The sequence below is a fragment of the Pseudomonas guariconensis genome, from assembly GCF_015680235.1.
Taxonomy (GTDB): domain Bacteria; phylum Pseudomonadota; class Gammaproteobacteria; order Pseudomonadales; family Pseudomonadaceae; genus Aquipseudomonas; species Aquipseudomonas guariconensis_A.
In genome coordinates, this window is record NZ_JADLJL010000001.1 from 342,177 (window position 1) to 399,847 (window position 57,671).

The 57,671-nt window shown below is 64.2% G+C and carries 50 protein-coding genes (2 of these 50 cut by a window edge); 32 read left to right on the forward strand and 18 right to left on the reverse strand.

The window, feature by feature from the left end; genetic code table 11:
- Nucleotides 1–628, forward strand: the end of a protein-coding gene (locus IRZ56_RS01580) for a xanthine dehydrogenase family protein molybdopterin-binding subunit (RefSeq protein ID WP_196143292.1). Its footprint begins 1,622 nt before the window's first position; 628 of the gene's 2,250 nt are visible here — the last part of the coding sequence; its start codon lies beyond the left edge, outside the window; its stop codon occupies nt 626–628.
- A gap of 54 nt (nt 629–682) precedes the next feature.
- Here the strand turns inward: IRZ56_RS01580 and proP are convergent, their stop codons facing one another.
- Together proP and IRZ56_RS01590 are read right to left on the reverse strand one after the other, a co-directional pair.
- Entirely contained in the window at nt 683–2,185 is a 1,503-nt protein-coding gene (gene proP, locus IRZ56_RS01585; protein ID WP_196143293.1) for a glycine betaine/L-proline transporter ProP, read from the reverse strand.
- Between the two features lie 318 nt (nt 2,186–2,503).
- Nucleotides 2,504–3,394, reverse strand: coding sequence for a LysR family transcriptional regulator (locus IRZ56_RS01590; protein WP_196143294.1), 891 nt, complete (start codon nt 3,392–3,394; stop codon nt 2,504–2,506).
- 95 nt (nt 3,395–3,489) lie between these two features.
- On the opposite strand from IRZ56_RS01590, the gene IRZ56_RS01595 reads away from it, so the two are divergent.
- The 7 genes from IRZ56_RS01595 to IRZ56_RS01625 all read left to right on the forward strand — a co-directional run bounded on the left by IRZ56_RS01595 (nt 3,490) and on the right by IRZ56_RS01625 (nt 12,521).
- A complete protein-coding gene (locus IRZ56_RS01595) occupies nt 3,490–4,932 on the forward strand; it encodes an aldehyde dehydrogenase family protein (RefSeq protein WP_196143295.1) in 1,443 nt (480 codons plus the stop codon).
- Nucleotides 4,933–4,946: 14 nt separating this feature from the next.
- Nucleotides 4,947–5,933 (forward strand): dipeptidase, encoded by a 987-nt coding sequence (locus IRZ56_RS01600; protein ID WP_196143296.1) that lies wholly within the window; start codon nt 4,947–4,949, stop codon nt 5,931–5,933.
- 55 nt (nt 5,934–5,988) lie between these two features.
- Nucleotides 5,989–7,539 (forward strand): BCCT family transporter, encoded by a 1,551-nt coding sequence (locus IRZ56_RS01605; protein WP_196143297.1) that lies wholly within the window; start codon nt 5,989–5,991, stop codon nt 7,537–7,539.
- 26 nt (nt 7,540–7,565) lie between these two features.
- Nucleotides 7,566–9,260: a hypothetical protein gene (locus IRZ56_RS01610; protein ID WP_196143298.1), complete on the forward strand. Its 1,695-nt coding sequence runs from the start codon at nt 7,566–7,568 to the stop codon at nt 9,258–9,260.
- A 2-nt stretch (nt 9,261–9,262) separates the two neighbouring features.
- Nucleotides 9,263–9,955 (forward strand): DUF3726 domain-containing protein, encoded by a 693-nt coding sequence (locus IRZ56_RS01615; protein WP_196143299.1) that lies wholly within the window; start codon nt 9,263–9,265, stop codon nt 9,953–9,955.
- Nucleotides 9,956–9,983: 28 nt separating this feature from the next.
- Nucleotides 9,984–10,355 (forward strand): RidA family protein, encoded by a 372-nt coding sequence (locus IRZ56_RS01620; protein ID WP_196143300.1) that lies wholly within the window; start codon nt 9,984–9,986, stop codon nt 10,353–10,355.
- Nucleotides 10,356–10,604: 249 nt separating this feature from the next.
- Nucleotides 10,605–12,521 carry a tyrosine-protein phosphatase gene (locus IRZ56_RS01625; protein WP_196143301.1) on the forward strand — a complete coding sequence of 639 codons (1,917 nt, stop codon included), beginning with the start codon at nt 10,605–10,607 and terminating at the stop codon, nt 12,519–12,521.
- 59 nt (nt 12,522–12,580) lie between these two features.
- Here IRZ56_RS01625 and IRZ56_RS01630 read toward each other — a convergent pair whose 3' ends face one another.
- On the reverse strand, nt 12,581–13,552 hold the full coding sequence (locus IRZ56_RS01630) for a helix-turn-helix domain-containing protein (RefSeq protein WP_328310479.1): 972 nt from the start codon (nt 13,550–13,552) through the stop codon (nt 12,581–12,583).
- A gap of 436 nt (nt 13,553–13,988) precedes the next feature.
- Between IRZ56_RS01630 and nhaA the strand changes: the two genes are divergently transcribed.
- Both nhaA and IRZ56_RS01640 read left to right on the forward strand, forming a co-directional pair.
- On the forward strand, nt 13,989–15,191 hold the full coding sequence (nhaA, locus tag IRZ56_RS01635; protein ID WP_196143302.1) for a Na+/H+ antiporter NhaA: 1,203 nt from the start codon (nt 13,989–13,991) through the stop codon (nt 15,189–15,191).
- Nucleotides 15,192–15,657: 466 nt separating this feature from the next.
- Nucleotides 15,658–16,779: a mechanosensitive ion channel family protein gene (locus IRZ56_RS01640; RefSeq protein ID WP_196143303.1), complete on the forward strand. Its 1,122-nt coding sequence runs from the start codon at nt 15,658–15,660 to the stop codon at nt 16,777–16,779.
- Here IRZ56_RS01640 and IRZ56_RS01645 read toward each other — a convergent pair whose 3' ends face one another.
- Nucleotides 16,780–17,223 carry a nuclear transport factor 2 family protein gene (locus IRZ56_RS01645; protein WP_196143304.1) on the reverse strand — a complete coding sequence of 148 codons (444 nt, stop codon included), beginning with the start codon at nt 17,221–17,223 and terminating at the stop codon, nt 16,780–16,782.
- Between the two features lie 245 nt (nt 17,224–17,468).
- Between IRZ56_RS01645 and IRZ56_RS01650 the strand changes: the two genes are divergently transcribed.
- The 3 genes from IRZ56_RS01650 (at nt 17,469) to IRZ56_RS01660 (ending at nt 21,416) form a co-directional block, all read left to right on the forward strand.
- Nucleotides 17,469–19,589: a TonB-dependent receptor gene (locus IRZ56_RS01650; protein ID WP_196143305.1), complete on the forward strand. Its 2,121-nt coding sequence runs from the start codon at nt 17,469–17,471 to the stop codon at nt 19,587–19,589.
- A 217-nt stretch (nt 19,590–19,806) separates the two neighbouring features.
- The gene (locus IRZ56_RS01655; RefSeq protein WP_196143306.1) at nt 19,807–20,634 is read left to right on the forward strand and encodes a 5'-nucleotidase, lipoprotein e(P4) family; all 828 of its coding nucleotides are present in this window, start codon (nt 19,807–19,809) and stop codon (nt 20,632–20,634) included.
- A gap of 134 nt (nt 20,635–20,768) precedes the next feature.
- A complete protein-coding gene (locus IRZ56_RS01660) occupies nt 20,769–21,416 on the forward strand; it encodes a YceH family protein (protein WP_196143307.1) in 648 nt (215 codons plus the stop codon).
- A gap of 1 nt (nt 21,417) precedes the next feature.
- Here the strand turns inward: IRZ56_RS01660 and IRZ56_RS01665 are convergent, their stop codons facing one another.
- The 9 genes from IRZ56_RS01665 to IRZ56_RS01705 form a co-directional block, all read right to left on the reverse strand.
- The gene (locus IRZ56_RS01665; protein ID WP_196143308.1) at nt 21,418–21,609 is read right to left on the reverse strand and encodes a hypothetical protein; all 192 of its coding nucleotides are present in this window, start codon (nt 21,607–21,609) and stop codon (nt 21,418–21,420) included.
- Between the two features lie 129 nt (nt 21,610–21,738).
- Complete coding sequence (gene ahpF / locus IRZ56_RS01670) at nt 21,739–23,301, reverse strand: alkyl hydroperoxide reductase subunit F (protein ID WP_196143309.1); 1,563 nt, start codon at nt 23,299–23,301, stop codon at nt 21,739–21,741.
- A 124-nt stretch (nt 23,302–23,425) separates the two neighbouring features.
- Complete coding sequence (gene ahpC / locus IRZ56_RS01675; protein WP_070091596.1) at nt 23,426–23,989, reverse strand: alkyl hydroperoxide reductase subunit C; 564 nt, start codon at nt 23,987–23,989, stop codon at nt 23,426–23,428.
- Nucleotides 23,990–24,381: 392 nt separating this feature from the next.
- Nucleotides 24,382–25,737, reverse strand: coding sequence for a glutathione-disulfide reductase (gorA, locus tag IRZ56_RS01680; protein ID WP_196143310.1), 1,356 nt, complete (start codon nt 25,735–25,737; stop codon nt 24,382–24,384).
- A gap of 195 nt (nt 25,738–25,932) precedes the next feature.
- A complete protein-coding gene (gene galU, locus IRZ56_RS01685; protein ID WP_084859143.1) occupies nt 25,933–26,772 on the reverse strand; it encodes a UTP--glucose-1-phosphate uridylyltransferase GalU in 840 nt (279 codons plus the stop codon).
- Nucleotides 26,773–26,820: 48 nt separating this feature from the next.
- Complete coding sequence (locus IRZ56_RS01690) at nt 26,821–28,182, reverse strand: UDP-glucose dehydrogenase family protein (RefSeq protein WP_196143311.1); 1,362 nt, start codon at nt 28,180–28,182, stop codon at nt 26,821–26,823.
- 87 nt (nt 28,183–28,269) lie between these two features.
- Entirely contained in the window at nt 28,270–29,184 is a 915-nt protein-coding gene (locus tag IRZ56_RS01695) for a c-type cytochrome (protein ID WP_196143312.1), read from the reverse strand.
- Nucleotides 29,181–29,831: a c-type cytochrome gene (locus IRZ56_RS01700; RefSeq protein WP_196143313.1), complete on the reverse strand. Its 651-nt coding sequence runs from the start codon at nt 29,829–29,831 to the stop codon at nt 29,181–29,183. Before IRZ56_RS01700 ends, IRZ56_RS01695 begins: the two co-directional genes overlap by 4 nt.
- Nucleotides 29,832–29,976: 145 nt before the next feature.
- Entirely contained in the window at nt 29,977–30,342 is a 366-nt protein-coding gene (locus IRZ56_RS01705) for a hypothetical protein (protein ID WP_196143314.1), read from the reverse strand.
- Nucleotides 30,343–30,503: 161 nt separating this feature from the next.
- Between IRZ56_RS01705 and IRZ56_RS01710 the strand changes: the two genes are divergently transcribed.
- Genes IRZ56_RS01710 through IRZ56_RS01720 form a run of 3 tightly spaced genes read left to right on the forward strand, consistent with a single transcriptional unit; the run spans nt 30,504 to nt 32,107 of the window.
- Nucleotides 30,504–30,806 carry a DUF1883 domain-containing protein gene (locus IRZ56_RS01710; protein ID WP_084859148.1) on the forward strand — a complete coding sequence of 101 codons (303 nt, stop codon included), beginning with the start codon at nt 30,504–30,506 and terminating at the stop codon, nt 30,804–30,806.
- 9 nt (nt 30,807–30,815) lie between these two features.
- Nucleotides 30,816–30,986 (forward strand): hypothetical protein, encoded by a 171-nt coding sequence (locus IRZ56_RS01715; RefSeq protein WP_172403075.1) that lies wholly within the window; start codon nt 30,816–30,818, stop codon nt 30,984–30,986.
- A 35-nt stretch (nt 30,987–31,021) separates the two neighbouring features.
- The gene (locus IRZ56_RS01720) at nt 31,022–32,107 is read left to right on the forward strand and encodes an NAD(P)H-dependent flavin oxidoreductase (RefSeq protein WP_196143315.1); all 1,086 of its coding nucleotides are present in this window, start codon (nt 31,022–31,024) and stop codon (nt 32,105–32,107) included.
- Here IRZ56_RS01720 and IRZ56_RS01725 read toward each other — a convergent pair whose 3' ends face one another.
- Nucleotides 32,108–33,493 carry an amino acid permease gene (locus IRZ56_RS01725; RefSeq protein WP_196143316.1) on the reverse strand — a complete coding sequence of 462 codons (1,386 nt, stop codon included), beginning with the start codon at nt 33,491–33,493 and terminating at the stop codon, nt 32,108–32,110.
- 367 nt (nt 33,494–33,860) lie between these two features.
- Here IRZ56_RS01725 and gcvA point away from each other — a divergent pair, with 367 nt between their 5' ends.
- Nucleotides 33,861–34,757 carry a transcriptional regulator GcvA gene (gene gcvA, locus IRZ56_RS01730; RefSeq protein ID WP_196143317.1) on the forward strand — a complete coding sequence of 299 codons (897 nt, stop codon included), beginning with the start codon at nt 33,861–33,863 and terminating at the stop codon, nt 34,755–34,757.
- A gap of 112 nt (nt 34,758–34,869) precedes the next feature.
- Complete coding sequence (locus tag IRZ56_RS01735) at nt 34,870–36,120, forward strand: aspartate aminotransferase family protein (RefSeq protein ID WP_196143318.1); 1,251 nt, start codon at nt 34,870–34,872, stop codon at nt 36,118–36,120.
- Nucleotides 36,121–36,131: 11 nt separating this feature from the next.
- Here IRZ56_RS01735 and IRZ56_RS01740 read toward each other — a convergent pair whose 3' ends face one another.
- Entirely contained in the window at nt 36,132–36,431 is a 300-nt protein-coding gene (locus IRZ56_RS01740; RefSeq protein WP_084859152.1) for a hypothetical protein, read from the reverse strand.
- Nucleotides 36,432–36,791: 360 nt separating this feature from the next.
- Between IRZ56_RS01740 and IRZ56_RS01745 the strand changes: the two genes are divergently transcribed.
- Entirely contained in the window at nt 36,792–37,220 is a 429-nt protein-coding gene (locus IRZ56_RS01745; RefSeq protein ID WP_196143319.1) for a hypothetical protein, read from the forward strand.
- A 23-nt stretch (nt 37,221–37,243) separates the two neighbouring features.
- Here IRZ56_RS01745 and dsdA read toward each other — a convergent pair whose 3' ends face one another.
- A complete protein-coding gene (gene dsdA, locus IRZ56_RS01750) occupies nt 37,244–38,605 on the reverse strand; it encodes a D-serine ammonia-lyase (RefSeq protein WP_196143320.1) in 1,362 nt (453 codons plus the stop codon).
- A gap of 148 nt (nt 38,606–38,753) precedes the next feature.
- Between dsdA and fusA the strand changes: the two genes are divergently transcribed.
- Entirely contained in the window at nt 38,754–40,868 is a 2,115-nt protein-coding gene (fusA, locus tag IRZ56_RS01755; RefSeq protein WP_196143321.1) for an elongation factor G, read from the forward strand.
- Between the two features lie 147 nt (nt 40,869–41,015).
- Here the strand turns inward: fusA and IRZ56_RS01760 are convergent, their stop codons facing one another.
- Together IRZ56_RS01760 and IRZ56_RS01765 are read right to left on the reverse strand one after the other, a co-directional pair.
- On the reverse strand, nt 41,016–42,458 hold the full coding sequence (locus tag IRZ56_RS01760) for a SulP family inorganic anion transporter (protein ID WP_196143322.1): 1,443 nt from the start codon (nt 42,456–42,458) through the stop codon (nt 41,016–41,018).
- Nucleotides 42,459–42,557: 99 nt separating this feature from the next.
- Complete coding sequence (locus IRZ56_RS01765) at nt 42,558–44,279, reverse strand: S8/S53 family peptidase (protein ID WP_196143323.1); 1,722 nt, start codon at nt 44,277–44,279, stop codon at nt 42,558–42,560.
- A gap of 226 nt (nt 44,280–44,505) precedes the next feature.
- Here IRZ56_RS01765 and IRZ56_RS01770 point away from each other — a divergent pair, with 226 nt between their 5' ends.
- The 12 genes from IRZ56_RS01770 to nuoK all read left to right on the forward strand — a co-directional run.
- Entirely contained in the window at nt 44,506–45,240 is a 735-nt protein-coding gene (locus IRZ56_RS01770; protein ID WP_196143374.1) for a secretin N-terminal domain-containing protein, read from the forward strand.
- Nucleotides 45,241–45,727: 487 nt separating this feature from the next.
- Complete coding sequence (aceA, locus tag IRZ56_RS01775) at nt 45,728–47,053, forward strand: isocitrate lyase (RefSeq protein ID WP_196143324.1); 1,326 nt, start codon at nt 45,728–45,730, stop codon at nt 47,051–47,053.
- 842 nt (nt 47,054–47,895) lie between these two features.
- Nucleotides 47,896–48,309: an NADH-quinone oxidoreductase subunit A gene (locus tag IRZ56_RS01780; RefSeq protein WP_043209159.1), complete on the forward strand. Its 414-nt coding sequence runs from the start codon at nt 47,896–47,898 to the stop codon at nt 48,307–48,309.
- A gap of 9 nt (nt 48,310–48,318) precedes the next feature.
- Nucleotides 48,319–48,996, forward strand: coding sequence for a NuoB/complex I 20 kDa subunit family protein (locus tag IRZ56_RS01785; RefSeq protein ID WP_196143325.1), 678 nt, complete (start codon nt 48,319–48,321; stop codon nt 48,994–48,996).
- A 79-nt stretch (nt 48,997–49,075) separates the two neighbouring features.
- A complete protein-coding gene (nuoC, locus tag IRZ56_RS01790; RefSeq protein ID WP_196143326.1) occupies nt 49,076–50,857 on the forward strand; it encodes an NADH-quinone oxidoreductase subunit C/D in 1,782 nt (593 codons plus the stop codon).
- 2 nt (nt 50,858–50,859) lie between these two features.
- On the forward strand, nt 50,860–51,357 hold the full coding sequence (gene nuoE, locus IRZ56_RS01795; RefSeq protein ID WP_084859167.1) for an NADH-quinone oxidoreductase subunit NuoE: 498 nt from the start codon (nt 50,860–50,862) through the stop codon (nt 51,355–51,357).
- A complete protein-coding gene (gene nuoF / locus IRZ56_RS01800) occupies nt 51,354–52,733 on the forward strand; it encodes an NADH-quinone oxidoreductase subunit NuoF (RefSeq protein WP_196143327.1) in 1,380 nt (459 codons plus the stop codon). The genes nuoE and nuoF overlap by 4 nt, the downstream gene beginning before the upstream one ends.
- Before the next feature lie 123 nt (nt 52,734–52,856).
- The gene (gene nuoG / locus IRZ56_RS01805) at nt 52,857–55,571 is read left to right on the forward strand and encodes an NADH-quinone oxidoreductase subunit NuoG (protein ID WP_196143328.1); all 2,715 of its coding nucleotides are present in this window, start codon (nt 52,857–52,859) and stop codon (nt 55,569–55,571) included.
- On the forward strand, nt 55,568–56,575 hold the full coding sequence (gene nuoH / locus IRZ56_RS01810; RefSeq protein WP_084859172.1) for an NADH-quinone oxidoreductase subunit NuoH: 1,008 nt from the start codon (nt 55,568–55,570) through the stop codon (nt 56,573–56,575). The genes nuoG and nuoH overlap by 4 nt, the downstream gene beginning before the upstream one ends.
- Before the next feature lie 11 nt (nt 56,576–56,586).
- On the forward strand, nt 56,587–57,135 hold the full coding sequence (gene nuoI / locus IRZ56_RS01815) for an NADH-quinone oxidoreductase subunit NuoI (protein ID WP_016488223.1): 549 nt from the start codon (nt 56,587–56,589) through the stop codon (nt 57,133–57,135).
- 10 nt (nt 57,136–57,145) lie between these two features.
- Nucleotides 57,146–57,646, forward strand: coding sequence for an NADH-quinone oxidoreductase subunit J (gene nuoJ, locus IRZ56_RS01820; protein WP_196143329.1), 501 nt, complete (start codon nt 57,146–57,148; stop codon nt 57,644–57,646).
- A gap of 3 nt (nt 57,647–57,649) precedes the next feature.
- A protein-coding gene (gene nuoK, locus IRZ56_RS01825; protein WP_008096201.1) for an NADH-quinone oxidoreductase subunit NuoK crosses the window boundary here: on the forward strand, nt 57,650–57,671 show its start. The gene runs 287 nt beyond the window's last position; only the first 22 of its 309 coding nucleotides appear in the window; its start codon is at nt 57,650–57,652; its stop codon lies off the right edge, out of view.

The window sequence follows — 57,671 nt, forward strand, 5'->3', positions numbered from 1 at the left end:
GGTGGGCAACTCGCTCAACGACTTCTTCTACGAGGCGTTTCTGGACGAGCTGGCCGACAAAGGTGGCCAGGACCCCTTCGAGCTGCGCCTGCACCTGCTGCGCGACAACCCGCGCCTGACCACCTTGCTGCAGGCCGTTGGCGAGCTGTCCGGGGGCTGGAAGCGCGGCCCGTTCACCGCCGAGGACGGCAGCAAGCGCGCCCGCGGCGTGGCCATGGCCTCGCCGTTCGGCTCCGAGGCGGCGGTGATCGCCGAGGTGTCCATCGACAATGGCCAGGTCAAGGTGCATGACATCTGGCAGGCGATCGACCCGGGCAGCATCGTCAACCCGGCGATCATCGAGGCCCAGGTCAACGGTGCGGTAGCCCTGGGGCTGTCTCAGGTGCTGCTGGAGGAAGCGGTGTGGCAGGACGGCATGCCACGGGCACGTAACTTCGACATGTACCCGGTACTGCCCCCGTCGCGCATGGCCCGGGTGCATGTGCGCATCGTCGAGAGCGGGGCCAAGATGGGCGGCATCGGCGAGCCACCGTTGCCGGCGGTAGCGCCGGCGGTGGCCAATGCGGTGGCGCGGCTGACCGGCCAGCGGATTCGCAGCATGCCGCTGAGCCGCTACACGTTCAGCTGACACCACCGAAGCTCAGCGCCCTCGTGCAAAACAGCGGCCTGGCGCAGCCAGCCACTATTCGATGCGAGGGTGCTGCTGCACCAGCAGCTTGCGCTTGGCTTCGAGCTCGGCGATCTGCGCGTCGATGTCTTCGATCTTCTGCTCGATGGTGTCGTGATGCTCCTGCAGCAGTTCGCGCGCCTCCTCGATGTCCGAGGCCGCCGGCGCCGCACCGCGCAGAGGCTTGTTGGCCGTCTCTTTCATCGACAAGCCCGTGGCCAGGCCGACCACGGCGATCACCATCAGGTAATAGGCCGGCATGTATAGGTTGTTGGTACCTTCTACCAACCAGGCGGCGATGGTCGGGGTCAGGCCGGCGATCAATACCGAGATGTTGAAGGCGCTGGCCAGGGCGCTGTAGCGGATGTGGGTGGGGAACATCGCCGGCAGCGTGGAAGCCATCACCCCGATGAAGAAGTTGAGCAGCACCGCCAGCATCAACAGGCCGGCAAAGATCACACCCAGCACGCCGCTGTTGATCAGCATGAAAGCCGGGATGGCGAGGACGAACAACCCCACGCTGCCAGCGATGATGAACGGCCGACGCCCGAACTTGTCACTGAGCAGGCCGATCATGGGCTGGACGAACAGCATGCCGACCATGATCGCGATGATGATCAGCACACCGTGGTCTTCGCTGTAATGCAGGTTGTGGGACAGGTAGCTGGGCATGTAGGTCAGCAGCATGTAGTAGGTGACGTTGGTAGCGATCACCACGCCGATGCAGGTCAGCAGGCTGCGCCAGTGCTGCGTGGCGACCTCCTTGAACGATACCTTCGGGCCCGAGGCCAGGCCTTCGCGGTCGCCCTGCTCGAGCTTGTCCACATGCTGCTGGAAGGCTGGAGTCTCTTCCAACGCATGGCGCAGGTAGAGGCCGATGATGCCCAATGGCAGGGCCAGGAAGAACGGCAGGCGCCAGCCCCAGTCGAGGAACCGTTCTTCGCCCAGGAGGGTGGAGATGAACACCACCAGGCCCGCGCCGAGCACGAAGCCTGCGATCGAGCCGAAGTCCAGCCAACTGCCCAGGAAACCGCGCTTGCGGTCAGGCGCGTATTCGGCGACGAAGATCGACGCCCCGGTGTACTCCCCGCCCACCGAGAAGCCCTGGGCCATCTTGGCCAGCAGCAACAGGATCGGCGCCCAGATGCCGATCGAGGCATAGGATGGGATCAGGCCGATGGCGAAGGTGCTCAGGGACATGATCACGATGGTCGCGGCCAAGATCTTCTGCCGGCCGTAGCGGTCGCCCAGGGCGCCGAAGAACAACCCGCCCAGCGGGCGTATCAGGAACGGCACCGAGAAGGTCGCCAGGGCGGCGATCATCTGCACGCCGGGGCTGGCATTGGGAAAGAACACCTTGCCCAGGGCATAGGCGACGAACCCATAGACGCCGAAGTCGAACCACTCCATGGCGTTGCCCAGCGCGGCGGCGGTGATCGCCTTGCGCATCTTGGCATCGTCGACGATGGTGATGTCTTTCAAACCGATCGGCTTGACGGTTTTTTTCCGTGGTTTCATGGCCAGTCCCTGTAGCTGAGCGAGTTCTATGGCATCAGATACAACGGGACGCTAAATAATTCCTCGTGACGGCACACACCGTGCGCGGTGGGAGCCAACTGTCTTGAGTTGCTTGCCCCAGTCCTATCGCTGGCAAGCCAGCTCCCACAGGTACGGCGGTGTCTCTGAAGACAGCGCAGGCCTGGTGGTGGCGGGTTCTTGGCAAAGGCGGTTGTGGCGTTACCGACGCATTCGCGGGGCCAGCCCGCTCAGAAGACACGTGATTTCTGTAGAAGCGGCCTTGTGCCGCGAAAGGGGCGCCAAGCGCCCCTGAAATCCTCAATGCCCAGCGCTCGGCAACTGCGCCCGCAAGAACCCCATCAACGCTTGCGCCGCTGGCGACAGGCTGCGCCCCTTGCGTGTCAGCATGCCGATCTGGCGCTCCACCTTGGGCTCTGCCAGCGGCAGGAATGCGAGTTTTTCGTTCTCCAAGGGAAACGCCAGGTACGGCAAGGTACTGACCCCTACCCCCTCCTCCAGCATCGCGATCAACGAAATCATGTTGGAGACGAACAGCCGACTGTGCTCCAGCAAACACGCCGCATCGGTGCCTTCGAGCAGCCGCGAGGTGCCATTGCGGATCATCGGCACGTCCTGCAGTTGCGACCAATGCAGGGCACCGCCCACCGTCACCAGCGGGTGGTCAGCCCGGCACACCACCCCGACCTGGTCGTTGATGATCGACGTGAATTCGACCTGCTCATCCTCCATCCACAGGCTGCCGATACTGAAATCCACCTGCCCCTGGGCCAGCAACTGCTGAACGCTTTCGGCCGTGCCGTCCTGAATGCTCACCTGCACGTTCGGGTGCTCGGCCACGAAACGCGCCAGTGGCCCTGGCAACAAGCGACTGGCCACCGACGGTACGGTAGCGATGCTGACTTGGCCGATTTCGTGACGGGCCAGCAGCATGGCCTCACGGGCGATCCGGTCGTGGTGTTCGAGCAAGCCGCGAAACAGCGGCAGGCAATGCTCGCCGAAGGGCGTCAGTTCCACCCGGCCACCGCCCTTCTCTACCAAGGGCTGGCCCAGTTTCTGTTCGAGTTCGCGCACCGCCAGCGATATCGCGGGCTGGGTGCGGTAGGCCTGGCGTGCGGCGGCATGGAAACTCTTGAGCTCGGCCACCAGCACGAAATAGCGCAGCTGGGCGATCTTCAACTCGGGCAACATGGTTAACGATCCTTATCAAAGCATTTTTTTTATTAATTTTTATTTGCACCATATTGCTCGCATGATGGAAGCCAGGCAAACGGAGGCTTTCATCCATGTCACTCAACACCTACAAGAACTACATCGATGGCCAGTGGTGCGAAGGCCACGCCACCATCGACAACCACAGCCCCTCGGACACCCGCGACTTGATCGGCCGCTACCACCAGGCCAGCGCTGAGCAGACCCACCAGGCCATCCAGGCCGCCCGCGCCGCGCAGCCACGCTGGGCCGCGACCGGCCTGGAAGCCCGCCAGCAAGTGCTGATGGCCATCGGCGACGAGCTGATCGCCCGCAAGGCAGAGCTTGGCGAACTGCTCTCGCGAGAAGAAGGCAAGCCGCTGGCCGAAGGCATCAGCGAGGTCCACCGCAGTGGCCAGTTCTTCCACTACTATGCCGCCGAGGTGTTGCGCCAGATGGGCGAGACCGCCGCTTCCGTGCGCCCCGGCATCGACATCGAAGTGCACCGCGAACCGGTTGGCGTGGTGGGCATCATCACCCCCTGGAACTTCCCCATGGCCACCGCCGCCTGGAAGATCGCCCCGGCCCTGGCCTTCGGCAATACCGTGGTGTTCAAGCCTGCCAACCTGGTGCCAGCCAGCGCCTGGGCGCTGACCGAGATCATCAGCCGCCAGGGCCTGCCGGAAGGCACCTTCAACCTGGTCATGGGCAGCGGCGCCAGCGTCGGTGAAACCCTCGTGCAGTCGGCCGACATCGACGCACTGACCTTCACTGGTTCTCTGGAGACCGGTCGCCACGTGGCCATGGCCACTGCCGGCAACCTGGTGCGCTGCCAGCTGGAGATGGGCAGCAAGAACGCCTTGGTGGTGATGGACGACGCCGACCTCGACCTGGCGGTGGAATGCGCGCTCAACGGTGCCTTCTTCGGCACCGGGCAGAAGTGCACGGCGTCCTCGCGGCTGATCGTCTGCGAGGCGATCCATGACCGTTTCGTCCAGGCGCTGCGCCTGCGCATGCGCCAGCTCAAGGTCGGTCATGCCCTGCACGCTGGTGTGCAGATCGGCCCGGTGGCCGAAGCCCGCCAACTGGAACAGAACCTGGAATACCTGCGCCTGGCACAGGCCGAAGGCGCCACCCTGATCGAAGGCGGCGAGCGCCTGCAACTGGAAACCGACGGCTACTACATGCGTCCGGCGCTGTTCATCGACAGCCGCAACGACATGCGCATCAACCGCGAGGAAGTCTTCGGCCCCATCGCCTGCGTGATCCGCGTGCGCGACTTCGAAGAGGCCATGGCTACGCTCAACGACACCCGCTACGGCCTCACCGCCGGCATCATCACCCAGTCGCTGCGCCACGCCAGCGCCTTCAAGCGCCGCGCCCAGACCGGCTGCGTGATGGTCAACCTGCCCACCGCCGGCACCGACTACCACGTGCCGTTCGGCGGCCGCAAAGCCTCGAGCTTCGGCCCGCGCGAACAGGGGCAATACGCCCGCGACTTCTACACCGTGGTCAAGACCACCTACCTGCGCCCCTGAAAGGAATACTCGCCATGCACGACCTCTTGATGATCGACGGCCTGCAGTATTCCAACTGGAGCCCGGAGATATTCCAGCAAATGCAGGCCGGTGGCCTGAGCGCGGTACACGCCACCATCGCCTACCACGAGAATGCTCGCGAAACCCTGTCGCGCCTGGGCGAATGGAACCGCCGTTTCGAAACCTGGCCCGAACTGATCCGCCCGGTGCGCACGGCCAGCGACATCCGCCTGGCCCACGAGGAAGGCCGTGTGGGGATCTTCTTCGGTTTCCAGAACTGCTCGCCGATCGAGGACGACATCGCCCTGGTGGAGGTCTTCCGCCAGTTGGGCGTGTTCGTCATGCAGCTCACCTACAACAACCAGAGCCTGCTGGCCAGCGGTTGCTACGAGCGCGAAGACAATGGCATCAGCCGCTTCGGCCGCCAGGTGATCGCCGAGATGAACCGGGTCGGCATGTTGATCGACATGTCCCACAGTGCCGAGCGCAGCACCCTGGAGGCCATCGAGCTGTCCAGCCGGCCGGTGATCATCTCCCACGCCAACCCGTCGAGCTTCCATGCCGCCAAGCGCAACAAGTCCGACGCGGTACTGCGTGCCATCGCCGAGTCCGGCGGGCTGCTGGGCTTCAGCACCTACCCCTTCCACCTCAAGGGTGCCTCGGAATGCAGCCTGGAGAGCTTCTGCGACATGGTCGCGCGCACCGCCGACCTCATGGGCGTGGAGCACATCGGCATTGGCACCGACCTGTGCCAGGCGCAACCGCTGGCCGTACTGGAATGGATGCGCAACGGCCGCTGGAGCAAGGAAAAGGACTACGGCGAAGGCTCCAAGGACAACGCCAACTGGCCCGCGCCGCTGCCATGGTTCCGCGACAGCCGCGACTTCCCCAACATCGCCCAGGGCTTGCGCGCCCGAGGCTTCGCCGAGGAAGACGTGCGCAGGATCATGGGCCTGAACTGGTTGCGCCTGCTGGAAACCGCCACCACGGCGCAGGCCTGAGCCCACCGCACGGACAGCATCAACAATAACAACAATCGCAGGTTCCGGAGGCTTCATGAAAAACCCAACCACCCTGCAAGCTGAGGGCCAGGCCATGCGCCTGCCACTGGCACGCGACATCGACTGGCCACTGTTCTTGATCAGCGGCGGCTTCCTCGGCGCCTTCCTGCTCGCCGCGCTGATCGACATCGACGCCGTCTCGGCGTTGGTCAATACCCTGTTCGCCTGGTCGACCAAAGCCTTCGGCCTGTACTGGCAGGTCCTGATGCTGGCGACCTTCGCGGTCAGCCTGGCGATCGGCTTCTCCAGATGCGGACGCGTGCGTCTGGGTGGCGTCACCCAGCGCCCGGACATCAGCACCTTCAACTGGATCGCGGTGATCATGTGCGCCCTGCTGGCCGGTGGCGGCGCCTTCTGGGCTGCCGCCGAACCGCTGATGCATTTTGCCAGCCCACCACCGCTGTTCGCGGGCCTGCAGCCGCACAGCGAAGCGGCGGCTACCGCGGCCTTGGCACAATCGTTCGTGCACTGGGGCTTCTTGGCCTGGGCGGTGCTCGGCAGCCTGCTGGCAATCGTGCTGATGCATCTTCATTACGACAAGGGCCTGCCGCTGGCACCGCGCACCCTGCTCTACCCGCTGTTCGGCGAGCGGGCGCTCAAGGGCCCCATCGGCACCCTGGCCGACGCTGCCTCGATCGTCGCTGTGGTGGCCGGCACCATCGGCCCGATCGGCTTCCTCGGCCTGCAGATCAGCAGCGCCCTGCATGCCGTCTGGGGTGTGCCCAACGGCATTCTCACCCAGTCGATCACCATCGTCCTGGTCACGCTGATGTACACCGTCTCGTGCCTGGTGGGGCTCAAGGGCATCCGCTTCGTCAGCGAGATCAACGTGTGGCTGATGCTTGGCCTTGCCGTGTTCATGGTGGTCTTCGGCCCGACGCTGTTCATCCTCGGCGGTTTCCCGGCAGCCTTCGCCCTGCACGTGGAGCACTTCATCCCAATGACGATGTTCCGCGCCGACCCCAAGTGGCTGGACTGGTGGACGGTGTTCTACTGGGGCTGGTTCATCGGCTACGCACCCATGGTGGCGCTGTACGTCGCGCGCATCTCGCGGGGCCGCACCATTCGCGAGATCATCATGACGTTGTCGATCATCGCCCCGCTGGTGACCATGTTCTGGTTCACCGTGGTCGGCGGCGCCGGCATCGGCCTGGAGCTGCAGACACCCGGCATCGTCACCGCCCATGGCTCACAGCCAGAAGACCTGCTGCTGGGCGTGACCCAGAACCTGCCGCTGGGCGGCCTGGTCAGTGCGCTGTTCCTGTTCCTGAGTTTCATCTCGGTGGCCACCAATGGCGATGCCATGGCGTTCACCGTGGCGCTGGCGATGTCCAGCACCGACAAACCGAAGAAATGGCTGTGCGGCTTTTGGGCCATCGGCATGGGCCTGGCGGCGGTGGTGCTGATCACCATCGGAGCGGGCGGCGTGACGGCCCTGCAGTCCTTCATTGTCATCACCGCGGTGCCGGTGTCGCTGGTGATCCTGCCAGCGCTGTGGGATGCGGTACGCATCGCCCGGCACATGGCCCGCGAACAAGGCGTCTGAACATGAGGCATCCAGGTACAACGACAATGTCCAACACCGTGCTTGCAACGCCCACGCTGCGCCCCGCCAGCCAGGTCATGGACCTGGCCCGGCTGGGCAGCCACTTCCAGAGCCCGCTGAGCTTCGTGCGCAGCAGCATGCGGCGGATGATGAACCAGCACTGGCAGGTCCGGCGCAGCCGCTTCGACCTCGATGCAGAGGGCTTCGGCACCGCCATCTATCGCATCGACACACCGAACGCCCATTACCATTGCGTGCTGTTCTCGGCCTACCTGCCGCCGGAGAAACGCAGCGACCGGGTAATCGCCGACCAGTGGGACGTGACCTTCGTGCTGGTGGCTGGGGATGTGGACGAGGCACAACTGGCCGACCTGCAACGCAACGTACCGCTGCAGGAGGCCGGGCGCTTCGATGCCCGGGTGCTGGTGCTGTCGCGGGCCAACCGCAGCCTGCGCAATTTCGACCGTTTCCTGACCGCGCTGGCCGAAGGCAGCCAGCCAGACCCACGCCAGCTGGCCGAGGTCGGCTACCTCTACCGCACCACTGCCGTCTACGGCAATGGCAAGTTCGGCATCGCCGACTTCGCCTGTTTGCAGGGCAACGCGGACTTCGACCAGCCATTCGCGGCGCAGATGTTCACCGTGTATCTGCTGCGCCACTTCAGCATCGAGCAGATCGAGCACATGGCCCAGGCGCTCGACCCGCAACGGGCGGTGAAGATGGCCCCGGCGCTGCAACGTTACCTGGGCGTCGGCAACGCCACCGGGCTGGGCATGGCGCCTTTCCTGATCAACCACCCGCAACTGGTGGAACGCTGGATCAGCGTACGCGAAACCGCACTAGCCCAGGTGCTGTCGCAAGCGGCCGAACCCGCCCACCTGGCGCGCCTGCACACGCTGTTGCAGCGCGCCCACCAGCACCTTGCCCAGACCTTGACCGACGACCCTCGCCAGCACGCGCAAAACCAGTGCACCCTGACCGAGCTTACCGCCCTGGCCGAATGGCTCGAACGCCAACCGGCGAGCGGCGACCTCTGGCCTCGCCTGCTGGCATGGAGCGAGGCCCATGGCGGCCTGGGTTGCCAGGAGCTGTTGGTCAGCCTGCTGCTGGAGCTGTACCCCGAACAGATCACGCCCTTGGCCGACCAGATGGGCGTGGCCGAAGCCTGGCGGCTGGATGCGCAGATGCCCCTGGTGCAGCTGCGCGAGCTGATCGAGCAGCAGTACGGGTGGGCCCTGGCCTATGACTTCGGCGACGTGGAGGCCGAGCATTTCTTCTGGTATCGCTCGGCTGAAAAAGAAGAGCCTCGCCTCGGCATGCGCGCCGAGGAGCCGGGTGCCGAGAAGGAAATGCAACTGGGCATCGCACGCAATCTCCAGCGCTGCCACGCGGCCGTGCTCGAACACCTGCGCACCCAGCCCCAGGCGCTGACCGCGCACTTCTTGATCGCCCAGCCAGCGTTCAAGGGCACGGTGCGCCGCCTGCAAGGCATGGCGCAAACCCGTTACGGCGAGATCCGCGCCAACCTGCTGGCCCGCGACATGCTGCCGATTCACCTGCTGCGCTGCAAACTGGCGTTCTTCGGTGCGGGCAAATTCGACCCCAAGTCCAGTCGCTGGGTGCGCATCACCCTGTTCCAGGGCGCGCCGCTGGTCAGCGAGATCGGCCAACCGTTTGCCGACGACTGGAACTTCGCAGTCATGCCGCAAGGAGGCCTGTGACCATGCGCGTATCGCTCAATGAAATCCAGGTGATGTGCCGCAAGGCCTTCGAAGGCATGGGCTTTGCCGGCGGCGATTGCGAAGATGCCGCCGACTTGGTTGGCTGGCTGCACCTGCAAGGCCTGGATGGCCTCGGCACCCTGGCCAAAGCTCTGGACTACCTGCAACGGGAGGCCGACCGCCCCTACGCCTTGTGCTACGAGGACAGCGCCGTGCTGGTGATCAATGCCCAAGGCCAGAGCGTGCTGCGCTGCGCTGCGACTGCGGTGGAGCTGGCGCTGGGCAAGGCCTTGCGCACTGGCCAGGCGCTGTTGCGCATCCACCAGTGCCACAACCGCCTGTTGCTGCTGGGCTACCTCAGCCGGGCCGCGGAGCTGGGGCTCGAGGTGCAGGCCCGCTGGGGCGATGCCCGCCAGCAACATGTGGCGAGCTTCGCCGCCGGTGCCATCCGCCCTGCGCTGCACAGCGACGAACATGCCGTCTCTACCGCGCCCGAACAGTGCATCACGGTGCTGTTCAACCGGCCTGCCCGGCACACCGAGCCAGTAGCCATTCCACCGACCCTGCCCACCGAGGGCTTCACCGTCAGCGAGCAGACCTGGCAACGGCTCAAGCAGCTGGCCGAACACATCCTGGTCGAAAGCACCGAGGCCTCGCGCCGGCAGGGCGCCGGTGGCGGCAGCGATGCCGACTGACCGCGCCCACCTTTTCAGGAACCGACCCATGAAATACGCCATCAAGACCGACCTGTTCGCCTCAAAGGCCCCGCTGGAATGGGCTGTCGTCGGCAACGGCACGCTCTATACCGCGCAGATTCCCATCGACGCCCAAGGCCAAGTGGTCGCTGGCGGTATCGAAGCCCAGACCCGCCAAGCCCTGGACAACCTGCGCCACACCCTGGAGGCTGCGGGCAGCTCGCTGGACGCCGTGACCCAGGTGCTGATCTACGTCACCGACCGCAGCTACTTGGCCACGGTCAATAGCCTCTACAGCCAATATTTCCAGGCGCCCTATCCCAACCGCGCCGCCGTCGTGGTAGCCGGCTTGGCACGCGAGGAAATGTTGGTGGAGTTGGTGGTGTACGCCTGCCTATAACTGCTCGAGCCTTCTTGCGGGACAAGCCCACTCCCACAGAGGGCAGCGCTAGCCGCTAGCCTGTGGGAGCGGGCTTGTCCCGCGATGGGGGCCGAAAAAACAACCCACGAACCCGCTCTGAAGAGACAAATCACGCACCCCATGGACCGATCGCGCACTCATCGTTGCCACCCGGGATCAATGCACTAACACCGGTCGACGATCACGCTAATAGTGGCTGGCCTATCACCCAACAACGAGGCTAGCTCCGTGTACCCACGTGTCCTTTGCTCCCTGTCCCTGTTGTCCCTCGCCATTTCCGCCGCCCATGGCGCCGAGCCGCTCGATACCCCGCGCCTGGTGGGCATGGACAACTTTCGCGACATCGCCGGCACCACCACCGCCTACAGCACCGCCCATGACGGCACCCTGCGCGCAGGGGTGTTCTATCGCTCCAATGCCGTGACCCCGACCGCTTCGGACCTGACGACCTTGGAGCGCCTCGGCATCGGCACGGTATTCGACCTGCGCACCCCCAGCGAGATCGCTGCCACCCCCGACACCCTGCCGGCCGGTGCGGCCTACCGGAACATCGACATCATCGGCAACAACACCTCGGGGGCCAACATCACCGACATGGTGTTCCACAGCGCCGCCGAAGCCGAAGCCATGATGAAGGAGACCAACCGAGCCTTCGTCTACGATGCCGGCATGCGCAGCCAGTACACCGTGCTGTTCAACGAGCTGGCCCGCACCGAGGACGCGGCGCTGTTCCATTGCACCGCCGGCAAGGACCGCACCGGCTGGACCGCTGCGCTGCTGCAGAGCATCGCCGGTGTCGACGACGCCACCATCATGCAGGACTACCTGGCCACCAACGCCTACACCGCCGCGCGCATGGCGGCGATCCTCGATTCGCTGCCGCCGAACCTGGCCGAAATCTACGGGCCGTTGATCGGCGTAGAGGCCAGCTACCTACAGGCAGGGCTGGACGAGGTGAAGGCGCGCTACGGCAGCATGGACAACTACCTCAAGCAAGGCCTGAGCCTGTCCCAGGAAACCCTCTACGTGTTGCGCGGCAAGATGGTCCGCTTCAACAGCCTGCCCGGCCAGGCTGGCCTGCAAGGCAACGCCGCGGCGGGCGCGCGGCTATTGCAAGGCCTGCAGGACAGCAGCCTGTCGGGCACCTACAGCGCCTACAACTACTACCTGCAATCGGCCATCGATGCCGGTACCCTGGACGGCGTCGAGGCCACCGTCGGTGGCCAGGTACACGCCGATGCTGCCAGCTACTTGCTGCGCCAGGGCACGATGATCGAACAGGCCAGCGCGCCCTTCGCCAGCGGCACGGACCTCAAGGTCGGCCAGACGCGGCTGTGGAGCACGGCCCTGGCCAGCTACCTGGGCACCAACGGCTCGTCCCATGCACGTAGCAGCAACGAGCACAGCCAAGGCTTGATGGTCGGCCTGACCCAGCGCTTTTCCGAACAGCTCAGCGCCCATGCAGGCTTCGGCTACAGCCGCGGCAACGTCGGCGGCGCCGGTGGTGATGCAGACACCGACCTGACCTTTCTCAGCGCCGGCGCACGCTTCGCGCCGGGCAGCCTGGAGCACGGGCTGTTCATCGAGGCCGATGCCCATGCCGGCTGGTTCGACTACCAGAGCAAGCGCGACCTGGGCAACGGCCTGGGCCAGGCCAAGGGCGACAGCCATGGCAACCTGACCGGGGCCGGCCTGGCGCTGGGCTATCGGATGCAGGCGGGCACTCTGATGCTGGAGCCAAGCCTTGGCGTGCGGGTCAGCCACGTGGACCGCTCCGGCTTCACGGAGAAAGGCAGCGAGCTGGCGCTGGAGGTGTACAGCCTCCAGGAAACCCGGCGCAGCGCGGTGGCCAACCTCCAGGGTACCCTGGCGCCGCTCGAGCTGAGCGGCGGCTGGCAGTTGATGCCGGGGTTCACGCTGGGATACGAGCATGTGCTGGGCGATCACCAGGTCGACAGCGAAGGCCACCTACTCGGGCTGGATATCGAACAGCGCGCCGCGTACGACAACCGCGACCTGTTCAGCGCCGGGGTCAGTGCGATGGCCACCCTCGGGGCGTTCAACGTGGGAGGTGAAGTGGCAGCTGGCGGTGGCAGTGACAGCCATGGGGTAAGCGGGAGCCTGAAGGCCAGTTACGCATTTTGAATGTGTGGGGCTGCTGCGCAGCCCATCGCGGCGCAAGGGGCGCTCAGCGCCCCAACTGCCTACCCCCTGCGCCGAACCTGCGCCGGGCTCACGCCATAGGCCTGCTGGAAATACTGCGCGAACCGCCCGGCATTGCTGAAGCCATGACGCAATGCCACCTCGGAAACCGAAACCGGCTCCCCATGCAGCAATGACTCATACGCCCGCTCCAGGCGCACCTGCCGCTGGTAGTCCACGATCGAACACCCCAGGAACCTGCGAAACCCCTGCTGCAACGCACGCAAGCTGACGTTGGCCAGGGCCGCCAATTCCGTGCCGCGGGTCGCGCTCGACGGGTTGGCGCGAATGCAGTCCATGGCCAACTTCACGTGCCGCGGCGCGATCTGCGGCAGAGGCCGGCGCAAGGCTTGGCTGTGGTTGTGCGGCCAGGCCTCGATCACCGCGTCGACCAGCATTTCCTGCAAACGCACCGGCATCAACGCACCGGCATGGATCAGTTGATCGAACTCGTTGCCGGTGGCCAGTTCGAGCAGGGCGCGAATGCCTTGGCAGGCGGCCATCTCCAGCTCCACCAGCGGCTCGAAGCGGATCGGCTGCAACACTGGCTTGCCCAGCAACACCGCCAGGCGCTCGGTGATCAAACTTCGTCGGATCGACATGCCGCACTGGGCATGGCCGTCGATGAAACGCAAGGTACGCAACGCCCTTTTCTCGATGGCCAGGCCCATGCCCGGCAGCCCGATGGTTTCATTCTGGAGACCGAACACCACCTTTCCCGCGCTGGGCAGCACGAAAGTGATTTCGTCCTGCGGGTCGGTGAAGGTGACGCAACAATCGCCCTGGTACTGCATGCGGCGAAAGCTGACGCCTCCATGGCGACCGTAGACACCGCCGATGAGCAGGTCGTCCGACAGCACCAGCGAGTCGGCATAGAGGTTGTCGAACATACGCGAGAACAGTGCGCCGAAGGCCTCGCTGTGCATGTCCTGGGAGCGGAGGATGATCTGTTTGCGGAGCGTGCCGGTATTCACCTTCAGGGCCACCTTTTTGTTGTTGGACGCAAAAGCGCCTGGACCTTACCAAGGGTGCATGACAGCGGCATGACCCCTGCGCGGCCCCGCCCATCCGGCAGTGGCAACATTTTGATGCAAACTTCGCAGGCGAACTGCCACCCATCTCCGTAGAATTGCTGCCTGGCGTGTGCTGCGTGCGCCCGGGAGCCTTCCCGAATACGGAGAACATTCATTTGTTTTCCGAGAGTCCGTCCATGTTGCATGCAGCCTCCGTACATTCCTGGTATTTGCCGTTCCGTTTTTTTGCGGCCGGCACGTCCATGCGCCACACCCTTCCCTTCTTCTCGCCTTTCGCTGCAGTGGTCCGGTTCATCCGGCGCCATCGTTTCGCTGTGTCCACGTTCCGACGCACCGCTGCTTTTGCGCAGGCGACGCCATGAACGAGGACTCCTTGATGAATGCACCCCTTCCCACTCTCACCTCGCAATCGGTGCTGCGCCGCCTGCTGGCCAGCGAAGCCGCAGGCGGCGTGCTGTTGATGTTCACCGCCGCCCTGGCCATCGTGATCGCCAACAGCCCCTGGGCTGAGGCCTATCAACACCTGCTGCACCTGCCTGTGGGGCCGACGCTCAGCGACAAGCTCGGGCCGATGACCGTGCACCTGTGGATCAACGACGGCCTGATGGCGGTGTTCTTCCTGTTGGTGGGTCTGGAAATCAAGCGCGAACTGGTCGACGGCCGCCTCGCCACCTGGGAGCAACGGCGTCTGCCGGCCCTGCCGGCACTGATGGGCATGGCCGTGCCGGCGCTGATCTACCTGGCGTTCTCGCGCGGCGAACCTGGGCTTGCCAGTGGCTGGGCGATCCCTGCGGCCACCGATATCGCCTTCGCTGTTGGTGCCCTGGCACTGCTGGGGCGGCATGCGCCGCTGTCGTTGAAAGTGATGCTGGTCTCGGTGGCGATCATCGACGACATGGGCGCAGTGGCGATCATCGCATTGTTCTACACCTCGTCGATCAACCTGCTCGCCCTGGCGGCGGCAGCCGGGATCGTCGTCGTGCTGCTGGCGTTCAACCGCCTGCGCGTGGTGTCGCTGTGGCCCTACCTGCTGGGTATCGCCGCGCTGTGGTACGTGACCCTGCTGTCCGGCGTGCACGCCACCATCGCCGGCGTGGTCGGCGCGCTGTTGATTCCCTACAGCGCCGGTGCCGGCAAAGGTGAAAACGCCAGCCCGTTGCTCAAGCTCGAGCACGGCCTGGCGCCGTGGGTCGGCTTCCTGATCGTGCCAGCCTTCGGCTTCGCCAACGCCGGGGTGTCCTTCAGCCACCTGAGCTGGAGCGACGTACTCGCCCCGCTGCCGCTGAGCATTGCCCTGGGCCTGCTGCTGGGCAAGCAACTGGGAGTGTTCGCCGGAGTGCTGCTGGCGGTCAAGACAGGCCTGGCGGCCAAGCCGCGTGGTGCAAGCTGGCTGCAGATCTATGGCGTGGCCATGCTCTGCGGCATTGGTTTCACCATGAGCCTGTTCATTGGCGAGCTGGCCTTCCCGGGGCAGCCGGAGCGCATCGATGAAGCGAAGATCGGCATCCTCCTCGGCTCGCTGCTGTCGGCGCTGATCGCCTGCGCCATCCTGCGCTTTGCGCCCAAGCGCGAGGCCTGACAGGCCTCGTGACCCCATCGCCGGCCAGCCGGCTCCCATAGGTTCAGCGGTGTCTGCAACACCCGCGCGATACCGATGGGAGATTACCCAGCCCTTCGGGCTGCGCTGTCGCGCAGAGAACAAGCGGCTAGCGCCGCCCCCCTGTGGGAGCGGCGGTGCGGCGGTCCGACTTGTCCCGCGATCAAGGGCGAAGCCCTTGCCAGGCGACGGTGATATCCGGCCCGGCCCAATCGCGGGACAAGCCCGCTCCCACAAAGCCCGCAAAATCAAATAGTTATGCGTTGTTCTATGAGAGCCGGCTGGCCGGCGATCGAGGCGGCACGAACAGCGCCAGGCTGTCGGCCCGCACAACCCTAGATCGATTCGCGACCATTCGTCGAGCTTCCCGCCAGCCCAGCCCAACCCCCGCAGCCCACGCCCTTCTAACGACCATGTGCGCATCATAGCCTTGGAGGGGTAATCGACGATGAACGAACGCTTGTTGGACCCGCTGACGAACACGACCATCTTCGGCATCTCTGTCCTTAATTGGTTGCTGGCCCTAGCAGTCAGCCTCGTCACCTTCCTGGTCGCCCGCTGGGCCATCAGCTTCGTCAAGCGCAGGGTGCAGGGTTGGTCGGCCCATGACGGCCACTTTGCCCAGGTGCTGGCCAAGGTGCTCGAAGGCACCAGCAATTTCCTGTTGTTCCTCGCCGCGCTGCTCATCGGCCTGAGCGTGCTGGACCTGCCGGACCGCTGGCTGGGCCGGGTCAGCAGCCTATGGTTCGTGGTGGCCGCGCTGCAGATCGGCCTGTGGGCCAACCGCGCCATCGCCCTTGGCCTGTCCCGCTACTTCGCCCGGCACAGCAGCGCAGGCCTCTATCAAGGCAGCGCCCTGGCCACGCTGTCTGCCTGGGGCGCCAGGGTACTGCTCTGGTCGATGGTGCTGTTGGCCATGCTCTCCAACCTCGGGGTGAACATCACCGCTTTCGTCGCCAGCCTGGGCGTGGGCGGCATCGCCGTAGCGCTGGCGGTACAGAACATTCTCGGCGACCTGTTCGCCTCACTCTCCATCGCCGTGGACAAGCCGTTCGAGGTGGGCGACTTCATCGTCATCGGCCCGCTGGCCGGGACAGTGGAGCACATTGGCCTGAAGACCACACGCATTCGCAGCCTCGGCGGCGAGCAGATCGTCATGGCCAACGCCGGCATGATCAGCAGCACCATCCAGAACTACAAGCGCCTGCAAGAGCGGCGCATCGTCTTCGAATTCGGTCTCTCCTACGACACCCCTACCGAAGCGGTGAAGAAGGCGCCGGGCATCGTTGCGCAAGTGATCCAGAACCAGGACAAGGTGCGCTTCGACCGTGCTCACCTGCGCGGTTTCGGCAAGGAGTCGCTGGAATTCGAATGCGTCTACATCGTGCTCGACCCGGGGTACAACCTGTACATGGACATCCAGCAGGCGATCAATTTCCAGTTGCTGGAGCAGTTCGCCAGTATCGGCGCGAAGTTTGCCGTGCCAGCACGGGCGATCAAGGTGACCTCGCTGCCGGAAGCCTCGAATCAGATGGGCCGCGGCCAAGGTGGCCTCAAAGCCAGGGAGTGATCAGCCGATCCCTGGGCGAGCCACTTCGAAGTGGCCACGAAACACCGTTTCGACGATCCGCCATTGCCCTTCGAACCGCTGGTAGCGGTCCTGGTAGAACCCGCCCAACTGGCGGGTCGCCCCGGTTTCGCCATCTCGGTTCTGGTAGTGCAAGGCCCAGCGGGCCTGGGCGTTGTCGGCATTCTGGTAGTCGATTTCCGGGTTGGCGGCGTGGTGCAGATCGATCACCCGGGGCACGCACGCCAGCTCGCGGAACAACGCCAGGAACGGTTCCCGGTCGTGGAAAGTGCCAAGAGGCCCATAGTCGATCAGCACTTCACCCGAGGCGAAGCAATCGCGGATGGCCGCCACGTCCTTGAGGTCGCAGGCGTTCAGGTAGCGATGCTTGAGCTGGCGGATCGCCTCCAGGGCTTCCAGCCGGTTGATGCGTTGTTCCAGGTCCACTGCGTTCACCTTCCTTGACGGGTGACTGTGGACCCGACACTACGTCCATCGAATACCGCCTCGCACCCTCCATTCGGACTAGGTCATCAGCGTGCCCGCCCGCCCCGGACGTAGCTGTTCAAGACATCGTTTTGCTTGTTCCCGCCATTGCACAGGCATTCGTTCGAATACTCATCTTTACACTTGATTTACATTTGTGAATCGATACTATTCGCACCCAATAAAAACAACGCGAGTGATTCTCAATGGCAAAAAAGTACGTCGCCCCGGCATCCCTGTCGATGCTGGGCCTGCTGGCAGTGCCTGCTGTTCACGCTGAAACCCAGGACACGCTGGCCCTGCCGGCGACTTCGGTGACCGGTGCCTACGAGCAGCAGAGCTACAAGGCTACCGAAAGCAAGAGTGCTCTGAAGATCGACGCGCCTCTGCGCGACATTCCTCAGACGGTCAACGTCGTTCCTGAAAGCGTGATCAAGGACCAGGGCGCCCAGTCCATGGAAGACGTACTCAAGAATGTGCCCGGGGTCGGCCTGTCCAACGGCGACGGCCAGCGCGACCAGGTCACCATCCGCGGCTTCAACGCCATTGGCGACATGTACATCGATGGCGTGCGCGACGACGCCTTGTATTTTCGCGACTTGTCCAACATCGAGCGCGTCGAGGTCATCAAGGGCCCCGCTGCCGTGCTCTATGGCCGTGGCTCGTCCGGCGGCCTGATCAACAGCGTCAGCAAGAAACCAGGCTTCGACCCCAAGCACGAAGTGGGCATGACCCTGGACACCGAGGGCAAGCGCCGCACCCAGTTCGACACCGGTTGGGCCGACCCGCAAGGCAACCAGGCCTACCGCCTGACCGGCGCCTTCGAAGACAGCGACACCTTCCGCGACGATGGCTACATCGACCGCAAGGCTATCGCCCCGTCGGCCTACTTCCGCCTTTCCGACGACCTGGAGCTGAACCTGGGCGCCACTTACCTGTACGACAAGCGCCTGATCGACTTCGGCATTCCGGCCCTGGGCAACCGCCCCGTGGACGTCGACCGCGACAAGCGCTTCGGCTCCGGCGATGCGGACCAGGACTACGCCCGCAGCGAGGTATTCTCGTTCACCGCCAGCCTGGACTACCGCATCAACGACGATTTCACGCTGACTAACACCAGCCGCTACTACCACTACGACCTGGACCGTAACAATACCCTGGCCGACAGCAGCCCTACCCGCTTCGTCACCGCGCCGAACGGCGAACTGCTGGTCAAGCTCAACCGCGGCAACGTGGCCCGCGACGAGTACGGTGTGTTCAACCAGACCGAACTCAAGCAGCAGGCGCAACTGGCCGGCATGCGGCACAATCTGCTCTACGGCGTGGAGGTGGGCTACCAGGACAAGTACCAGCGGGTGTTCAACCAGAACAACGTGGCCCAGGTTCCGGTCTATCGCGATGCCTTGGTACCGGTGCCGGAACATGCGGCCAACCTGTCGTCCAAAGGCACCAACTACCAGCAGACCGCTGGCTTCTATGTGCAGGACCTGATCGAGTTGAACGACCAGTGGAAGGCGCTGCTCGGCGTGCGCTACGACATCTTCGGCCAGGAGTACGACGACATCCGCGCAACGGACGTCGACCTGGACCGCACCGACAAGACCTGGAGCCCACGGGTCGGCCTGGTGTACCAGCCGGACCAGATCCAGTCGTACTACGTTTCCGTCAGCCGCAGCTACCAGCCTTCGGGCGAAATGTTCGCGATCAACGCCGGCAACGCCGACCTGGAACCGGAAAAGACCACCAACTACGAGTTGGGCGCCAAGTGGGACCTGCTCGACAGCAAGCTGTCGGTGACCGCGGCGATCTTCCGCCTGGAGCGCACCAACATGCGTACCCCGGACCCGGTGACCCCTGGCCTGACCATCCTCGCCGGCGAACAGCGCACCGACGGTTTCGAAGCGACCATCAGCGGCCAGCTCTCGGACAAGTGGCAGATCTACGCCGGCTACGCCTTCCTGGACGCCGAGATCGTCAAGTCCAACGCCAAGACCAACGGCGTTTCCAACGAAGGCCAGACCCCGACGCTGACCCCGCGCAACAGCGCGAACGTGTGGCTGGTGCGCACCCTCACCCCGCAGTGGCGTGTGGCCGCCGGAGCCAATTACGTGGACGAGCGCTACACCGCCCTGGACAACCAGGTGGTGATGCCTGGCTACACCACCTTCGACGCTGCGCTGCTGTACAGCGAACAGCACTGGGACATGGCGCTGCGCCTGAAGAACGCCTTCGACCGCGACTACTACGCCTCCGCCCATGGTTCGGTGGGCCTGATCACCCCAGGTGCGCCACGTACCCTGGAAGCGAGTGTGGCCTACCGCTTCTGATCGCCTTTGTGCCCCATCGCCGGCAAGCCGGCCCCACCAGGCCTGCAGCGCAGATCCCCTGCAGGGCTTGCCGGCGAGGGTGCGGGCCGTTTTCATGAGGCCAAGGCGCCAGGTTGCTACACAATTGCGTCACCTCGATTGAGTGGCGCGCATGCCCTGTGGTACGAGGTTCCCACGCCCGCCGCTTGAAGTGGGCGATGACAAGGAACCTCGCACAATGCCATCCCCAAGAACCATAATCGCCGCCACCGCACTCATGCTCGTCGCGCCCCTGCACCTGGCGCTGGCCGATACCGCACCGGTCAAGCCGAACCTGCTGACTGCCGCCGTCGCGTGGCGACAGACCGCCGCAGAATACCGCGCGCTGTACTACCAAGGCTTCAATCTGGCCAAGCTGCGCCTGGACCAAGCCCTGGCCGAACGCAAGCCTGGGGCCAAGCCACCCGCGATCATCAGCGACCTGGATGACACCCTCCTGAGCAGCAATACCTACTGGGGCGCGCTCATGAAAGAGGACAAGGACTTCTTCGACGACGCGCTGTGGGACCGCTGGGTGGCCGGCAACGGCCCGACGTTGACACCGGGCGCGCTGGAGTTCCTCGAATATGCCAAGTCCAAGGGCGTGGAAATCTTCTATGTCTCCAGCCGCGACCAGGGTGACAAGACCGACGAATACGCCCTGGCCAACCTGCGCGCACTGAAGGTGCCCTTCGCCGACAAGGAACATGTGACCATCCTGCGCGAAAGTTCCAACAAGGAGCCTGCACAAAAAGCCGTGGCCCAGCACTATGACGTACTGCTGATGCTCGGCGACAACCTCAACGACTTCAAACGCCGCTACTACGTCGACAACGTCGAGCAGCGCGCCGCCTTGCTGGACGAGGACCGTGCCCAGTTCGGCGAGCGGTTCATCGTCTTCCCCAACCCCACCGACGGGCACTGGATGAAAGCGATTTTCGGTGAATCGGAGCCCGCCGACACCCCTGAAAACCGCGCCAGGTTCCGCGCCGCGGCAGTTGCCGGTGCATGGAAGGCGAACGACTGACCCTCTGTCACTGCGGCGTACCCTTCGCTCATCGCGAAGTTGCGCCGCTACCTGCCGTCGGCGATATCAACCTGATTGCCTAACGCACCCGCTTTACCTAGGCTAGGGGCCTTTCCTCGCCATGAGACAGGGCCATGTCAGAACACGAAACCGCAAGCGCAGGCCGCTTCAATAGCATCGAAATCCGTGTACTCGGCTCGCTGATCGAAAAACAGGCCACCAACCCGGAAACCTACCCACTGACGCTCAACGCCCTGGTTCTGGCCTGCAACCAGAAAACCAGCCGGGAACCGGTCATGAACCTTTCTCCCGGGCAGGTCGGCCAGGCCTTGCGTACGCTGGAAGGCCAGGACATGACCCGCCTGCAGATGGGCAGCCGCGCCGACCGCTGGGAGCAGCGGGTGGACAAGGCCCTGGAGCTGGTGCCGGCGCAGCTGGTGCTGATGGGGCTGATGTTCCTGCGCGGGCCACAGACACTGGGTGAACTGCTGACCCGTAGCAATCGCCTGCACGACTTCGACGATGTGGAGCAGGTCCAGCACCAGCTCGAGCGCCTGATCGCCCGTGGCCTGGCCCTGCACCTGCCGCGCCAGGCCGGCCAGCGTGAAGACCGCTACACCCATGCCCTGGGCGACCCGGCGGACATCGAGGCAATCCTGGCCGCGCGCCAGCAAGGCGGCGGCGAGCGCAGTGGTGCCAGCAATGTGTCGCAGGAGCGAATCGACGCCCTGGAGGCGCGGGTCGCCGCGCTGGAGGCACGCCTGGCCGAACTCGAGGGTTGAGTCAGGGCTGTTCGGCGTCGGGGAAGTTGCGGCAGCTCTTGCGCTCGGCCAACTCCCGGTCGCTGGGGCGCTGGTCGACGAAGACGGTACGGCCGTCGGAATAGATTTCCAGGTAGCCCCAGTGCAGGTCCTGCTCCTTCTGCCCGGGCTTGGGCGGCACTAGCCACCAGGGTTCGCGGCTGATGAGGGTCATGGGCATGGTCCGTCAGCGGGTCTGTTTATCACTATAGACAGATACGCCTTGAAGCCATCGCGAGACAAGCCCGCATCCTGTAGGAACGGGCTTGTCTCGCGAAAGGGCCGCAAAGCGGCCCCAGGTTCCTCAGGCTGGCGCCGAGGTGCGGATCAGGTGATCGAAGGCGGCCAGGGAAGCCTTGGCGCCCTCGCCCACGGCGATGACGATCTGCTTGTACGGCACCGTGGTCACATCGCCGGCAGCGAACACACCCGGGATGTTGGTCTGGCCCTTGGCATCGACGATGATCTCGCCACGCGGCGACAGCTCGACGGTTCCCTTGAGCCAGTCGGTGTTCGGCAGCAGGCCGATCTGCACGAAGATGCCTTCCAACGCCACATCATGCATCTGGTCATTGCTGCGGTCCTTGTAGCGCAGGCCGGTGACCTTCTCGCCATCGCCCAGCACTTCGGTGGTCAGGGCACGGGTGATGACCTTGACGTTCGGCAGGCTGTGCAGCTTGCGTTGCAGCACGGCGTCGGCACGCAGCTGGCTGTCGAATTCGATCAGGGTCACCTGGGCGACGATGCCCGCCAGGTCGATAGCCGCTTCCACGCCGGAGTTGCCACCGCCGATCACCGCCACGCGCTTGCCCTTGAACAGCGGGCCGTCACAGTGCGGGCAATAGGCCACGCCACGGGCGCGGTATTGCTGCTCACCGGGTACGTTCATCTCGCGCCAGCGGGCGCCGGTGGCCAGGATCACGGTCTTGGCCTTGAGCGACGCACCACTGGCCAGGCGCACTTCGTGCAGGCCGCCGTCAGTGGCCGGGACCAGCGCTTCACCGCGCTGCAGGTTCATGATGTCCACGTCGTACTGCTTGACGTGCTCTTCCAGCGCCGTGGCCAATTTCGGGCCTTCGGTTTCCTGCACCGAGATGAAGTTCTCGATCGCCAGGGTGTCGAGCACCTGGCCGCCGAAACGCTCGGCTGCCACACCGGTACGGATGCCTTTGCGCGCCGCATAGATGGCTGCCGAAGCGCCCGCCGGGCCACCACCGACCACCAGCACGTCGAAGGCGTCCTTGGCGTTGATCTTCTCGGCCTGGCGGCTGCCGGCGTTGGTGTCGATCTTGCCGAGGATCTCCTCCAGGCCCATGCGGCCCTGGCCGAAGACTTCGCCGTTCAGGTAGATGCTCGGCACCGCCATGACCTTGCGCGCCTCGACTTCATCCTGGAACAGCGCACCGTCGATGGCTACGTGGCGCACGTTGGGGTTGAGCACTGCCATCAGGTTCAGCGCCTGGACCACGTCCGGGCAGTTCTGGCACGACAGCGAGAAATAGGTTTCGAAGGTGAACTCGCCTTCCAGCGCCTGGATCTGTTCGATCACTTCGGCACTGGCCTTGGACGGGTGGCCGCCGACTTGCAGCAGCGCCAGCACCAGGGAGGTGAATTCATGGCCCATAGGGATGCCGGCGAAGCGCAGGCTGATGTCGGCACCCGGGCGGTTGAGCGAGAACGAAGGGCGACGGGCATCGCTGCCGTCCTCGCGCAGGGTAATGAGGTTCGACAGGCCGGCGATCTCCACCAGCAGGTCGTGCAATTCGCGGGACTTCGCGCCGTCGTCGAGGGAAGCAACGATCTCGATCGGCTGGGTGACCCGCTCCAGGTAGGTTTTCAGTTGCGATTTAAGCGTGGCGTCCAACATACGGGCGATTCCTTTTTCAAAACTCGGATACAAAAACGCCCAGGCGAGGTCGCCCGGGCGTTTGACGGGGCGGTAGGTATTTCAGCTTTGGCGGCTGTCTACCGCCCGCGATTGACGCATCGACTTAGATCTTGCCGACCAGGTCCAGGGATGGCGCCAGGGTCGCCTCGCCTTCTTTCCACTTGGCCGGGCAGACTTCACCCGGGTGGGCGGCAACGTACTGGGCAGCCTTGACCTTACGCAGCAGCTCGCTGGCATCGCGGCCTACACCACCGTCGTTGATTTCGACGATCTTGATCTGGCCTTCGGGGTTGATCACGAAGGTGCCGCGATCAGCCAGGCCGGCTTCTTCGATCAGTACGTCGAAGTTGCGGGCGATGACGTGGGTCGGGTCACCGATCAGCGGGTACTGAATCTTGCCGATGGTGTCCGAGGTGTCGTGCCAGGCCTTATGGGTGAAGTGGGTGTCGGTGGACACACCATAGATTTCCACGCCCAGCTTCTGGAACTCGGCGTAGTTGTCGGCCAGGTCACCCAGTTCGGTCGGGCAGACGAAGGTGAAGTCGGCTGGGTAGAAGAACACGACGGACCACTTGCCTTTCAGGTCGGCTTCGCTGACCTGGACGAACTCGCCCTTGTGGTAGGCGGTAGCGTTGAACGGTTTGACCTGGCTGTTGATGATTGGCATGAGAGACACTCCTTCATGGGGTTGAAATCAGTTGACGGAGAGAATCCTAACCAACGAGATCGATAAACGCTCATTGGCAAACCTCATGCTTGTGATTGGTTTTGGCTATAACCGCGGTTAATTAATAGAAGGGATTGGGCTGAGCAAAGGATTGCGGGGGCTTGGATCATTCGCCGGCAAGCCGGCTCCCACAGCTGCGCTGTCGCGCAGAGAGCAATGTACCTCTGTGGGAGCGGGCTTGCCCCGCGATCAAGGGCGAAGCCCTTGCCAGGCGACGGTGATATCGGGCCCGGCCCAATCGCGGGACAAGCCCGCTCCCACAAGTCCTGCAAAATCAAATAGTTATGCGTTGTTCTATGAGAGCCGGCTTGCCGGCGATGCGAAAAGACGGATTAGCGCGTGGCCGTGCGCATGGTGACGAACTCTTCGGCAGCGGTCGGGTGCACGCCGATGGTCTCGTCGAACTGCTGTTTGGTCGCGCCGGCCTTGAGGGCGATACCCAGGCCCTGGATGATCTCGCCGGCATCCGGCCCGACCATGTGGCAGCCCAGGACCTTGTCAGTGTCGGCATCGACCACCAGCTTCATCAGGGTCTTTTCCTGGATGTCGGTCAAGGTGAGTTTCATCGCGCGGAAGCGGCTCTCGAAGATCTGCACGTTGTGCCCGGCCTCCAGCGCCTGCTCCTCGGTCAGGCCCACGGTGCCGATCGGCGGCTGGCTGAACACCGCGGTGGGGATGTTCTGGTAGTCGACCGGGCGGTACTGCTCGGGCTTGAACAGACGCCGCGCCACGGCCATGCCTTCGGCCAGGGCCACCGGTGTGAGCTGGACGCGGCCGATCACGTCGCCGATGGCGATGATCGAGGGCTCGGTGGTCTGGTACTGCTCATCGACACGGATGAAGCCGCGGGCATCGAGCTCGACCCCGGTATTTTCCAGCCCCAGGTTGTCCAGCATCGGACGGCGCCCGGTGGCGTAGAACACGCAATCGGCGACCAGCTCGCGGCCGTCCTTGAGGGTGGCCTTGAGGCTGCCGTCGTCCTGCTGGTCGATGCGTTGGATGTCGCTGTTGAACTGCAGGTCCAGGCCGCGCTTTTCCAGTTCTTCCTTGAGGTGGGAACGCACCGAGCCGTCGAAGCCGCGCAGGAACAGGTCACCTCGGTAGAGCAGCGTGGTGTCGGCACCCAGCCCCTGGAAGATCCCCGCGAACTCCACGGCGATGTAGCCGCCGCCAACCACCAGTACACGTCGCGGCAATGCCTTGAGGTAGAACGCTTCGTTGGAGGTGATGGCCAGTTCCTTGCCCGGGATGTCAGGCACCTGCGGCCAGCCGCCGGTGGCAATGAGAATATGCCGGGCGCTGTAGCGCTGGCCTTCGACTTCCACCTCTTGGGCGCCAGTGATGCGTGCATGGCCCTGCAGCAGGGTCACACCGCTGTTGACCAGCAGGTTGCGGTAGATACCGTTGAGGCGCTCGATCTCGCGGTTCTTGTTGGCGATCAGGGTGGCCCAGTCGAAGTGCCCTTCCTCGAGGGTCCAGCCGAAACCTGCCGCCTGCTCGAGCTCATCGGCCACATGGGCACCGTACACCAGCAGCTTCTTGGGCACGCAACCGACGTTGACACAGGTGCCTCCCAGGTAGCGGCTCTCGGCCACCGCCACCTTGGCGCCGAACCCTGCGGCGAAGCGCGCCGCACGCACACCGCCGGAACCGGCGCCAATCACGAACAGATCAAAATCGTAGGCCATGTATTCAGTCTCCTAGGCTGCGCCCAGCATACCGCCGTTGCGCGCCGGGAACAAAAAAGCTACCCAAGGAATAAACGATCAGGGCCGCTACGCGCCCCATCGCCGGACAAGCCCCTTTTAGGAACGGGCTTATGCCGCGATGGGGCGCGTAGCGGCCCCAATGAATGTCACGCGTGATTTCGAACCGGAGGCGAATCAGTACGCCTTGCCGGTCTTGTAGTAGTTCTCGAAGCAGAAGTTGGTCGCCTCGATGTAGCCTTCGGCGCCACCGCAGTCGAAACGCTTGCCCTTGAACTTGTAGGCCAGCACGCAGCCGTCTTGGGCCTGCTTCATCAGCGCGTCGGTGATCTGGATTTCACCACCCTTGCCTGGCTCGGTGTTCTGGATGATGTCGAAGATATCCGGGGTCAGGATGTAGCGGCCGATGATCGCCAGGTTCGACGGGGCATCTTCGGGCTTGGGCTTCTCGACCATGTTGGTCACCCGGTAAATGTCATCGCGGATCATGTCACCGGCGATCACACCGTACTTGTTGGTTTCCTGCGGGTCGACTTCCTGGATGGCGACGATCGAGCAGCGGAACTGGTTGTACAGCTTGACCATCTGGGTCAGGATGCCGTCGCCCTCGGGGTTGACGCACAGGTCATCCGCCAGCACCACGGCGAACGGCTCGTCGCCGATCAGCGGACGGCCGGTCAGAATGGCGTGGCCCAGGCCTTTCATCTCGGTCTGGCGGGTGTAGGAGAAGGAGCACTCATCCAGCAGGCGGCGAATACCGACCAGGTACTTTTCCTTGTCGGTGCCCTTGATCTGGGTTTCCAGCTCGTAGCTGATGTCGAAGTGGTCTTCCAGGGCGCGCTTGCCGCGGCCGGTAACGATGGAGATTTCGCTCAGGCCGGCATCCAGGGCCTCTTCGACGCCATACTGGATCAGTGGCTTGTTGACCACCGGCAGCATTTCCTTGGGCATGGCTTTGGTAGCAGGCAGGAAGCGAGTGCCGTAGCCGGCTGCCGGGAACAAGCATTTCTTGATCATATACATCCTTAAACAAAGGCTGGGCCTGTGGAGTTCGGCGCAGTCTAATCAGGCGGCACTCACCTTACAATGCCCTGCCCCTGGCCGACCGATGCCATGATAGAGATAACCCAGTGCCGATAGTTCCGACGGGTCATAAATATTGCGACCATCGAACAGCACCGGCATGCGCATAAGGCCGCGCACGCGCAGGAAATCCGGTTGACGGAACTGCTTCCATTCGGTCACCAGCACCAGTGCGTCGGCCCCCTCGACACAGGCATAGGGGTCCTGGGTCAGGCGCAATTGGGCGCTGGCCAACGCCTGCGGATAACGTGCGGCGACCCCGCCCAGGGCGGCCGGGTCGCACGCCCGCACCCGTACCCCCGCAGCCAACAGGGCGTCGAGCAGCACCAGGCTGGGGGCTTCGCGCAGGTCGTCGGTCCCCGGTTTGAAGGCCATCCCCCAGATCGCCACGTTACGCCCACGCAGGAAGCCGCCGAAGTGCTGGCGCAGGGCTTCGAACAGCAAGGTCTTCTGCGTTTCGTTGCGCGCCTGCACGGCCTGGAGAATGGCCGGCTGGTAGCCCTGCTGCTCGGCGCAGTGGATCAACGCACGCACATCCTTGGGGAAGCAGGAGCCGCCATAGCCGAAGCCGGCGTAGATGAAATGGCTGCCGATACGCCGGTCGCTGCCGATACCCCGGCGCACCTGCTCGATATCCACGCCCAGGCGCGCGCAGAGCCCGGCCAGTTCATTGACGAAGGAAATGCGCGTGGCGAGGAAGGCGTTGGCCGCGTACTTGCTGAACTCGGCGGCGCGCGTGGACATCAGCAGCACCCGCTCGCGGTTGCGCACGAACGGCGCATAGAGGCGCTGCAGGCACTGGCTGGCCGGTTCACTGTCGCTGCCGATGATGACCCGGTCGGGGCGCATGAAGTCATCCACGGCGCTGCCTTCCTTGAGAAACTCAGGGTTGCTCGCCACCTCCACGGCAAAGCGCGCACCCCGCTCGCGCAGCCCATTGGCGATATGCCGGGCGACGCGCTCGGCTGTGCCCACCGGCACGGTGGACTTGTTCACCACCAGGCACGCCCTGCTCAAGTGGCGACCAAGGCTGTCGGCCACACCCAGCACATGTTGCAGGTCGGCCGAGCCATCCTCCTGGCTCGGCGTGCCGACGGCGATGAACACCACCTCGGCACCTGCCAGGGCCTGGCCCCATTGGTTGCTGAACCTCAACTGGCCGGTACCCAAGCCGGTCTGCAGCAGCGCCTGCAACCCGGGTTCGTAGATCGGGCATTGCCCCTGACGCAATTGCGCCAGGCGCGCCTGGTCGCGCTCCAGGCACACCACGCGGTTGCCCATTTCGGCAAAACAGGCCGCCGTGACCAACCCCACATACCCCGCCCCGATCACACAGAGTTCCATGGCCGCGCTCCCTTTCGAAGATTGCGGCCATTGCACCCCAGGCGCCGTTGCAGGGCCGTGACAGGTCGGGGTCAAGGGTGTGACACGTCAACTGCCGGTGCCCTGCCCGACCAGCACGCCATCGACCTTCTGCCCGTACAGGTTGACACCGTCATTGGCGTGATACTTCACTCGGGTCTTCTCGATCGAGCCGTCCACCAGGCGCGGATCCTGGGGGCGTTCGTGGCGGTTGATCCACGCGGCCACGTCCCAGGCCTGCTGGTCGCTCAGGCTGCCGGCGCGCCCCAGGGGCATGTTGTGCTTGATGAACGAGGCCGCAGTATTGATTCGGTGCATACCGGCGCCCCAGTTGTAGGAGTCCTTGCCCCACAACGGCGGCATCACGTACTCGCCGGCCACCTTCTGGCCTTCGCCCTGGTCACCGTGGCACAGCGCGCACTGCTCGCGATAGACCTGCTCGCCGCGCTTGAAATCATAGCCAGCGGCCGGCTGCGCCACTTCCGGATAGCCACGCCCTGGCGTCTCGACCCCCGTGGGTGCCTGGGTCGACAGCCAGTAGGCGTAGACACTGAGCGCCGTCATCTGCGGGCTGTCGGCCGCCGGCGGCGTGCCATTCATGCTGAACTGGAAGCACCCCTGGATACGCTCGGCGAAGGTGTTGACCTTGTCGTTCTTCTTGCGATAGGCCGGATACATCGGGTAGGCGCCCCACAGCGGTGCGGAATAGGCCAGGCGCCCTTGGTCCAGGTGGCAGTTGCTGCAGTTCATGCCGTTGCCCACCGCTTCGGGCATCAAGCGTCGGGTGTCGACGAACAGGGCATGCCCCTGGCGCACCATTTCGCCGAAGGCATTGTCGGGCAAGTCGCTTTCGGCCGGCGGGTTGAACTTCGGCGCGCCCTGGCTGCCGGGCACCTTGAGCTGGGACTGGTCTTCCATGGCGATCGGCGTCGCCTGGGCATTGCTCAGGGCCAGTAATACCAGGGCTGGGTATATCGGCTTCATGGCTGGGCCTCCTGGCTGACGGGCTGGGCGAAGAACGCGGCGACGGCCTTGACCTCGTCATCGGTCATGGCCTTGGCCACGCCGACCATCAACTGGTTGGGATCGTTGCTGCGGCTGCCGTCGCGCCAGGCATTGAGCTGCGCCACCAGGTAACTGGCCGGCTGCCCGGCCAATGGCGGGAAGTGCTCACCGACGCCACCACCGCCCGGACCGTGACACTGCACGCAGCCTGGTATCTGGCGGCTCCAGTCGCCATAAAGGGCCAGGCGCGACACCGGGTCCTTGGCGATCTGCTGGCGGCGCAGGTTGGGTGCAGGGTCGGCAGGCAGGCTGGCGAGGTAGGCGCTGACGGCCTTGATTTCTTCCTCGTCCAGGGCCTTGGCGAGCGGTTCCATGACGGCCTGCTTGCGGCTGCCCTTGCGAAAATCGCTCAATTGCTTGCTCAGGTAGCCGGCCGACAGGCCAGCCAGGCGGGGGAAGCCGGCGGCGGCGATGCCTTTGCCGTCCGGGCCATGGCAGCCCAGGCAAGCCATGGCGGCGGGGTTCTGCCCGCCCTGGGTGAAGATCTTCTGGCCATCGACGGCATGCGCCGTGGGCCAGGCCAGGATCAGCAGGCTGCCGATCGCGACGCGACTCAACGGTTTCATCACGGAACGCTCCATTTTCCTTGTTATAAGCTTAGGCTTATTCGGTATAAGCCAAAAAAGAGTAGGCCTATCCCCGGTGGGGAACAACGCCCACCGGACAAGAAAATGGCAATTTGCCTGCTAATCGCTCATTAACTGAGCTGGATCAAGATCCTGAGATGCACTGGGTCGCCGCGGTGCGCACGTCACCCAGGCGCAGGGGGAAGTTGTTCAGGCGCTCGTGCAGCTTGATGCTGCTGCCACTGCCACGTTTGTCGATGTCCACCAGCGCCGCAGGACCGGCACCTGCGGACAGTTTCTGCGGCACGATCAGGCGCAGGCCATCGTCGCCCAGGGGCTCTTCGACCAGAGGGTCGCGGGTTTCGGCCAACTTGCTCTTGACGCAGTCGGCATACTGGCGAGGCGTCTTGCCGGACATCACGTCCAGGGTCTCCCGGGATTGTTCAAGCTCCGAAACACTGACACAGCCGCCCAGCGCCACCAACGACATCGCCGCTACCAACCCCTTCATTCGCACCACCTTTCGATCGACAAGAAACGGTTGGACAACAGCCGGGCGGATTTGCTCCCTGCTTTGGCAGATTTATCTTTGGCCTAACCATCCGGGCGCGAGTCCATCCTGACATCGTGGTATCGTTTGCCTTTGCTGAACCAATCCTTGCGGAGCACCCCATGAAATTCGTACACCAGCGCGAGCACCTGAACGAGGACGACGTGGTCGTCATCGAATGCTCCCAGCGCTGCAATATCCGCCTGATGAACGACGCCAACTTCCGCAGCTTCAAGAATGGCGGCCGGCACACCTACCACGGTGGCCACTTCATCAAGTTCCCAGCCAAGATCACCGTACCCAGCACCGGCTTCTGGAACATCACCATCGACACCGTGAGCCCGCGCCCGATCTCGGTGACGCGCAAGCCGACCTTCACCCACAAGATCAAGATCATTCGCCGTTCGTCCTCCAGACTCGGATAAGGCCCCGCCATGACCCAGACCATCAAATACGTGATCAAGTACAAGCTCGACGGCGAGCGCCGCTGGGACTTCGCTTTGATGCCCGACGCCTCCCAGGAACAGGCCCTGGAAGCGCTGCGCAAGATCCATGGCGAAGACGCCGAGAAAATCAGCGACATCCAGGTCAGCAAGGCCCTGTAATTCCCCGCCCGATCCTCGCCCACAAGGAGTAGCGCATGAGCAACTGGCCCGACCGACGCATTCTCGATCTGCTGGGCATCGAGTTGCCCATCCTCCAGGCCCCCATGGCGGGGGCCACCGGGTCGGCCATGGCCATCGCCGTGGGCAACGCCGGCGGGCTCGGCGCCCTGCCCTGTGCCATGCTCAGCGCCGAGCAGGTGCGCGCCGAGATCGAGGCGTTTCGTGCAGGCTGCCAGGGCCCGCTCAACCTGAATTTCTTCTGCCATCAGCCGCCGGCGCCCGACGCCGAGCGCGACCTGCGCTGGAAGCAGGCACTCAAGCCCTACTACGAGGAAACGGGGGCGGACTTCGACGCACCGACACCGGTCTCAAACCGCGCACCGTTCGATGAGCAAAGCTGCCAGTTGGTAGAGCAACTACGCCCCGAGGTGGTGAGCTTTCACTTCGGCCTGCCCCAGGCCGACCTGCTGCAACGGGTCAAGGCCAGTGGCGCCAAGGTGCTGTCCAGCGCCACCACGGTGGAAGAAGCGGTGTGGCTTGAGGCCAATGGCTGCGACGCGATCATCGCCATGGGCTACGAAGCGGGTGGTCATCGCGGCATGTTCCTGAGCGAAGACATCACCAGCCAGGTCGGCACCTTCGCCTTGGTGCCCCAGGTAGTGGATGCGGTCCAGGTACCGGTGATCGCTGCCGGCGGCATCGGCGACCACCGCGGCCTGGTCGCCGCCCTGGCCCTGGGCGCCTCGGCGGTGCAGGTGGGCACCGCTTACCTGTTCTGCCCGCAGGCCAAGGTATCGCCGGCCCATCGCCGCGCGCTGGACAGCGCCCCGGCCAGCGACACGGCATTGACCAACCTGTTCACCGGTCGCCCCGCCCGCGGCATCAACAACCGCATCATGCGCGAGCTGGGGCCGATGAGCCCGCTGGCACCGCGTTTCCCGCTGGCCGGGGGTGCGCTGATGCCTTTGCGGGCGATCCGTGACCCTCAAGGCAACAGCGACTTCAGCAACTTATGGGCGGGCCAGGCGTTGCGCCTGGGGCAACACCTGGATGCGGGCGAGCTGACCCGGCAGATCGCGGGCCAGGCCCTGCAGCAGCTGGGCCTGGCTCCACGAATGTAGTCAGGCAGGCTGCGCGGCCCTTGCAGCTGCACGCCGACGGGTCAAGGCGATCAGCAGGATGAAGCAGGTCACCCCGGCAGTCATCAGCGTCTCGTAGCGGTAGGCATCGCTGAACAACATGTAGCCCAGCACCATGACGATCAGGCCGATCACCAGCCAGGTCAGCCAGGGGAACAGCCACATCTTCAGCGCCAGCTCCGCGCCTTCGCGCTCAGCTCGGGCACGCATGCGCAGTTGCGACACGGCGATCACCAGGTACACCAGCAAGGCGATGGCGCCGGTGGTCGACAGCAGGAAGCCGAATACCTTGCCTGGGAACACATAGTTGACGAAGCAGCCGACGAAGCCCGCCAGGGTGGACAGCACCACCGCCACGGTGGGCACGCCGTTGCCGGAGATGCGCTTGATCGTCCGCGGAGCCTCGCCCCGTGCACCCAGCGAGTAGAGCATGCGCGACGCAGTGTAGAGGCCTGAGTTCATGCAACTGGTCACCGCCACCAGTACCACCAGGTCTACCATCAGCTTGGCACCCGGTACGTTCAGCACCTCGAGTACGCGCTGGAACGAACCAACGGCCTTCAGGCCCGGGTCGTTCCAGGCCACCAGCGACACCACCAGGAAAATGGACGCCAGATAGAAGATGGCGATGCGATACACCACCAGGTTGGTCGCGCGGCGGATCTTCTCCTTGGGGTTGGCGGTCTCGTCGGCCGCGATGGTGACGATTTCCGCGCCGAAGAACGAAAAGATGGTGATCAGCACGCCCCCGAGCACGGTACCGAAGCCATTGGGCATGAAACCGCCGTTGGCCCACAGCTGGCTGACACCGGAGGTCTCGGCCAAGGGCCAGACGCCGAACACGGCAAGGCTGCAGATACCGATGAAAGCCAGGATGGCGATCACCTTGACCAGGGCGAACCAGTATTCGAACTCACCGAAGTTCTTCACGCTGATGAGGTTGGTGCCCGACAGCACGATCATGATCAGGAAGGCAAACAGCCAGGACGGCACCGCCGGGAAGTAGGCGTGGAGGATGTCCGCGCCAGCGATGGCCTCGACCGGGATGATCAACACCCAGAACCACCAGTACAGCCAGCCGATGGTGAAGCCCGCCCATGGGCCGATAGCCTCGGCAGCATAGGTGGAGAACGAACCGCTGTTGGGGTTGGCGATGGCCATTTCGCCGAGCATGCGCATCACCAGCAGGACCAGCAGGCCGGTCATGGCGTAGGAGATGAGGATGGCCGGGCCGGCGGTGGCGATGGCGTTGGAGGAGCCGATGAACAGGCCCGCGCCGATGATGCCGGCGATGGAAATCATGGAAACCTGACGCGACGTCAGGCCGTGCTGCAGCGAACGCTGTTTCTTTTGTTGTTGCGATGCCATGGGGAACCCTCGAATGGGTCGGCCGCCGCAAGGGGCGGCTGAAAAATGGAGCAGAATGCGGGTAAGTCGTAATTGCTGAGTTGTTGTTGTTTTGTTCGGAAACAGGCGCGGAGCACGCCTGCGTGCCGATCATCCGAACGTCAAGGCCGCGTGCGGATAGTTATCCTGGGCGCATAACTTTCGGCACAACCAATACGCGTGGGCAGATCGACAACCTTCATGTTTTTCTCCTACATCGACAGCGGGTTGTAATCGTTGACGCGGGTCAGTATTAATCTATAAGGCGAGGTCAACAAACGACCTTTTCGAAGCACATAATTCCGTTTAGGAATGAATTCGTTCCATTTTTGCTCGGTACGCGCTGCCCATGTCCAAACGCCTGATGCCCTCCACCACCGCCCTGCAGTGCTTCGAGGCAGCTGCCCGCCACCTGAGCTTCACCCGCGCCGCACAGGAGCTGCACCTGACCCAGAGCGCGGTCAGCAAGCAGGTGGCGCAGCTCGAGGACATGCTGTCGCACCCACTGTTCCAGCGCATCCGCCGGCGCCTGCACCTGACGCCGGCCGGCGCGCTGTACCTGACCGAAGTGAACAAGATCCTCACCCAGATCGACATCTCCAGCCGCTACATCCTCAGCTACGGTGACGAGACCGAGGTGCTGCGCATCGCCACCCAGCCGACCTTCGGCGCGCGCTGGCTGGTGCCCAGGCTCAAGGGGTTCGGTGAACGCCACCCGCGCATCCACCTGGATATCCGCAACGAGCTGGAGCCGTTCGACCTGCTGCAGGCCAAGGCCGACATCGCTTTCTTCTTCGGCCAAGGCACCTGGCCGGGCGCCACCTGCATCGAGCTGTTCAGCGAAGAAGTGGTGCCGGTCTGCGCACCGGGCCTGCGCGAGCAGCACCGCCTGGACAGCGCCCAGGCACTCACCGAGTACCGCCTGTTGCAATGCGCCTCGCGGCCGGAGGCATGGCATGAATGGTTCCTCGGCCTGGGCCTGCACAGCGAGAACAGCTATCACGGCCCGCGTTTCGACACGTTCTACCTGTGCATCCGCGCGGCCATTGCCGGCTGCGGCATCGCCCTGATCCCGCGCTACCTAGTGGCCGAGGAGCTGGCGGAAGGCAAGCTGGTGGTGGCCTGGGACCACCCGGTGGCGAGCAACGGCAGGCATTTCATCGCCCATGCCGAACATGCGGCCGAGGTGCCCAAGGTACGGGCGTTCGTGCAATGGATACGAGAACGCGTGGCCCAAGGCCTGTAAAACGGTTTTATTCACGAATTAAAGGAATGACCGCAATCGAATAATTCGTTTGCACAAGTAGAGGCCGGCACGCTTCGATAATAAAAAACCCAAACAAAAGGTTTGCGTGCACATGCAACAGGAAAGTATCAGCCAATCCATTGCCATCGTTCATCCGATTACACTTTCCCATGGCCGCAATGCCGAAGTCTGGGATACCGACGGCAAGCGTTACATCGACTTCGTCGGTGGCATCGGGGTACTCAACCTGGGCCATTGCAACCCCGCCGTGGTAGAGGCGATCCAGGTTCAGGCCACTCGCCTGACCCATTACGCGTTCAACGCAGCGCCCCACGGCCCATACCTGGAACTGATGGAGCGGCTGCGACACTTCGTGCCGGTCAGCTACCCCTTGGCGGGCATGCTGACCAACAGCGGTGCCGAAGCGGCTGAAAATGCCCTGAAAGTGGCACGCGGCGCGACGGGCAAGCGTGCCATCGTCGCCTTCGATGGCGGGTTCCATGGGCGCACTCTGGCCACCCTGAACCTCAACGGCAAGGTAGCGCCCTACAAGCAACGCGTGGGTGAGCTGCCGGGGCCGGTCTACCACCTGCCCTACCCCAGCGCCGATACCGGGGTGACCTGCGAACAGGCGCTCAAGGCCATGGACCGGCTGTTCAGCGTCGAGCTGGCGGTGGAGGACGTGGCGGCATTCATCTTCGAACCGGTGCAGGGCGAAGGCGGCTTCCTGGCGTTGGACCCGGTATTCGCCCAGGCACTACGCCGATTCTGCGACGCGCATGGGATTCTGATCATCATCGATGAGATCCAGTCCGGGTTCGGCCGCACCGGCCAGCGCTTCGCCTTCCCGCGCCTGGGGATCGAGCCAGACCTGTTGTTGCTGGCCAAGAGCATCGCCGGTGGCATGCCCCTGGGCGCCGTAGTCGGGCGCAAGGCGATCATGGACTCGCTGCCCAAGGGTGGCCTGGGCGGCACCTATTCCGGCAACCCGATCGCCTGCGCGGCGGCACTGGCCAGCCTGGCGCAGATGAGCGACGAGAACCTGGCGACCTGGGGCGAGCGCCAGGAACAGGCTATCGTCGCACGCTACGAACGTTGGAAGGCCTCTGGCCTGACCTCGGCCCTGGGCCGCCTGACAGGCACCGGGGCCATGCGCGGCCTGGAGTTGGTCACTGCCGACGGCAGCCCGGCACCTGCGCAGCTGGCCAAGGTGATGGAGGCTGCGCGAGCCAAAGGGCTGTTATTGATGCCCAGCGGCAAGGCGCGGCACATCATTCGCCTGTTGGCCCCGCTGACCATCGAACCTGACGTGCTCGAGCAAGGCCTGGATATCCTCGAGCAGTGCCTGGCCGAACTGGACTGAGCTCCGGGCTTTCAGAGCCCCAGTTCCTCGGGCGTGAGCATGTCGGACTCGAAGGCGATCCAGCCGCCTTCGAGCTCGGCGTGGCCGTTGACGATGGGGCCGTAGTAGGTCAAGCCGTTTTCCAGGGTCACGCAGATATGCGTGGCGGGCTTTTCCGGCGCCGCCAAGGTACCAACGAAGTGCACTTTCTTCAGGGTTTCGGTAACCGCTTCCAGACCCACGCGCATGTTGGGATTTTCCATTGCTTCGGCATCGCCCCCACGGTCTTCGGCGCTGACGGTTACGGTGGCGATGTAGGGGTATTTGCTCAATCGAGGTGCCTCGTGAAAACTGGGACGGCGCTGCAGGCGCCAGGGGCCTAGTGTGGTGTTTCACAAATAACAACCATAAGTCGCGGCGCTTTTTGGTCGTATTTGCAAAACACCACACTAGGGTACGGCAGGTAATGGCCAGGCGCGAGGGGCGCAGGGAATATTTGTACGGGCATACTGGCCCAATCGCCGGCAAGCCGGCTCCCACAAGCATGAAGTCAGCGCAGGCCTGGTGGGAGCCGGCTTGCCAGCGATTAGGCCTGTGCTGAGGAGACCTCCTTCTGCCCACCGACATGGCCTCCCCCGACCCAATCTGTTAGGGTGCCCGCCGATGCACGCCACACCACACGAGGATCCCGAGTGAGCGCCGAAGAACCCCTGATCGCCGACCTGTTCGAGGTCGACAAACGCCTGACCCTCAAGCCCGTCGTGGATTTCAACAGCTACCTGCGCAACGCCTTCGGTGAAGGGGTCTGCCGCTGCCACCGTTGCGCCGACCTGGGCGGCGACGAGAGCGGCTACGCCCACCGCCACACCTTCGCGCTGGAAGGCCGCACGCTGCATCGGCGCTTCGCCAACACCGCCGGCAGCGATGTGCTGCAGGTACTGAAGAAGGCCTGGCTGTCCTACACCAAGGCCGACCTGCAGCAGGTGGGCGAACTGGACCTGGCCACCGTCAAGGCGTTCACCGAGGCGGCGCTGCACGAACGCCTGCTGGCCCTGCTGCCCGCCAGCGGCCTGGCCCGGGAAAGCGACGGCCAGTGGCACCTGCTGGCCCTGGCCGACTGACGCACACCGCTGGCCGCCCGGGCTCAGTGCCCCTGGCGGCCATGCAGGATGGCGCGACCCTTCTCCAGGTACGCATCCATCTCCTGCTGCGGCACCATGCTGCCGCCCGTCGCCCATACCAGGTGGGTGGCATTGGCCATGCGCCGCGCGTCTAGCCCCATGCGCTGGCGATACCCTTGGTTTTCCAGCAGCACCTGGCCCATGCCCGGCACGCCCGCCGCCGCCGAGGGCTCCAGCTGCTCGTCTTCGAGCCGGTCCATCAGGGCCAGCAGGCGGAACAGTTCGGCATCGCTGACGGTGTAATAGCCATCTACCAAACGCTGCATGCTGCGCCCGACGAACCCCGAGGGCCGTCCGACCGCTAGCCCGTCGGCGGCGGTATGGTTGTCCAGGCCGAAGTCATAGACCGAGACCTGCTCGTGCAGCCCGGTATAGACCCCCAGCAGCATGCATGGCGAATGGGTGGGCTCGGCGAATAGGCAATGCACCGCATCGCCGAACGCCTGCTTCAGGCCAAAGGCCACACCACCGGGCCCACCGCCGACGCCACACGGCAGGTAGACGAACAACGGGTGGTCGATATCGACCTGGATGCCTGCGTCCTGCAACTGCCCGCGCAGGCGCTCGGCGGCCACGGCGTAGCCGAGGAACAGATCGGTGGAGTTTTCGTCATCGACGAAATGGCAGTTAGGGTCGGCATCCGCTTCGCGCCGCCCTTGGGCCACGGCAACGCCGTAGTCGGCCTCGTATTCGCGCACCTCCACGCCACAGGCGCGTAGGCGATCCTTCTTCCATTGACGGGCATCGGCGGACATGTGCACCGTGGTCCGGAACCCAAGCCGGGCCCCCATCATACCAATGGACAGCCCCAGGTTGCCGGTGGAGCCGACGGCGATGCTGTATTGGCCGAAGAAGGCGCGCGCCGCGTCGCTGTCGAGCCTTGCGTAATCATCCCCGGGCTTGAGCAGGCCGTGGGCCAGGGCGAGGTCCTCGGCGTGCTTGAGCACCTCGTAGATACCGCCCCGGGCCTTGATCGAACCGGAAATGGGCAGCTGGTTGTCGGCCTTGAGCCACAGCCGGCCGCTGGGTGCGATATCCAACTCGTCGCACAGCGCGGCCTGCAGGGTCGGCAAGGGCCGCAAGGGTGACTCGATGAGGCCTGCGGACGCCACCGTCTGCGTAAACGCCGAGGCGATGAACGGCGCAAAACGCTCAAGCCGGGCGCTGGCCTGGGCGATATCGGCAGCGCCCAGCGGCACATCGGCAAGCGCTTGTGCGCTGGGCACGACGCCCGGGTTGAACCAGGCAACCTGCGCATGGCGCACCAGGTCGGCGATCAGCGGGTGCTGCTGGCACCAGGTTTCCAGCGGAACGGCAAGGGCCATGGGGGACTCCAGGGAATCGGCGAACGAGCCCTGGATTAGGCGGCACATGCCCTTGCCTTGGCAACCGTCGGATACTCAGCCGCCGCCCCGGCAGGTTCGTCATCGTCTGCTACCTTGGGAGAACCCGCTCACCCACAGGTGACTGACCATGGCCCGCACGACTCCCATCGAGCTGTACCGCAACATCGGCATCGTCGCCCACGTCGACGCCGGCAAGACCACCACCACCGAACGCATCCTGTTCTACACCGGGGTCAACCACAAGATGGGCGAGGTCCATGACGGCGCCGCCACCATGGACTGGATGGCCCAGGAACAGGAGCGCGGCATCACCATCACCTCGGCGGCCACCACGGCCTTCTGGCAAGGCTCGACCAAGCAGTTCGCCGACAAGTACCGCTTCAACATCATCGATACCCCCGGCCATGTGGATTTCACCATCGAGGTGGAGCGGTCGTTGCGCGTGCTCGACGGCGCGGTAGTGGTGTTCAGCGGCGCCGACGGGGTCGAGCCGCAATCGGAAACGGTGTGGCGCCAAGCCAACAAGTACCATGTGCCGCGCCTGGCCTACGTCAACAAGATGGATCGCCAGGGCGCCGACTTCCTGCGGGTGGTGAAACAGATCGACCAGCGCCTGGGCCATCACCCGGTACCGATCCAGCTGGCCATCGGCAGCGAAGAAACCTTCGCTGGGCAGATCGACCTGGTGAAGATGAAGGCCATCTACTGGAACGAGGCCGACCAGGGCACCAGCTACCGCGAGGAAGAGATCCCTGAGGAGTTGCGCGACCTGGCCGAGCAATGGCGGGCGCACATGATCGAAGCCGCGGCCGAGGCCAACGACGAGCTGACCATGAAGTTCCTCGACGGTGAGGAACTGAGCATCGACGAGATCAAGGCCGGCCTGCGCCAGCGCACCCTGGCCAACGAGATCGTGCCGACCATCCTCGGTTCGTCGTTCAAGAACAAGGGCGTGCCGCTGATGCTCGACGCGGTGATCGACTACCTGCCCGCCCCCAGCGAGATTCCGGCGATCAAGGGCACCGACCCGGACGATGAGGACAAGCACCTGGAGCGCCACGCCGACGACAACGAGCCCTTCTCCGCCCTGGCCTTCAAGATCGCCACCGACCCCTTCGTCGGCACCTTGACGTTCGCCCGGGTGTATTCCGGCGTGCTCAGCTCAGGCAATGCCGTGCTCAATTCGGTCAAGGGCAAGAAGGAGCGCATCGGCCGCATGGTACAGATGCACGCCAACCAGCGCGCCGAGATCAAGGATGTCTGCGCCGGCGATATCGCCGCACTGATCGGCATGAAAGACGTGACCACCGGCGATACGCTGTGCGACATGGACAAGCCGATCATCCTCGAGCGCATGGACTTCCCCGACCCGGTGATTTCCGTTGCCGTGGAACCCAAGACCAAGGCCGACCAAGAGAAGATGGGCATCGCCCTGGGCAAGCTGGCCCAGGAAGACCCGTCGTTCCGAGTCAAGACCGATGAAGAAACCGGCCAGACGATCATCTCCGGCATGGGCGAGCTGCACTTGGACATCATCGTCGACCGCATGAAGCGCGAGTTCAACGTCGAGGCCAATATCGGCAAGCCACAAGTGGCCTACCGCGAGAAAATCCGCAATACCTGCGAGATCGAGGGCCGGTTCGTGCGCCAGTCCGGCGGACGCGGCCAGTACGGTCATTGCTGGATCCGCTTCGCCCCGGGCGACGAGGGCAAGGAAGGCCTGGAATTCGTCAACGAGATCGTCGGCGGCGTGGTGCCGCGCGAGTACATCCCCGCGATTCAGAAAGGCATCGAGGAACAGATGAAGAACGGGGTGCTGGCCGGCTACCCGCTGATCAGCCTGAAAGCCGCGGTATATGACGGCTCGTATCACGACGTCGACTCCAACGAGATGGCCTACAAGATCGCCGCGTCGATGGCCACCAAGCAGCTGTCGCACAAAGGCGGCGCGGTGCTGCTGGAACCGGTGATGAAGGTGGAAGTGGTGACCCCCGAGGAGTACCAGGGCGACATCATGGGCGACCTGAGCCGGCGTCGGGGGATGATCCAGGACGGTGACGAGACACCGGCGGGCAAGGTGATCCGTGCCGAGGTGCCGCTGGGCGAGATGTTCGGCTACGCCACGGCCATGCGTTCGATGACCCAGGGCCGGGCAAGCTACTCGATGGAGTTCACCCGGTACGCCGAAGCGCCCGCAAGCATTGCCGATGTGATCGTCAAGAAAGGGCGCGGGGAATCCTGAATCGCTCGCCTGCTCCTCGTAGGAGCGGCCTTGCGCCGCGAAAGGGCCGTGAAACGGCCCCGGCCTTCAGCGCTCAGGCACACATCGCTGGAGCTGCTTCGCAGCCCTTTCGCGGCGCAAGGCCGCTCCTACAAGGGCACATGCCGGTCAGTGCTGCTCGCCGGCCCGCTTGAGCAGCTTCTTGCAACGCTCCGACAGGTGCACCACCCGCAGGTGCTTGCCGGCCTTGGCATAGCGTTCGCGCAGGGTTTTCAGCGCCGCGATCGCCGAATAGTCCACGAAGCTCAGGTGCTTGCAGTCCAGGGTCACGCTGGCCGGGTCCTGCGCCGGGTCGAACTGGTTGAGAAACGGCGTGGTCGAGGCGAAGAACAGGGTGCCATGCACCTGGTAAACCTTGCCGCCTTGGTCGTCGACATGGCTGTCGGCATACAGCTCGCGGGCATGCTGCCAGGCGAAATTGATCGACGCGATGACGATGCCGAACAGTACCGCGGCGGCCAGGTCGGTGAAGATCGTGACCACGGTCACCGCGATGATCGCCAGCACATCGCTCGCCGGCACCTTGTGCAGCACCCGCAGCGACGCCCAGGCGAAGGTCTGCTGGGCCACCACGAACATCACTCCCACCAGCGCCGCCAGCGGGATGCGCTCGATCAACGGCGACAGGAACAGCACGAACAGCAGGATCATCACCCCGGCCACCACGCCCGACAGCCGGCCTCGACCATTGGAGCTGAGGTTGATCACCGTCTGGCCGATCATCGCGCAGCCGCCCATGCCGCCGCACAGGCCCGAGACCATGTTGGCCGCGCCCAAGGCCACGCATTCGCGGTCCGGGTAGCCACGGCTCTCGGTGATCTCGTCGGTGAGGTTGAGGGTCAGCAGGGTTTCCAGCAGACCGACCATGGCCATCAGCACCGCATAGGGCCAGATGATCGTAAGGGTCTCCAGGTTCCAGGGCACCTGCGGCAGGGCCAACTGCGGCAGGCCGCCGGCGATGTGCGCCATGTCGCCGAGGGTGCGGGTCGGCAGGTCGAGCAGGTAGACCAGCAGGCCCACCCCGAGGATCGCGACCAGGGCCGGGGGCACGGCACGGGTCAGGCGCGGCAAAATGTAGACGACCAGCATGGTCAGGGCCACCAGGCCGATCATCAGATACAGGGGCGAGCCACTGAGCCAGTGCTCGCCGTCCTTGAAGTGCTCGAGCTGGGCCAGGGCAATGACGATGGCCAGGCCGTTGACGAAGCCGAGCATCACCGGGTATGGCACCAGGCGCACCAGCTTGCCCAGGCGCAGCACGCCGAACAGGATCATCACCACCCCTCCGAGCAGGACCGTGGCCAGCAGGTACTGGGCGCCGTGCTGCACCACCAGGGCAACGATGACCACCGCCATGGAACCCGCGGCACCGGAGATCATGCCCGGACGGCCACCGAACAACGCGGTCAGGGTACAGATGATGAAAGCGCCATACAGGCCCATGAGCGGGTTGAGGTGGGCCACCAGGGCGAAGGCGATGCACTCGGGCACCAGGGCGAACGAGGTCGTGAGGCCGGCGAGCACGTCGGCACGGAGTCGGGCGGGTTTCATGGGCTTCCTGTGGTTTCCGGGTGGTAACGACGGCCCGGGCTGAACATCGAGGGGCGCGATGTTACGAAATTTGTCTGCCAGCGGCCACCATCGGCGGCCTCAGCGCACCCGTTCGCGGCTCTGTATCGCAAGGTCCAACGCACGTTGCATGTCCAGGCGTGCCGAGCGGCCCAGGTCCGGGTGCTGTAGCTGGCCGTTGCGCTCCGACGGCAGGATCGGCGCCGTCAGGTCCTCCGCGTCCATGGCCTCGAAGTCTTGTCGCGGGCCCAGGGTCAGGGCGCTGCGGCGCAGCAGCATGCGCACGTGTTCGGGGGTCAGGTCCGGGTTGATCGACAACATGGCCGCCACGGTCGCGGTCACCAGCGGCGTGGCATAGGACGTGCCGCAATGCGGGTCGCCGGCCTGGGAGGGGCGAATACACGCCGCGGCGCTGACATCCACGCGCATGTCGATGTTGGAGCTGCGCCGCTTGACCACATGCTCCGGGGCATCCACGGGAACGGCCTGGTCGCTGCGCTGGTGGCCGCCGACCACCAGCAACTGCTCGGTGACGAACGACGACGGCAAGCGGTACTCGTCGGTGCCGGACCAGGACGCCCCATTGCCCGCCGAGTTGACCACCACCACATCAGGGTGCGCCTTGCGCAGCCACAGGAAGAACTCCTCCAGCAACTCCTCGTAACCACTCATGGCCAGGCCCGAGCGCACCAGCGAGTCCACCTCGTCGCCTTGCACGTTCTTCGCGCCGACGCGGTGGATGCCCCAGCTCCAGTTCAACACCCGCACGCCATCCTCCACCAGGTTCACCGAGGCGGCGATGTTGGCGGTGATGCCGGCATCGGCGTTACGCTCGACGATCACCTCGAAGCCCGGGCTCACCTTGCCCAGGCCACTGAGGAAACCGCCCTGCACGCCCTCCCCGCGTCCGGCCAGGATGCCGGCCACATGGCTGCCGTGGCTGTCCGCCTGGTCACCATCGCGGGCGTAGAGGCACACCGGCGCTTGACCACAGCCGCCACGGTAGGCCTTGAATGCCGGCGCATCGAAGTCCACCTCCCGCTCGATGACGCCAATACGCAGCGGCTGGACGGGTATGGACGAAGCCGGGATGCGCCGCTGGTAGAAATACAGCGCATCCAGGAAGCGGTTGGCCGCCCACTCGTCCTGCTGGTCGATGGCCTTGGCCGTGCGACCGGCACTTTCCTCGCCTCGCTCCGGGGCGGACTCCTCGATGATCACGGCATCGACGCTGGTCTCGCTGCCCATGCGCAGGATCAACGCATCGCGCTGCACCAAGTCGTGCACCGGCAGGCGCAATTGGTAGACGTTCAATGGCGGGATCGCACCGACCACCTGGGCGCCGTATTTCGCGGCAATGCGCTGTGCCTCGGGTAGGCCGTCGTGCTTTTCCTCGATCAACACGCTGACCAGGTCCAGGTAGGTGGTCAGGCCATCCATGTTCTTCACCACCTCGCCGGGGCCGGCAGCCACCACGTGGCTACGCCGCTGGGTGAGCCACACAGGGTTGCTCCGCTGGTCATCGGCCTGGAGCCACAGCGGCGCACTGCGCTGGCGAGGTCGGTCGAGAGTCAGCTTGAGCGTATCGCCGTCGCGAAGGACCTGGGCTTCGGACAGCGGCTGGCCATCGAGCCATACCGCCGGCTTGCCCTGCCCAAGGCCTTGGGTGCGCAGGCACCATTGCTGTGGGGCATCGCTGAGCAGATCGCCGCAGCGTTGCAGGTGCTTGATGCGCAGCGGTTCCTCGGAGGCGTAAGTGGTAGTCGCGACCAGGTACAGCAGCAAGGCGAGAACGGGCTTCATAGGCGGCAATCCGTTGGCTTCCCTTGGCTGCGACTGTCGGGTCGGAGCAAAGGTTCATGTGGCCTGTGAGGGCCCTATCGCGTGCAAGCCCGCTCCCACAAATTCCAGCGCATCTGGTACCTGCGACCGCCCCAGGCAGGCAAAAATGCCCGGCGCCGTGATTCATACCCGGCACATCCTCGACAAATTTGCCATCATGATCATTCCACCCGCGGAGATCATGGACATGCCGCTACGCCCTCTCATCGCCTCCCTGCTGCTGGCCGCAAGCCTCAATGCACTGGCCGCCACCGAAGTCCTGCCGCTGCAGCACCGCACCAGCGCCGAACTGTTGCCGACGGCCCAATCGTTCCTGGGCAAGGACGGCACCGTCAGCGCCTTCGAGAACAAGCTGATCATCAACGCCAGCCCCGAACGCATCGACGACCTGCGCACCCTGCTGCAGCAGCTCGACACCGCGCCCAAGCGCCTGCTGATCAGCGTCGACAACGATGACAGCAACTTCCAGGACAACCGCGGCAACGCCCGGGTCATCCAATATGGCACCAGCAACCGCGAAGGCGGCATGCAGCAGATACAGGCCAGCGAAGGCCAGCCGGCGCTGATCCAGGTGGGCCAGAGCATCCCCATCACCAGTACCAGCACCGACGGCTATGGCCGCATCCAGAGCGATACCGAATATCGCAATGTCACCCAAGGCTTCTACGTCACCCCAAGCCTGAGCGGAGATACAGTTCGTCTGCAAATAAGCACCAATAATGACCGAATGAGCAACGAACGCCAGGATGTAGTAAAGGTTCAGAGCACCGACACGACGGTCACCGGCAAGCTCGGCGAGTGGATCACCCTGGCCGGACACAACCAGCAGAGCCAGGCCGGACAAAGCGCCTCGGCCATCACCTATAGCACCCAGCGCGGTGAAAACATGACACTACGGGTGAAAGTCGACCTTCTGGAGTGATCCCAGGCATTTCAAGGCCTCGACCAAAAGCCTTGAAACTGACCGAAGAGTCTCATTAGACCAAAGATGTAGTAAGCGAAAAAAAGCACTACAAAACATTTGACAGGCACTTTTTCCCAAGGGCATGATGGCCTCGCTCCCGCTAATCAGAGGCCCTGGCAAGGGCCTTCGAGATGCGCTCCTCCCTACCCCTGGAGGCGTCTCGTGTCCATACGGCCCACAAGGCGGTTCGACGGGATTGCGACTGCGACGAAGAAGTTGTCCCGAGGGACGGAAGCGCATCACCGCAGCAACCGGCAGTCCTGTCGTACCGCAGCAAGGCAACCACGAGCCGACCTGTAGTCACACCCTGCCCGCCTGCACCCTCTTCCCCTTCGAGCCTCCTCGTCCGCAAGCGCCTCCCGCCGGGCAGACAGCCGCCAGACCCCTGACCGCGTCGAGCACAAGCACCTACTTCACAAGACTGATGCGACGAGGTTTTATTTCCATGGCACTGACACGCGAACAGCAAATTGCAGCCCTTGAGAAAGACTGGGCCGAGAACCCGCGCTGGAAAGGCGTGACCCGTACCTATACCGCCGCCGATGTCGTCCGCCTGCGTGGCTCTCTGCAGCCGGAACACACCTTCGCCCGCCAGGGTGCAGAAAAACTGTGGAAGCTGGTCACCGAAGGTGCCCACCCGTCCTTCCGCCCCGAGAAAGATTTCGTCAACTGCATGGGCGCCCTGACCGGCGGCCAAGCAGTCCAGCAGGTGAAGGCCGGCATCCAGGCCATCTACCTGTCTGGCTGGCAGGTGGCCGCCGACAACAACTCGGCCGAGTCCATGTACCCTGACCAGTCGCTGTACCCGGTCGACTCGGTACCGACCGTGGTCAAGCGCATCAACAACGCCTTCCGTCGCGCCGACCAGATCCAGTGGAAAGCCGGCAAGAACCCAGGCGACGATGGCTACATCGATTACTTCGCCCCGATCGTGGCGGATGCCGAGGCCGGTTTCGGCGGCGTACTGAACGCCTACGAACTGATGAAGAACATGATCGAGGCAGGCGCCGCCGGCGTGCACTTCGAAGACCAGCTGGCTTCGGTGAAGAAATGCGGCCACATGGGCGGCAAGGTCCTGGTGCCGACCCAGGAAGCGGTGCAGAAACTGATTGCCGCACGCCTTGCAGCGGACGTCGCTGGCGTGCCGACCATCATCCTGGCCCGTACCGACGCCAACGCCGCCGACCTGCTGACCAGCGACTGCGACCCGTACGACCAGCCGTTCGTGGTGGGCGAGCGCACCCGCGAAGGCTTCTACAAGGTGCGCGCCGGCCTCGACCAGGCCATCGCCCGCGGCCTGGCCTATGCCCCGTACGCCGACCTGATCTGGTGCGAAACCGCCAAACCAGACCTGGAAGAGGCCCGTCGCTTCGCCGAGGCGATCAAAAAGGAATACCCGGACCAGATTCTGTCGTACAACTGCTCGCCGTCCTTCAACTGGAAGAAGAACCTGGACGACGCCACCATCGCCAAGTTCCAGCGCGAGCTGTCGGCCATGGGCTACAAGCACCAGTTCATCACCCTGGCGGGCATCCACAACATGTGGCACGGCATGTTCAACCTGGCGCACGACTACGCCCGCAACGACATGACCGCCTACGTGAAGCTGCAGGAGCAGGAGTTCGCCGATGCGAGCAAAGGCTACACCTTCGTGGCGCACCAGCAGGAAGTCGGTACCGGCTACTTCGACGACATGACCACCGTGATCCAGGGTGGCGCGTCCTCGGTGACTGCGCTGACCGGCTCGACCGAGGAAGAGCAGTTCCACTGATAGCGAAGCGCTGATGAAGGCCCAGGGCTTGCGAAAGCCCTGGGCCTTTTGTTTTGGCCTCGGCCTATCGCCGACAAGCCAGCGCTCGAAGAACAGTGCTTAGCTCATTGATTTTGTGGTTTTTGCGGGAGTCCTCGATCAATAGCGGAGCCCTTGCCAGGCGACAGTGATATCGGGGCCTACCCAATCGCGGGACAAGCCCGCTCCAGAATCCGGCAAACCCTACCAATGGCGAGCTCTCTGTGGGAGCCGGCTTGCCGGCGATGAAGCCCGTGCAGTGCCCCGGCGAATCACGTCTATGCTTATGACTGTTCGCCAACCAGAGCGCGAGCTTCGCCCTGGCGCCCTATCCAGGGTCGCGCCCTCCTATATATGAATCGGCGCGATCGCGATTCGGCCCAGGCCGCTCAATCGATAAAGTATTGATCCAGAGCGGTACAAACGCGACTAGCACCTGCTAGAACGAGACCCTTTCGCATTTGCAAGCCGGGGTAGCATTGAAATGAACTTAGCAAGCACCAGGCCAAGTTAAAAACGGCTGAACAGCCCAAATGATATTAATTATCATTACATGAACAGGGTGTCGTTACGCCAGGCAAGAAACATAATTAACAAAAGCGGCGGGAATGCCCGAAACTCAAGGGTTTCAGCCAGTTACGAACATTTTTTGTTCTTAATCCTACGAATAAATTTGCCACAGAAATTTTACTTGCACTGGGTTTACCCATAAAATCAGCCCGATTGATTCAGCTGCGACATTTGGTCACTGCAACCGCGACACCGCGTCGCTGCTCTACTTATTTCAGACTGCAGAGCTGGGTCTCTGTATAAGGATTTCTAGCATGTCCGATTCGGTAGGACTCATCGCCCACAACTGGGGCTTTGCCATCTTCCTCCTGGGTGTCGTCGGCCTGTGTGCCTTCATGCTCGGCCTGTCCAGCCTGCTCGGTAGCAAGGCATGGGGCCGCGCCAAGAACGAACCCTTCGAATCCGGCATGCTGCCCGTCGGCAGCGCCCGCCTGCGCCTGTCCGCCAAATTCTATCTGGTCGCGATGCTGTTCGTGATCTTCGATATCGAAGCCCTATTCCTGTATGCATGGTCTGTGTCCGTCCGCGAAAGCGGCTGGACCGGATTCGTCGAAGCACTCGTTTTCATTGCAATTCTGTTGGCTGGTCTTGTCTACCTATGGCGCGTCGGGGCGCTCGATTGGGCTCCCGAAGGTCGCCGCAAGCGGCAAGCGAAGCTGAAACAATGAGGCTTTGGCATGCAATACAATCTCACCAGAATCGATCCGGATGCGCCCAACGAGCAGTATCCTGTCGGTGACCGGGAAACCGTCACCGATCAGCTGCTAGAGGACCAGGTCCACAAGAACATCTTCATGGGCAAGCTCGAAGATGTGCTGCGTGGCGCGGTCAACTGGGGTCGCAAGAACTCCCTCTGGCCGTACAACTTCGGCCTGTCCTGCTGCTACGTGGAAATGACCACGGCCTTCACGGCACCCCACGACATCGCCCGCTTCGGCGCCGAAGTCATCCGGGCCTCGCCACGTCAGGCCGACTTCATGGTCGTCGCCGGCACCTGCTTCATCAAGATGGCGCCGATCATCCAGCGCCTCTACGAGCAGATGCTCGAACCCAAGTGGGTGATCTCCATGGGCTCGTGCGCCAACTCCGGCGGCATGTACGACATTTACTCGGTCGTTCAGGGGGTCGACAAGTTCCTCCCCGTGGATGTCTATGTGCCTGGCTGCCCGCCTCGCCCCGAAGCCTTCCTGCAGGGCCTGATGCTGCTGCAGGAGTCGATCGGCCAGGAGCGACGCCCGCTTTCCTGGGTCGTCGGTGATCAAGGCATTTACCGTGCCGAGATGCCCGCCCAGAAAGACCTGCGTCGTGAACAGCGCATCCAGGTCACTAACCTGCGCAGCCCCGACGAAGTCTGATCCAGCGACATGCCGCCCGCTCCACCAGGAGCCGGCGGCCTGGCTTCATTCTCTACGTTGACTCAAAGCGACCGAGACCATGACAGCGGACACCGCTATTTATATTCCGCCTTACAAGGCTGACGACCAAGATGTGGTCGTCGAACTGCACAACCGTTTTGGCGCCGACGCATTCGTCGCCCAGGAAACCCGCACCGGCATGCCGGTCCTGTGGGTAAACCGCGCCCAGCTCAAAGACGTCCTCTCCTTCCTGCGCAACGTCGCCAAGCCGTACAGCATGCTGTTCGACCTGCATGGCGTCGACGAGCGCCTGCGCACCCAGCGCCGCGGCTTGCCGGCTGCCGACTTCAGCGTGTTCTACCACCTGCTGTCGGTCGAGCGTAACAGCGACGTGATGATCAAGGTGGCCTTGAGCGAAGGCGACCTGAACCTGCCGTCGGTCACCGGTATCTGGCCCAATGCCAACTGGTACGAGCGCGAAGTCTGGGACATGTTCGGCATCGACTTCGCCGGCCACCCGCACCTGTCGCGCATCCTCATGCCGCCGACCTGGGAAGGCCACCCGCTGCGCAAGGACTTCCCGGCGCGTGCCACCGAGTTCGACCCGTACAGCCTGAACCTGGCCAAGCAGCAGCTTGAAGAAGAGTCGGCTCGCTTCAACCCTGAAGCCTGGGGCATGAAGCGTCATGGCGCCAACGAGGACTACATGTTCCTCAACCTGGGCCCCAACCACCCTTCCGCCCACGGTGCCTTCCGTATCGTCCTGCAGCTGGACGGCGAAGAGATCGTCGATTGCGTCCCGGACATCGGCTACCACCACCGTGGCGCCGAGAAGATGGCCGAGCGCCAGTCCTGGCACAGCTTCATCCCCTACACCGACCGTATCGACTACCTCGGCGGGGTGATGAACAACCTGCCGTACGTGCTGGCCGTCGAAAAGCTGGCCGGCATCAAGGTGCCGCAGAAGGTCGACACCATCCGCGTCATGCTGGCCGAGTTCTTCCGCATCACCAGCCACCTGCTGTTCCTGGGTACCTACATCCAGGACGTGGGCGCCATGACCCCGGTCTTCTTCACCTTCACCGACCGCCAGCGCGCCTACACCGTGATCGAGGCGATCACCGGTTTCCGCCTGCATCCGGCCTGGTACCGCATCGGTGGCGTCGCCCACGACCTGCCGCGCGGCTGGGACAAGCTGGTCAAGGACTTCGTCGAATGGCTGCCCAAGCGCCTGGACGAGTACGAGAAGGCCGCCCTGCAGAACAGCATCCTCAAGGGCCGTACCATCGGCGTTGCCGCGTACAACACCAAGGAAGCCCTGGAATGGGGTACCACCGGTGCCGGCCTGCGTGCCACCGGTTGCAACTTCGACCTGCGCAAGGCCCGCCCCTACTCCGGCTACGAGAACTTCGAGTTCGAAGTGCCGCTGGCCCACAACGGCGATGCCTACGATCGCTGCATGGTCCGCGTCGAGGAGATGCGCCAGAGTATCCGCATCATCGATCAGTGCCTGCGCAACATGCCGGAAGGCCCGTACAAGGCGGACCACCCGCTGACCACGCCGCCACCGAAAGAGCGCACCCTGCAGCACATCGAGACCCTGATCACCCACTTCCTGCAAGTCTCGTGGGGCCCGGTCATGCCGGCCAACGAGTCGTTCCAGATGATCGAGGCGACCAAGGGCATCAACAGTTACTACCTGACGAGCGATGGCGGCACCATGAGCTACCGCACCCGGATCCGTACGCCGAGCTACCCGCACCTGCAGCAGATCCCTTCGGTGATCAAAGGCAGCATGGTCGCGGACCTCATCGCGTACCTGGGCAGTATCGACTTCGTTATGGCTGACGTGGACCGCTAAGCATGAACAGCACGCTTATCCAAACCGACCGTTTCGTCCTGAGCGAAACCGAGCGCTCGGCCATCGAGCACGAGATGCACCACTACGAGGACCCGCGCGCGGCGTCCATCGAGGCCTTGAAGATCGTTCAGAAGGAACGTGGCTGGGTACCGGACGGCGCCATCTACGCCATCGGTGAAGTGCTCGGTATTCCGGCCAGCGACGTCGAAGGCGTGGCCACCTTCTACAGCCAGATCTTCCGCCAACCTGTCGGCCGTCACATCATCCGTGTCTGCGACAGCATGGTCTGCTACATCGGCGGCCACGAGTCGGTGGTCAGCCAGATCCAGAGCGAGCTGGGCATCGGCCTGGGCCAGACCACCGCCGACGGGCGCTTCACCCTGCTGCCGGTGTGCTGCCTGGGCAACTGCGACAAGGCCCCGGCGCTGATGATCGACGACGACACCTTCGGCGACGTCCAGCCTGCCGGCGTTGCCAAATTGCTGGAGGGCTACGTATGACCATCACTTCCTTCGGCCCGGCCAACCGCATCGCGCGTTCGGCTGAAACCCACCCACTGACCTGGCGCCTGCGCGACGACGGCGAGCCGATCTGGCTCGAGGAGTACCAGGCCAAGAACGGCTATGCGGCCGCCCGCAAGGCGCTGGCGCAGATGTCCGCCGACGATATCGTCCAGAGCGTCAAGGACTCCGGCCTCAAGGGCCGTGGCGGCGCAGGCTTCCCCACTGGCGTGAAGTGGGGCCTGATGCCCAAGGACGAGTCCTTGAACATCCGCTACCTGCTGTGCAACGCGGACGAGATGGAACCCAACACCTGGAAGGACCGCATGCTGATGGAGCAACAGCCCCATCTGCTGGTCGAGGGCATGCTGATCAGCGCCCGCGCCCTGAAGGCCTACCGCGGCTACATCTTCCTGCGCGGCGAATACACCACCGCGGCGAAGAACCTCAACCGCGCCATCGAGGAAGCCAAGGCCGCCGGCCTGCTGGGCAAGAACATCCTCGGCAGCGGCTTTGATTTCGAGCTGTTCGTGCACACCGGTGCCGGGCGCTACATCTGCGGTGAAGAAACCGCACTGATCAACTCCCTGGAAGGCCGCCGCGCCAACCCGCGCTCCAAGCCGCCCTTCCCTGCCGCCGTTGGCGTGTGGGGCAAGCCGACCTGCGTGAACAACGTCGAGACCCTGTGCAACGTCCCGGCCATCGTCGCCAACGGCAACGACTGGTACAAGTCGCTAGCCCGCGAAGGCAGCGAGGACCACGGCACCAAGCTGATGGGCTTCTCCGGCAAGGTGAAGAACCCGGGCCTGTGGGAACTGCCGTTCGGCGTCACCGCCCGCGAACTGTTCGAGGACTACGCCGGTGGTATGCGCGACGGCTACAAGCTCAAGTGCTGGCAGCCTGGCGGCGCCGGTACCGGCTTCCTGCTGCCCGAGCACCTGGATGCGCAGATGTACGCTGGTGGCATCGCCAAGGTCGGCACCCGTATGGGCACAGGCCTGGCCATGGCGGTCGACGACAGCATCAACATGGTCTCGCTGCTGCGCAACATGGAAGAGTTCTTCGCCCGTGAGTCCTGCGGCTGGTGCACCCCCTGCCGCGACGGCCTGCCTTGGAGCGTGAAGATGCTGCGCGCCTTGGAGAAAGGCCAGGGCCGCGCCGAAGACATCGAGACCCTGCTGGGTCTGGTCAACTTCCTCGGCCCAGGCCGCACCTTCTGTGCCCACGCACCGGGCGCCGTGGAGCCATTGGGCAGCGCCATCAAGTACTTCCGCTCGGAATTCGAGGCCGGTGTCGCCCCAGCCGCGGCTGGCGACGCCCTGCGCCCGAACCTGGCAAAGCCTGTCCCGGCCGGGCCGGTCGTGGTCGGCGCATAACAAGATGAAACGCGGATGGCCCAGCCATCCGCCTGCCAGCAGGCCCGCCCAGGAGCGAGCCGCAGGCACACCGATTTCCATTAGCCACGCCCGCTCACGCGGGCCAACGAAGAACTTTGAACCATGGCCACTATCCACGTAGACGGCAAAGCGCTCGAAGTCAACGGTGCAGACAACCTGTTACAGGCCTGTCTGTCGCTCGGCCTCGACATCCCCTATTTCTGCTGGCACCCGGCGCTCGGTAGCGTCGGCGCCTGCCGGCAATGTGCGGTCAAGCAGTACACCGACGAGAACGACACCCGTGGTCGTATCGTCATGTCCTGCATGACCCCTGCCTCCGACGGCACCTGGATCTCCATCGACGATGAAGAGTCCAAGGCGTTTCGCGCCAGCGTCGTCGAATGGCTGATGACCAACCACCCGCACGACTGCCCGGTGTGCGAGGAAGGCGGTCACTGCCACCTGCAGGACATGACGGTAATGACCGGCCACAACGAGCGCCGCTACCGTTTCACCAAGCGTACCCACCAGAACCAGGACCTCGGCCCGTTCATCGCCCACGAGATGAACCGCTGCATCGCCTGCTACCGCTGCGTGCGCTACTACAAAGACTACGCAGGCGGCACCGACCTGGGTGTCTATGGCGCCCACGACAACGTGTACTTCGGTCGCGTCGAGGACGGCGTGCTGGAGAGCGAGTTCTCCGGCAACCTGACCGAGGTCTGCCCGACCGGCGTATTCACCGACAAGACCCACTCCGAGCGCTACAACCGCAAGTGGGACATGCAGTTCGCCCCGAGCATCTGCCACGGTTGCTCCAGCGGCTGCAACATCAGCCCCGGTGAGCGCTACGGCGAGCTGCGCCGCGTCGAGAACCGCTTCAACGGTTCGGTCAACCAGTACTTCCTGTGCGACCGCGGCCGCTTCGGCTATGGCTATGTCAACCGCACCGACCGCCCGCGCCAACCACACCTGGCCGACGGCACCAAGCTGGGCCTGGACGCCGCCCTGGACAAGGCCGCCGACCTGCTGCGCGGCCGCACCATCGTCGGCATCGGCTCGCCGCGCGCGAGCCTCGAGAGCAACTATGGCCTGCGCGAACTGGTCGGCACCGATTACTTCTACTCGGGCATGGAAGCCGGTGAGCTGGCCCGCGTGCGCCTGGTTCTGGACGTGCTGAACAACAGCCCGCTGCCGGTTCCGACCCTGCGCGACATCGAAGACCACGACGCCGTGTTCGTGCTCGGTGAAGACCTGACCCAGACCGCTGCCCGTGTCGCCCTGGCCGTGCGTCAGGCCACCAAGGGCAAGGCCGAGGCCATGGCCGACGCCATGCGCGTACAGCCCTGGCTCGACGCTGCGGTGAAGAACATCGGCCAGCACGCCCTGTACCCGCTGTTCATTGCCAGCCTGGCTGAAACCAAGCTGGACGACGTCGCCGAGGAATGCGTACACGCAGCTCCCGCCGACCTCGCCCGCCTGGGCTTCGCCGTGGCCCATGCCATCGACCCGAGCGCGCCTGCCGTTGCCGGCCTGGATGACGAAGCCAAGGCCCTGGCCCAGCGCATCGCCGACGCCCTGGTCGCCGCCAACCGCCCACTGGTGGTCGCCGGCACTTCCCTGGCCGATCCTGCACTGATCGAAGCCGCCGCCAACATCGCCAAGGCCCTGAAGCTGCGCGAGAAGAACGGCTCGCTGAGCCTGGTGGTGCCTGAGGCCAACAGCCTCGGCATGGCCATGATGGGCGGCGAATCCGTCGACGCCGCGCTGGATGCCGTCATCAGCGGCAAGGCCGACGCCATCGTGGTCCTGGAGAACGACCTGTACGCCCGCGTGCCGGCCGCCAAGGTCGATGCAGCCCTGGCTGCGGCCAAGGTGGTGATCGTCGCAGACCACTCCAAGACCCCGACCGTCGACCGCGCCCACCTGGTGCTGCCGGCCGCCACCTTCGCCGAAGGCGACGGCACCCTGGTCAGCCAGGAAGGCCGTGCCCAGCGCTTCTTCCAGGTGTTCGACCCGCAGTACCTGGACAGCAGCATCCTCGTCCACGAAGGCTGGCGTTGGATGCACGCCCTGCGTGCCACCCTGCTGAACAAGCCGGTCGACTGGACCCAGCTCGACCAGGTCACCAGCGCCTGCGCCGAGGCCGCGCCGCAACTGGCCGGCATCGTCAACGCCGCGCCTTCCGCCGCGTTCCGTATCAAGGGCATGAAGCTGGCCCGTGAACCGCTGCGCTACTCCGGCCGCACCGCCATGCGCGCCAATATCAGCGTGCACGAGCCGCGTACCCCGCAGGACAAGGACACCGCCTTCGCCTTCTCCATGGAAGGCTACTCGGGCAGCGCCGAACCGCGTCAGCAGGTGCCGTTTGCCTGGTCGCCGGGCTGGAACTCGCCCCAGGCCTGGAACAAGTTCCAGGACGAGGTCGGTGGCCACCTGCGCGCCGGCGACCCAGGCGTACGCCTGATCGAATCGCAGGGCGATCGCCTGAACTGGTTCACCGCCATCCCGGGCGCCTTCAACCCGGCCCGCGGTACCTGGACTGCCGTGCCGTTCTACCACCTGTTCGGCAGCGAGGAATCCTCCTCCCGCGCCGCCCCAGTACAAGAGCGCATCCCGGCCGCCTACGTGGCCCTGGCCAAGTCCGAAGCCGACCGCCTGGGCGTCAACGATGGCGCCCTGCTGAGCCTGAATGTGGCCGGCGTGTCGCTGCGCCTGCCGCTGCGCGTCAATGAACAGCTGGGCGCAGGCCTGGTCGCCCTGCCGAAAGGCCTGGCCGGTATCCCGCCAGCCATCTTCGGCGCATCCGTCGAAGGCCTGCAGGAGGCAGCACAATGAGCTGGTTCACCCCCGAAGTGATCGATGTGATCCTCACCGTCGTCCGGGCCATCGTGGTGCTGCTGGCGGTGGTGGTCTGCGGCGCGCTGCTCAGCTTCGTCGAGCGCCGCCTGCTCGGCTGGTGGCAGGACCGCTACGGTCCGAATCGTGTCGGCCCGTTCGGCATGTTCCAGATCGCTGCCGACATGCTGAAGATGTTCTTCAAGGAAGACTGGAACCCGCCCTTCGTCGATCGCATGATCTTCACCCTGGCACCGGTGGTGGCCATGAGCGCCCTGCTGATCGCCTTCGTGATCATCCCGATCACCCCGCTGTGGGGCGTGGCGGACCTGAACATCGGCTTGTTGTTCTTCTTCGCCATGGCCGGTCTGTCGGTGTACGCCGTGCTGTTCGCCGGCTGGTCGTCGAACAACAAGTACGCCCTGCTCGGCAGCCTGCGTGCCTCGGCCCAGACCGTGTCGTACGAAGTGTTCCTGGGCCTTGCGCTGATGGGCGTGGTGGTCCAGGCCGGTTCGTTCAACATGCGCGACATCGTCGACTACCAGGCGCAGAACCTGTGGTTCATCATTCCGCAGTTCTTCGGCTTCTGCACCTTCTTCATCGCTGGCGTCGCCGTGACCCACCGTCACCCGTTCGACCAACCGGAAGCGGAGCAGGAACTGGCCGACGGCTACCACATCGAATATGCCGGCATGAAATGGGGCATGTTCTTCGTCGGTGAGTACATCGGCATCATCCTGATCTCGGCGCTGCTGGTGACCCTGTTCTTCGGCGGCTGGCATGGCCCGTTCGGCCTGCTGCCACAGGTTCCATTCCTGTGGTTCGCCCTCAAGACCGCGTTCTTCATCATGCTGTTCATCCTGCTGCGCGCCTCGATCCCGCGCCCACGCTATGACCAGGTGATGGACTTCAGCTGGAAGTTCTGCCTGCCGCTGACCCTGATCAATTTGCTGGTGACCGCTGCGATCGTGCTCTACAACACGCCAGCCGTCGCGGCCCAGTGAGGATTTGACCCATGTTCAAGTATATCGGCGACATCGTTAAGGGCACCGGCACCCAGCTGCGCAGCCTGGCCATGGTGTTCTCCCACGGGTTCCGCAAGCGCGACACCCTGCAATACCCTGAAGAGCCCGTGTACCTGCCGCCGCGCTATCGCGGCCGCATCGTCCTGACCCGCGACCCCGACGGCGAGGAGCGCTGCGTAGCGTGCAACCTCTGCGCGGTGGCCTGCCCGGTAGGCTGCATCTCGCTGCAGAAGGCCGAGACCGAGGACGGCCGCTGGTACCCAGAGTTCTTCCGCATCAACTTCTCGCGCTGCATCTTCTGCGGCCTGTGCGAGGAAGCGTGCCCGACCACCGCGATCCAGCTGACTCCGGATTTCGAAATGGCCGAGTTCAAGCGTCAGGACCTGGTGTACGAGAAGGAAGACCTCCTGATCTCCGGCCCCGGCAAGAACCCTGACTACAACTTCTACCGTGTTGCGGGTATGGCGATCGCTGGCAAGCCGAAAGGCGCTGCGCAGAACGAAGCCGAGCCGATCAACGTGAAGAGCTTGCTCCCATAAGGACAGAAAGATGGAATTCGCTTTCTACTTCGCATCCGGGATCGCCGTGGTCTCCACCCTCCGGGTGGTGACCGGCACCAACCCCGTGCACGCCCTGCTCTACCTGATCATTTCCCTGATCTCCGTGGCGATGATCTTCTTCTCCCTGGGTGCGCCGTTCGCCGGCGCCCTGGAAGTGATCGCCTATGCCGGCGCCATCATGGTGCTGTTCGTCTTCGTGGTGATGATGCTCAACCTCGGGCCGGCCTCGGTCGCCCAGGAACGTGGCTGGCTCAAGCCAGGCATCTGGGCGGGGCCTGTGGTCCTGGGCGCCCTGCTGCTGCTCGAGCTGCTCTACGTGCTGTTCGCCGAGCCAAGCGGCGCAGCCATCAGCGGTACCACCGTGGATGCCAAGGCCGTAGGCATCAGCCTGTTCGGCCCGTACCTGCTGGTGGTCGAACTGGCCTCGATGCTGCTGCTGGCTGCAGCCGTCACGGCCTTCCACCTGGGCCGCAACGAGGCGAAGGAGTAAATCATGGGTGCTATCCCTCTCGAGC

Coding starts and splice junctions, on each gene's coding strand:
- proP (WP_196143293.1), bottom strand. CDS start 2,185: ATGAAACCACGGAAAAAAACCGTCAAGCCGATCGGTTTGAAAGACATC.
- IRZ56_RS01590 (WP_196143294.1), bottom strand. CDS start 3,394: ATGTTGCCCGAGTTGAAGATCGCCCAGCTGCGCTATTTCGTGCTGGTG.
- IRZ56_RS01595 (WP_196143295.1), top strand. CDS start 3,490: ATGTCACTCAACACCTACAAGAACTACATCGATGGCCAGTGGTGCGAA.
- IRZ56_RS01600 (WP_196143296.1), top strand. CDS start 4,947: ATGCACGACCTCTTGATGATCGACGGCCTGCAGTATTCCAACTGGAGC.
- IRZ56_RS01605 (WP_196143297.1), top strand. CDS start 5,989: ATGAAAAACCCAACCACCCTGCAAGCTGAGGGCCAGGCCATGCGCCTG.
- IRZ56_RS01610 (WP_196143298.1), top strand. CDS start 7,566: ATGTCCAACACCGTGCTTGCAACGCCCACGCTGCGCCCCGCCAGCCAG.
- IRZ56_RS01615 (WP_196143299.1), top strand. CDS start 9,263: ATGCGCGTATCGCTCAATGAAATCCAGGTGATGTGCCGCAAGGCCTTC.
- IRZ56_RS01620 (WP_196143300.1), top strand. CDS start 9,984: ATGAAATACGCCATCAAGACCGACCTGTTCGCCTCAAAGGCCCCGCTG.
- nhaA (WP_196143302.1), top strand. CDS start 13,989: ATGAATGCACCCCTTCCCACTCTCACCTCGCAATCGGTGCTGCGCCGC.
- IRZ56_RS01640 (WP_196143303.1), top strand. CDS start 15,658: ATGAACGAACGCTTGTTGGACCCGCTGACGAACACGACCATCTTCGGC.
- IRZ56_RS01650 (WP_196143305.1), top strand. CDS start 17,469: ATGGCAAAAAAGTACGTCGCCCCGGCATCCCTGTCGATGCTGGGCCTG.
- IRZ56_RS01655 (WP_196143306.1), top strand. CDS start 19,807: ATGCCATCCCCAAGAACCATAATCGCCGCCACCGCACTCATGCTCGTC.
- IRZ56_RS01660 (WP_196143307.1), top strand. CDS start 20,769: ATGTCAGAACACGAAACCGCAAGCGCAGGCCGCTTCAATAGCATCGAA.
- IRZ56_RS01665 (WP_196143308.1), bottom strand. CDS start 21,609: ATGACCCTCATCAGCCGCGAACCCTGGTGGCTAGTGCCGCCCAAGCCC.
- ahpF (WP_196143309.1), bottom strand. CDS start 23,301: ATGTTGGACGCCACGCTTAAATCGCAACTGAAAACCTACCTGGAGCGG.
- ahpC (WP_070091596.1), bottom strand. CDS start 23,989: ATGCCAATCATCAACAGCCAGGTCAAACCGTTCAACGCTACCGCCTAC.
- gorA (WP_196143310.1), bottom strand. CDS start 25,737: ATGGCCTACGATTTTGATCTGTTCGTGATTGGCGCCGGTTCCGGCGGT.
- galU (WP_084859143.1), bottom strand. CDS start 26,772: ATGATCAAGAAATGCTTGTTCCCGGCAGCCGGCTACGGCACTCGCTTC.
- IRZ56_RS01690 (WP_196143311.1), bottom strand. CDS start 28,182: ATGGAACTCTGTGTGATCGGGGCGGGGTATGTGGGGTTGGTCACGGCG.
- IRZ56_RS01695 (WP_196143312.1), bottom strand. CDS start 29,184: ATGAAGCCGATATACCCAGCCCTGGTATTACTGGCCCTGAGCAATGCC.
- IRZ56_RS01700 (WP_196143313.1), bottom strand. CDS start 29,831: ATGAAACCGTTGAGTCGCGTCGCGATCGGCAGCCTGCTGATCCTGGCC.
- IRZ56_RS01705 (WP_196143314.1), bottom strand. CDS start 30,342: ATGAAGGGGTTGGTAGCGGCGATGTCGTTGGTGGCGCTGGGCGGCTGT.
- IRZ56_RS01710 (WP_084859148.1), top strand. CDS start 30,504: ATGAAATTCGTACACCAGCGCGAGCACCTGAACGAGGACGACGTGGTC.
- IRZ56_RS01715 (WP_172403075.1), top strand. CDS start 30,816: ATGACCCAGACCATCAAATACGTGATCAAGTACAAGCTCGACGGCGAG.
- IRZ56_RS01720 (WP_196143315.1), top strand. CDS start 31,022: ATGAGCAACTGGCCCGACCGACGCATTCTCGATCTGCTGGGCATCGAG.
- IRZ56_RS01725 (WP_196143316.1), bottom strand. CDS start 33,493: ATGGCATCGCAACAACAAAAGAAACAGCGTTCGCTGCAGCACGGCCTG.
- gcvA (WP_196143317.1), top strand. CDS start 33,861: ATGTCCAAACGCCTGATGCCCTCCACCACCGCCCTGCAGTGCTTCGAG.
- IRZ56_RS01735 (WP_196143318.1), top strand. CDS start 34,870: ATGCAACAGGAAAGTATCAGCCAATCCATTGCCATCGTTCATCCGATT.
- dsdA (WP_196143320.1), bottom strand. CDS start 38,605: ATGGCCCTTGCCGTTCCGCTGGAAACCTGGTGCCAGCAGCACCCGCTG.
- fusA (WP_196143321.1), top strand. CDS start 38,754: ATGGCCCGCACGACTCCCATCGAGCTGTACCGCAACATCGGCATCGTC.
- IRZ56_RS01760 (WP_196143322.1), bottom strand. CDS start 42,458: ATGAAACCCGCCCGACTCCGTGCCGACGTGCTCGCCGGCCTCACGACC.
- IRZ56_RS01765 (WP_196143323.1), bottom strand. CDS start 44,279: ATGAAGCCCGTTCTCGCCTTGCTGCTGTACCTGGTCGCGACTACCACT.
- IRZ56_RS01770 (WP_196143374.1), top strand. CDS start 44,506: ATGCCGCTACGCCCTCTCATCGCCTCCCTGCTGCTGGCCGCAAGCCTC.
- aceA (WP_196143324.1), top strand. CDS start 45,728: ATGGCACTGACACGCGAACAGCAAATTGCAGCCCTTGAGAAAGACTGG.
- IRZ56_RS01780 (WP_043209159.1), top strand. CDS start 47,896: ATGTCCGATTCGGTAGGACTCATCGCCCACAACTGGGGCTTTGCCATC.
- IRZ56_RS01785 (WP_196143325.1), top strand. CDS start 48,319: ATGCAATACAATCTCACCAGAATCGATCCGGATGCGCCCAACGAGCAG.
- nuoC (WP_196143326.1), top strand. CDS start 49,076: ATGACAGCGGACACCGCTATTTATATTCCGCCTTACAAGGCTGACGAC.
- nuoE (WP_084859167.1), top strand. CDS start 50,860: ATGAACAGCACGCTTATCCAAACCGACCGTTTCGTCCTGAGCGAAACC.
- nuoF (WP_196143327.1), top strand. CDS start 51,354: ATGACCATCACTTCCTTCGGCCCGGCCAACCGCATCGCGCGTTCGGCT.
- nuoG (WP_196143328.1), top strand. CDS start 52,857: ATGGCCACTATCCACGTAGACGGCAAAGCGCTCGAAGTCAACGGTGCA.
- nuoH (WP_084859172.1), top strand. CDS start 55,568: ATGAGCTGGTTCACCCCCGAAGTGATCGATGTGATCCTCACCGTCGTC.
- nuoI (WP_016488223.1), top strand. CDS start 56,587: ATGTTCAAGTATATCGGCGACATCGTTAAGGGCACCGGCACCCAGCTG.
- nuoJ (WP_196143329.1), top strand. CDS start 57,146: ATGGAATTCGCTTTCTACTTCGCATCCGGGATCGCCGTGGTCTCCACC.